Origin of the sequence: Thermosynechococcus sp., from assembly GCF_046299635.1 — a bacterium.
In the GTDB taxonomy this organism is placed as follows: domain Bacteria; phylum Cyanobacteriota; class Cyanobacteriia; order Thermosynechococcales; family Thermosynechococcaceae; genus Thermosynechococcus.
The window spans coordinates 1-57,419 of sequence record NZ_JBKBHV010000005.1 but is presented as its reverse complement, the minus strand read 5'-3'; the positions used below and the strand labels follow the sequence as shown (position 1 = coordinate 57,419).

53 protein-coding genes and 2 tRNA genes (1 of these 55 running past the window's edge) are annotated in these 57,419 nt (G+C 54.6%); 35 read left to right on the top strand and 20 right to left on the bottom strand.

Features of this window, described 5'->3' with window-relative positions:
- Positions 1-520: the 3' portion of a histidine kinase dimerization/phospho-acceptor domain-containing protein gene (locus ACK4IR_RS03280; RefSeq protein WP_409872493.1), read on the top strand. Its footprint begins 1,613 nt before the window's first position; 520 of the gene's 2,133 nt are visible here — the last part of the coding sequence; its start codon lies off the left edge, out of view; it ends in the stop codon at positions 518-520.
- Here ACK4IR_RS03280 and hemL read toward each other — a convergent pair.
- Positions 511-1,746, bottom strand: a complete 1,236-nt coding sequence (gene hemL, locus ACK4IR_RS03275) for a glutamate-1-semialdehyde 2,1-aminomutase (protein WP_409872596.1) — start codon at positions 1,744-1,746, stop codon at positions 511-513. The genes ACK4IR_RS03280 and hemL overlap by 10 nt on opposite strands.
- A 316-nt stretch (positions 1,747-2,062) precedes the next feature.
- On the opposite strand from hemL, the gene ACK4IR_RS03270 reads away from it, so the two are divergent.
- The gene (locus ACK4IR_RS03270; RefSeq protein WP_409872491.1) at positions 2,063-2,290 is read left to right on the top strand and encodes a hypothetical protein; all 228 of its coding nucleotides are present in this window, start codon (positions 2,063-2,065) and stop codon (positions 2,288-2,290) included.
- Positions 2,245-3,096, top strand: coding sequence for a prepilin peptidase (locus tag ACK4IR_RS03265; protein WP_409872489.1), 852 nt, complete (start codon positions 2,245-2,247; stop codon positions 3,094-3,096). The genes ACK4IR_RS03270 and ACK4IR_RS03265 overlap by 46 nt, the downstream gene beginning before the upstream one ends.
- Here ACK4IR_RS03265 and ACK4IR_RS03260 read toward each other — a convergent pair.
- The gene (locus tag ACK4IR_RS03260; RefSeq protein ID WP_409872488.1) at positions 3,093-3,779 is read right to left on the bottom strand and encodes a hypothetical protein; all 687 of its coding nucleotides are present in this window, start codon (positions 3,777-3,779) and stop codon (positions 3,093-3,095) included. The genes ACK4IR_RS03265 and ACK4IR_RS03260 overlap by 4 nt on opposite strands.
- A 109-nt stretch (positions 3,780-3,888) precedes the next feature.
- Here ACK4IR_RS03260 and alaS point away from each other — a divergent pair, with 109 nt between their 5' ends.
- Genes alaS through ACK4IR_RS03245 form a run of 3 tightly spaced genes read left to right on the top strand, consistent with a single transcriptional unit; the run spans position 3,889 to position 10,329 of the window.
- A complete protein-coding gene (gene alaS, locus ACK4IR_RS03255; protein ID WP_409872486.1) occupies positions 3,889-6,564 on the top strand; it encodes an alanine--tRNA ligase in 2,676 nt (891 codons plus the stop codon).
- Between the two features lie 33 nt (positions 6,565-6,597).
- Positions 6,598-7,833 carry an LL-diaminopimelate aminotransferase gene (locus ACK4IR_RS03250; protein WP_409872484.1) on the top strand — a complete coding sequence of 412 codons (1,236 nt, stop codon included), beginning with the start codon at positions 6,598-6,600 and terminating at the stop codon, positions 7,831-7,833.
- Between the two features lie 3 nt (positions 7,834-7,836).
- Entirely contained in the window at positions 7,837-10,329 is a 2,493-nt protein-coding gene (locus ACK4IR_RS03245) for an O-antigen ligase family protein (RefSeq protein ID WP_409872482.1), read from the top strand.
- A gap of 1 nt (position 10,330) precedes the next feature.
- Here the strand turns inward: ACK4IR_RS03245 and ACK4IR_RS03240 are convergent.
- Positions 10,331-10,404: transfer RNA gene (locus tag ACK4IR_RS03240), tRNA-Met, on the bottom strand.
- A 307-nt stretch (positions 10,405-10,711) separates the two neighbouring features.
- On the opposite strand from ACK4IR_RS03240, the gene ACK4IR_RS03235 reads away from it, so the two are divergent.
- The 10 genes from ACK4IR_RS03235 (at position 10,712) to ACK4IR_RS03190 (ending at position 21,516) form a co-directional block, all read left to right on the top strand.
- On the top strand, positions 10,712-11,323 hold the full coding sequence (locus ACK4IR_RS03235; RefSeq protein ID WP_409872480.1) for a hypothetical protein: 612 nt from the start codon (positions 10,712-10,714) through the stop codon (positions 11,321-11,323).
- A 61-nt stretch (positions 11,324-11,384) separates the two neighbouring features.
- Positions 11,385-12,083: a response regulator transcription factor gene (locus ACK4IR_RS03230; RefSeq protein WP_409872478.1), complete on the top strand. Its 699-nt coding sequence runs from the start codon at positions 11,385-11,387 to the stop codon at positions 12,081-12,083.
- Between the two features lie 76 nt (positions 12,084-12,159).
- Positions 12,160-14,727, top strand: coding sequence for a leucine--tRNA ligase (leuS, locus tag ACK4IR_RS03225; RefSeq protein WP_409872594.1), 2,568 nt, complete (start codon positions 12,160-12,162; stop codon positions 14,725-14,727).
- Positions 14,728-14,755: 28 nt separating this feature from the next.
- A complete protein-coding gene (locus ACK4IR_RS03220; protein WP_409872476.1) occupies positions 14,756-14,962 on the top strand; it encodes a DUF2839 domain-containing protein in 207 nt (68 codons plus the stop codon).
- A gap of 7 nt (positions 14,963-14,969) precedes the next feature.
- Positions 14,970-16,223 carry a D-alanyl-D-alanine carboxypeptidase gene (locus ACK4IR_RS03215; RefSeq protein ID WP_409872474.1) on the top strand — a complete coding sequence of 418 codons (1,254 nt, stop codon included), beginning with the start codon at positions 14,970-14,972 and terminating at the stop codon, positions 16,221-16,223.
- A complete protein-coding gene (locus tag ACK4IR_RS03210; protein ID WP_409872473.1) occupies positions 16,220-17,851 on the top strand; it encodes a helicase HerA domain-containing protein in 1,632 nt (543 codons plus the stop codon). The genes ACK4IR_RS03215 and ACK4IR_RS03210 overlap by 4 nt, the downstream gene beginning before the upstream one ends.
- A gap of 683 nt (positions 17,852-18,534) precedes the next feature.
- Positions 18,535-18,762: an indolepyruvate ferredoxin oxidoreductase subunit alpha gene (locus ACK4IR_RS03205; RefSeq protein ID WP_298977160.1), complete on the top strand. Its 228-nt coding sequence runs from the start codon at positions 18,535-18,537 to the stop codon at positions 18,760-18,762.
- A complete protein-coding gene (nagA, locus tag ACK4IR_RS03200) occupies positions 18,759-19,943 on the top strand; it encodes an N-acetylglucosamine-6-phosphate deacetylase (protein ID WP_409872470.1) in 1,185 nt (394 codons plus the stop codon). The genes ACK4IR_RS03205 and nagA overlap by 4 nt, the downstream gene beginning before the upstream one ends.
- Before the next feature lie 165 nt (positions 19,944-20,108).
- A complete protein-coding gene (locus tag ACK4IR_RS03195) occupies positions 20,109-20,975 on the top strand; it encodes a tetratricopeptide repeat protein (RefSeq protein ID WP_409872592.1) in 867 nt (288 codons plus the stop codon).
- Between the two features lies 1 nt (position 20,976).
- Entirely contained in the window at positions 20,977-21,516 is a 540-nt protein-coding gene (locus tag ACK4IR_RS03190; protein ID WP_409872469.1) for a GNAT family N-acetyltransferase, read from the top strand.
- On the opposite strand, the gene recA is transcribed toward ACK4IR_RS03190, so the two are convergent.
- Genes recA through ACK4IR_RS03170 form a run of 4 tightly spaced genes read right to left on the bottom strand, consistent with a single transcriptional unit; the run spans position 21,483 to position 27,514 of the window.
- Entirely contained in the window at positions 21,483-22,541 is a 1,059-nt protein-coding gene (gene recA / locus ACK4IR_RS03185) for a recombinase RecA (protein WP_409872467.1), read from the bottom strand. The genes ACK4IR_RS03190 and recA overlap by 34 nt on opposite strands.
- A 53-nt stretch (positions 22,542-22,594) precedes the next feature.
- The gene (locus ACK4IR_RS03180) at positions 22,595-25,204 is read right to left on the bottom strand and encodes a DNA polymerase III subunit alpha (protein ID WP_409872465.1); all 2,610 of its coding nucleotides are present in this window, start codon (positions 25,202-25,204) and stop codon (positions 22,595-22,597) included.
- A gap of 36 nt (positions 25,205-25,240) precedes the next feature.
- Positions 25,241-25,699, bottom strand: coding sequence for a photosystem II protein PsbQ (psbQ, locus tag ACK4IR_RS03175; RefSeq protein WP_409872463.1), 459 nt, complete (start codon positions 25,697-25,699; stop codon positions 25,241-25,243).
- 39 nt (positions 25,700-25,738) lie between these two features.
- Positions 25,739-27,514 carry an NFACT family protein gene (locus ACK4IR_RS03170; protein ID WP_409872461.1) on the bottom strand — a complete coding sequence of 592 codons (1,776 nt, stop codon included), beginning with the start codon at positions 27,512-27,514 and terminating at the stop codon, positions 25,739-25,741.
- Between the two features lie 89 nt (positions 27,515-27,603).
- On the opposite strand from ACK4IR_RS03170, the gene ACK4IR_RS03165 reads away from it, so the two are divergent.
- The 5 genes from ACK4IR_RS03165 (at position 27,604) to ACK4IR_RS03145 (ending at position 30,511) form a co-directional block, all read left to right on the top strand.
- Positions 27,604-28,140, top strand: a complete 537-nt coding sequence (locus ACK4IR_RS03165) for an RDD family protein (protein WP_409872459.1) — start codon at positions 27,604-27,606, stop codon at positions 28,138-28,140.
- A gap of 35 nt (positions 28,141-28,175) precedes the next feature.
- Positions 28,176-28,370: a 50S ribosomal protein L33 gene (rpmG, locus tag ACK4IR_RS03160; RefSeq protein ID WP_409872457.1), complete on the top strand. Its 195-nt coding sequence runs from the start codon at positions 28,176-28,178 to the stop codon at positions 28,368-28,370.
- 13 nt (positions 28,371-28,383) lie between these two features.
- Positions 28,384-28,599, top strand: a complete 216-nt coding sequence (rpsR, locus tag ACK4IR_RS03155; protein ID WP_181494593.1) for a 30S ribosomal protein S18 — start codon at positions 28,384-28,386, stop codon at positions 28,597-28,599.
- Positions 28,600-28,721: 122 nt separating this feature from the next.
- Positions 28,722-29,798 carry a metal ABC transporter substrate-binding protein gene (locus ACK4IR_RS03150; protein WP_409872455.1) on the top strand — a complete coding sequence of 359 codons (1,077 nt, stop codon included), beginning with the start codon at positions 28,722-28,724 and terminating at the stop codon, positions 29,796-29,798.
- A complete protein-coding gene (locus ACK4IR_RS03145) occupies positions 29,795-30,511 on the top strand; it encodes a metal ABC transporter ATP-binding protein (protein ID WP_409872453.1) in 717 nt (238 codons plus the stop codon). The genes ACK4IR_RS03150 and ACK4IR_RS03145 overlap by 4 nt, the downstream gene beginning before the upstream one ends.
- Here the strand turns inward: ACK4IR_RS03145 and ACK4IR_RS03140 are convergent.
- Positions 30,508-30,957, bottom strand: a complete 450-nt coding sequence (locus ACK4IR_RS03140) for an NUDIX hydrolase (protein ID WP_409872452.1) — start codon at positions 30,955-30,957, stop codon at positions 30,508-30,510. The genes ACK4IR_RS03145 and ACK4IR_RS03140 overlap by 4 nt on opposite strands.
- Before the next feature lie 349 nt (positions 30,958-31,306).
- Between ACK4IR_RS03140 and ACK4IR_RS03135 the strand changes: the two genes are divergently transcribed.
- Positions 31,307-31,627, top strand: a complete 321-nt coding sequence (locus ACK4IR_RS03135; protein ID WP_149818796.1) for a DUF1815 family protein — start codon at positions 31,307-31,309, stop codon at positions 31,625-31,627.
- Between the two features lie 86 nt (positions 31,628-31,713).
- The gene (locus ACK4IR_RS03130; protein WP_409872450.1) at positions 31,714-32,589 is read left to right on the top strand and encodes an alpha/beta fold hydrolase; all 876 of its coding nucleotides are present in this window, start codon (positions 31,714-31,716) and stop codon (positions 32,587-32,589) included.
- A gap of 56 nt (positions 32,590-32,645) precedes the next feature.
- Here the strand turns inward: ACK4IR_RS03130 and ACK4IR_RS03125 are convergent, their stop codons facing one another.
- Complete coding sequence (locus tag ACK4IR_RS03125; RefSeq protein ID WP_409872449.1) at positions 32,646-33,884, bottom strand: DUF4912 domain-containing protein; 1,239 nt, start codon at positions 33,882-33,884, stop codon at positions 32,646-32,648.
- Between the two features lie 616 nt (positions 33,885-34,500).
- Between ACK4IR_RS03125 and ACK4IR_RS03120 the strand changes: the two genes are divergently transcribed.
- Positions 34,501-35,751, top strand: coding sequence for a SufS family cysteine desulfurase (locus ACK4IR_RS03120; protein WP_409872447.1), 1,251 nt, complete (start codon positions 34,501-34,503; stop codon positions 35,749-35,751).
- On the opposite strand, the gene ACK4IR_RS03115 is transcribed toward ACK4IR_RS03120, so the two are convergent.
- From ACK4IR_RS03115 to ACK4IR_RS03100, 4 genes are all read right to left on the bottom strand, one after another.
- Entirely contained in the window at positions 35,748-37,106 is a 1,359-nt protein-coding gene (locus tag ACK4IR_RS03115; protein ID WP_409872444.1) for an OB-fold nucleic acid binding domain-containing protein, read from the bottom strand. The two genes, ACK4IR_RS03120 and ACK4IR_RS03115, sit on opposite strands and share 4 nt — an antisense overlap.
- Positions 37,107-37,133: 27 nt before the next feature.
- A complete protein-coding gene (locus ACK4IR_RS03110; protein WP_409872441.1) occupies positions 37,134-37,772 on the bottom strand; it encodes a hypothetical protein in 639 nt (212 codons plus the stop codon).
- Positions 37,773-37,800: 28 nt separating this feature from the next.
- On the bottom strand, positions 37,801-37,968 hold the full coding sequence (locus ACK4IR_RS03105; protein ID WP_409872438.1) for a hypothetical protein: 168 nt from the start codon (positions 37,966-37,968) through the stop codon (positions 37,801-37,803).
- Between the two features lie 81 nt (positions 37,969-38,049).
- On the bottom strand, positions 38,050-38,592 hold the full coding sequence (locus ACK4IR_RS03100; RefSeq protein WP_409872435.1) for an Npun_F5560 family protein: 543 nt from the start codon (positions 38,590-38,592) through the stop codon (positions 38,050-38,052).
- A gap of 59 nt (positions 38,593-38,651) precedes the next feature.
- Here ACK4IR_RS03100 and rsmH point away from each other — a divergent pair, with 59 nt between their 5' ends.
- From rsmH to ACK4IR_RS03075, 5 genes are all read left to right on the top strand, one after another.
- Positions 38,652-39,524, top strand: coding sequence for a 16S rRNA (cytosine(1402)-N(4))-methyltransferase RsmH (gene rsmH / locus ACK4IR_RS03095; RefSeq protein WP_409872432.1), 873 nt, complete (start codon positions 38,652-38,654; stop codon positions 39,522-39,524).
- Positions 39,525-39,612: 88 nt separating this feature from the next.
- A complete protein-coding gene (locus ACK4IR_RS03090; RefSeq protein WP_409872429.1) occupies positions 39,613-40,053 on the top strand; it encodes a hypothetical protein in 441 nt (146 codons plus the stop codon).
- Between the two features lie 9 nt (positions 40,054-40,062).
- Positions 40,063-41,829, top strand: coding sequence for a peptidoglycan D,D-transpeptidase FtsI family protein (locus ACK4IR_RS03085; RefSeq protein WP_409872427.1), 1,767 nt, complete (start codon positions 40,063-40,065; stop codon positions 41,827-41,829).
- Positions 41,830-41,853: 24 nt separating this feature from the next.
- Positions 41,854-42,405 (top strand): photosystem II reaction center PsbP, encoded by a 552-nt coding sequence (gene psbP / locus ACK4IR_RS03080; protein ID WP_409872424.1) that lies wholly within the window; start codon positions 41,854-41,856, stop codon positions 42,403-42,405.
- A gap of 10 nt (positions 42,406-42,415) precedes the next feature.
- A tRNA-Ala gene (locus tag ACK4IR_RS03075) sits at positions 42,416-42,488 on the top strand.
- A 124-nt stretch (positions 42,489-42,612) separates the two neighbouring features.
- Here ACK4IR_RS03075 and ACK4IR_RS03070 read toward each other — a convergent pair.
- Both ACK4IR_RS03070 and ACK4IR_RS03065 read right to left on the bottom strand, forming a co-directional pair.
- A complete protein-coding gene (locus tag ACK4IR_RS03070; protein ID WP_409872422.1) occupies positions 42,613-43,239 on the bottom strand; it encodes a hypothetical protein in 627 nt (208 codons plus the stop codon).
- Positions 43,240-43,277: 38 nt separating this feature from the next.
- Positions 43,278-43,928: an exopolysaccharide biosynthesis protein gene (locus tag ACK4IR_RS03065; protein ID WP_409872419.1), complete on the bottom strand. Its 651-nt coding sequence runs from the start codon at positions 43,926-43,928 to the stop codon at positions 43,278-43,280.
- 113 nt (positions 43,929-44,041) lie between these two features.
- On the opposite strand from ACK4IR_RS03065, the gene ACK4IR_RS03060 reads away from it, so the two are divergent.
- The gene (locus ACK4IR_RS03060; protein ID WP_409872416.1) at positions 44,042-44,404 is read left to right on the top strand and encodes a DUF6464 family protein; all 363 of its coding nucleotides are present in this window, start codon (positions 44,042-44,044) and stop codon (positions 44,402-44,404) included.
- Between the two features lie 79 nt (positions 44,405-44,483).
- Here ACK4IR_RS03060 and ACK4IR_RS03055 read toward each other — a convergent pair whose 3' ends face one another.
- The gene (locus tag ACK4IR_RS03055) at positions 44,484-47,012 is read right to left on the bottom strand and encodes a glycogen/starch/alpha-glucan phosphorylase (RefSeq protein WP_409872413.1); all 2,529 of its coding nucleotides are present in this window, start codon (positions 47,010-47,012) and stop codon (positions 44,484-44,486) included.
- Positions 47,013-47,111: 99 nt separating this feature from the next.
- Positions 47,112-47,861, bottom strand: a complete 750-nt coding sequence (locus ACK4IR_RS03050) for a hypothetical protein (protein WP_409872411.1) — start codon at positions 47,859-47,861, stop codon at positions 47,112-47,114.
- 129 nt (positions 47,862-47,990) lie between these two features.
- Between ACK4IR_RS03050 and ACK4IR_RS03045 the strand changes: the two genes are divergently transcribed.
- Positions 47,991-48,932, top strand: coding sequence for an AAA family ATPase (locus ACK4IR_RS03045; protein ID WP_409872408.1), 942 nt, complete (start codon positions 47,991-47,993; stop codon positions 48,930-48,932).
- Positions 48,929-50,386 (top strand): DUF58 domain-containing protein, encoded by a 1,458-nt coding sequence (locus ACK4IR_RS03040; protein ID WP_409872404.1) that lies wholly within the window; start codon positions 48,929-48,931, stop codon positions 50,384-50,386. The genes ACK4IR_RS03045 and ACK4IR_RS03040 overlap by 4 nt, the downstream gene beginning before the upstream one ends.
- Here the strand turns inward: ACK4IR_RS03040 and ACK4IR_RS03035 are convergent.
- Positions 50,383-50,598 (bottom strand): hypothetical protein, encoded by a 216-nt coding sequence (locus ACK4IR_RS03035; RefSeq protein WP_409872402.1) that lies wholly within the window; start codon positions 50,596-50,598, stop codon positions 50,383-50,385. The genes ACK4IR_RS03040 and ACK4IR_RS03035 overlap by 4 nt on opposite strands.
- A gap of 781 nt (positions 50,599-51,379) precedes the next feature.
- Here ACK4IR_RS03035 and ACK4IR_RS03030 point away from each other — a divergent pair.
- Positions 51,380-54,070: a CHAT domain-containing tetratricopeptide repeat protein gene (locus ACK4IR_RS03030; protein WP_409872399.1), complete on the top strand. Its 2,691-nt coding sequence runs from the start codon at positions 51,380-51,382 to the stop codon at positions 54,068-54,070.
- Here ACK4IR_RS03030 and ACK4IR_RS03025 read toward each other — a convergent pair.
- Complete coding sequence (locus ACK4IR_RS03025) at positions 54,067-55,224, bottom strand: DUF58 domain-containing protein (RefSeq protein WP_409872396.1); 1,158 nt, start codon at positions 55,222-55,224, stop codon at positions 54,067-54,069. The genes ACK4IR_RS03030 and ACK4IR_RS03025 overlap by 4 nt on opposite strands.
- A 14-nt stretch (positions 55,225-55,238) precedes the next feature.
- A complete protein-coding gene (locus ACK4IR_RS03020; RefSeq protein ID WP_409872394.1) occupies positions 55,239-55,607 on the bottom strand; it encodes a thioredoxin family protein in 369 nt (122 codons plus the stop codon).
- Between the two features lie 225 nt (positions 55,608-55,832).
- Here ACK4IR_RS03020 and ACK4IR_RS03015 point away from each other — a divergent pair, with 225 nt between their 5' ends.
- Both ACK4IR_RS03015 and ACK4IR_RS03010 read left to right on the top strand, forming a co-directional pair.
- On the top strand, positions 55,833-56,621 hold the full coding sequence (locus ACK4IR_RS03015) for a hypothetical protein (RefSeq protein ID WP_409872391.1): 789 nt from the start codon (positions 55,833-55,835) through the stop codon (positions 56,619-56,621).
- 359 nt (positions 56,622-56,980) lie between these two features.
- On the top strand, positions 56,981-57,419 hold a 439-nt coding region (locus ACK4IR_RS03010), incomplete at its 3' end, for a recombinase family protein (RefSeq protein WP_409872388.1).

Here is a 57,419-nt window from a genome sequence, read left to right as displayed (position 1 = left end):
TCTGACCACCAGTCCCTTCACTGCCACTGTCCCTTTAATCATCGTCTCCGATGAAGCCACCCCCTTGGGTTTGACCGGTTTTGTACAACGGCTGCCTTTGAGTAGCCCTCCCAGTCTGCTGATTGACGTTCTTGATCGCTGGTGTTTTCCGCGATTGGCTGCTCCCGCCAAAGAACCTACCTTCGAGCGTCCCCTCCTGAATCAAACGGTGCTCCGCCTCGGCTTACTTCATGAGATTAGCCTGCCCCACCTGCGGCTTCTCGAAGCAGAAGACCTTGAACAGGCCGATCTCTTGGTAGAGATTTGGCAGCCCGATGCTCTGATTTGGGATTTACCCGCTGACGAAGTTCCCCATCTGGAAAATCACCCCAAACTGCGAAAACTCCCCATGATTACCTTGGCAGAAGATAGCAGCCGAGCGATTCATGAATTAGGGGATGTCATGGTTTTTCCTTGCCTCAACCCTGAGGATCTAATGGAGGTGGTGCTCCTTGCCGCAACTGTCAAAGCTCAAAGCTGACTCAACACGGTGCGCGCTGCGGCAATGGTGCGCTCAATATCTGCCTCGGTATGGGCAAGGGAAGTAAAGCCGGCTTCAAACTGCGACGGCGCAAGGTAAATCCCCTGCTCCAGCATGCCCCGGTGGAAGGCGGCAAACTTTTTCAAATCGGACTGCTTAGCTTGCTCATAGTTGGTCACCGGCCCAGCAGTGAAAAAGAGACCAAACATACCGCTGATGTGCCCACCACACACCGCGTGGCCAAACTCCCGCGCTGCCTCTAGCAACCCCTGCACTAGCTTGCCGGTGATCCGATCCAGTTGTTCATAGCTGCCGGGGCGACTGAGAATTTCCAAGGTTTTGATGCCCGCTGTCATCGCCAAGGGATTGCCAGAGAGGGTACCCGCTTGATACACAGGGCCTGCGGGCGCCACCATCTTCATAATGTCAGCGCGACCCCCATAGGCACCCACCGGTAGGCCACCGCCAATCACTTTGCCGAGGGTGGTGAGATCCGGTGTGACGCCAAATTTTTCTTGAGCACCCCCATAGGCAATGCGAAAGCCGGTCATTACCTCATCAAAGACCAAAAGGGCACCGTACTGCCTCGTCAGCTCCCGCAGTCCTTCGAGAAAACCGGCATCCGGCGGAATAAAGCCGGCGTTGCCGACCACCGGTTCAAGGATCACCCCCGCAATCTCATCGGGATACTGCTCAAAGAGGCGACTGACCGCTTCCAGATCGTTATAGGGCGCCGTTAATGTGGCGGCAGTGGTTGCTTTCGGCACGCCGGGAGAATCGGGTAAGCCCAGGGTGGCTACCCCTGACCCTGCTTTGACCAAGAACATATCGGCATGGCCGTGGTAGCAGCCTTCAAACTTGATCACTTTTTCCCGCTGGGTATAGGCTCGCATTAGCCGCAGCACTGCCATACAGGCTTCGGTGCCGGAATTCACAAAGCGCACCATCTCGACGCTAGGGACAGCGGCAATCACCATTTCCGCCAAGATATTCTCCAGCACACAGGGGGCACCAAAGCTGGTTCCCTTTTCGAGGGCGGCATGGAGGGCGTCAATCACTTCGGGATGAGCATGGCCGACGATCGCCGGCCCCCACGACCCCACATAGTCAATGTATTGGTTGCCGTCCACATCCCAAATGTGGGCACCCTTAACGTGGTCAAAGACAATGGGCTGGCCGCCGACAGACTTGAAGGCACGCACGGGTGAACTGACGCCACCGGGCATGAGTTTTTGGGCAGCGGCAAAAATTTCTTGGGATTTTGTGGTTTGAAACACAGTCGTGGTCAACGTCAACTCCCTCAAGCATTGGCGTGCTCAAAGTATTATAGGCAATTCTTCTGCCCCTTAACTCTAGAACGTCCCATGTTGCAATTCTTTACGTCGAACAGGGACGAGTTCTCGCCTGCAAACCCTTCCTTGGAAGGCAGCGGGGCAAGGGAGAACCACTTTTGCATAGATTAAACACTTGTTAAGAAGTGACGATTGGTTCAACACCAAACCTGATTTTTGCCGAGTATTGAATTGCCGAGGAGTGGGGCACATGCCAGTTTTGCCAACCATGGAAACCGTTGATACCCCCCTATTAGCCGCAGCTCAATCCATCTATAATCTCTACCAGCAGGTTCATGGGGCAAAAGCGCTGCCGGCGGGTGTCGCGGTTAATCGGCAAACCCTGCGGGGTTATGTGCTGTTTACTAGCCAGCCGGTGCTGCTGCCTCAAGAATGCTTTATTCCCTACGATCGTCTGCCGGAAGTGACACGCCTATAACTGCACTAACTTTTTTGACCTTTGCCAGCTACTGCCTTGTCTTTGCCCTTGGCGCAGCGGTGGGCAGCTTTCTTAATGTGGTGGTTTACCGTGTACCAAGCGGGCGATCGCTCCTTTATCCGCCGTCTCGCTGCCCGGTCTGTTTGACCACCCTCAAGCCTTGGGACAACATCCCAGTTCTGGGTTGGCTACTCCTAAGGGGGCAATGTCGCTACTGCCATGCGCCCATTTCTTGGCGGTATCCGGCCATTGAGCTGTTGATGGGGTTGCTGTACGTCTTCATTGTGGCGGTGAGTGGTTGGCAGGGGCAAACCCTTGTGCTGTGGCTGTTGAGTGCGTGGCTTCTGGCCTTAGCCTTGATTGATCTAGACACGATGACCCTGCCCCATCCTCTAACGAAGTGGGGGTTGATTGTCGGCTTACTAGTCAGAGGGTTAACGACAGGTCTCGGCGGACTGACGGAGGGCATCATTGCCGCAGTGATAGGCATTTGGCTCTTTGATCTGATCCGCTGGGGGGGAGCGATCGCCCTTGGTCAGGAGGTTATGGGGGGAGGGGATAGTAAACTGGCAGCGATGATTGGGGCTTGGTTAGGTTGGCAGGGGTTGCTCGTCACTTTTTTCTTGGCCTGTGCCCTCGGTGGCCTGATGGGTGGACTGGGGATTGCCCTCGGTTGGATTCAGCGTCGCCAACCGATTCCCTTTGGACCTTTTTTGGCAGTGGCGGCTATTTTTAGTTCCCTGTTTGGGCCACAGTTGGTGCACCTTTACCTAGACACATTTTTGCCGGGGGTGTTTGTTCTTTAGGCCTGCTCAAAGAAAGACAGCTTTACAAGGTAAGCCAAGATGGCGCCCACAAGCGCCACAATAAAGCCCCAGAGGCGGGCATCCACCACCCGCTGGCGATCGCTCAACTCATTGACCTTTTCATCAAGCGCCTTGAGTTCTGCGCGTACCGTGTGAATCTCTCCTTTCAACTCTGCTTGGGCTATTTGAGCCTCTGCACGCACGACTTGGATATTATTCTTTAACTCAGATTGAACGGCTTGCAGTTCGGTACGGACTGTTTGAACATCCCCTTTCAACTCAGATTGGGCGGCTTTCAGCTCAGTGCGCACCGATTGCATGTCTCCTTTCAATTCAGTATGAACTGCTTTAATGTCCGCTTTTAGTTCAGCGTGAACAGCTTCAATATCCTCTTTTAACTCAGTGCGAACCCCTTGAAGTTCCTCCTTAAACTCCGCACGAACCCCTTGAAGTTCTCCCTTGAACTCCGCACGAAGTGCTTGCATCTCTGTTTTTAATTCGCTGCGGGTCGCATTAATTTTTTCCTCTAGGGTATTGAACTTTTCGTTCGTTGTTGCTTGATTGGTCTTAACCTCAAGGGTCAATTCGTAGAGTTGGGTTTGCATCGCTTTCATATCAGCGCGCATCCCTCTCACTTCATCAAGGAGTTGACCCAGTTCAGAACGGGTGGCTGGCTCGGTCATGGCTGTTCTAGTGAATCCTTCCGATGGAGCGCTCTATTCCCAGAGTACAATCCAGTATGATGGAATAGTATTTTTGCCGTTTGTTGCGCTCCGTTGAGACTTTGCTCCAATGACTTCGTCCCCCTCTGCGTCGGCAACAACTGCCCTCACAGGTGATCAAATTCGCCAAAAATTCCTTGACTTCTATGCCGCCAAGGGGCACACAATTTTGCCCAGTGCCTCCCTGATTCCAGAGGATCCGACGGTGCTGCTGACCATTGCCGGCATGCTCCCCTTCAAGCCGATTTTCCTTGGCCAAGAAGCACCCAAAGTCCCCCGCGCCACCACCGCCCAGAAATGTCTGCGCACCAACGATATTGAAAATGTGGGTCGCACCGCTCGCCACCACACCTTTTTTGAAATGCTGGGCAACTTCAGCTTTGGTGACTACTTTAAGGCCGAGGCCATTCCTTGGGCCTGGGAGCTGATGACCACCGTCTATGGCTTGCCCCCTGAACGGCTTGTGGTGAGTGTCTTTGAAAACGATGATGAGGCCTACGAGATTTGGCATCGCCAAGTAGGCTTGCCCAAGGAGCGCATCCAGCGCATGGGAGAGGAGAGCAACTTTTGGACGGCTGGCTCAACGGGTCCCTGTGGCCCCTGTTCTGAGATTTACTACGACTTCTCTCCAGAAAAGGGTTTAGAGGCTGTTGATCTCGATGACGATCGCCGGTTCATCGAACTCTATAACTTGGTGTTCATGGAGCTGAACCAAGATGACCAAGGGCGCCGCACCCCCCTGAAGGCGAAAAACATTGACACCGGCATGGGCTTGGAGCGGATGGCACAGGTTCTGCAAGGGGTGCCCAACAACTACGAAACGGATTTGATTTTCCCGATTATTGAGGCGGCAGCACAGCGAGCCGGAATTGACTACCGCAAGGCCGATGCCGGCACCCAAACCTCCCTCAAGGTGATTGGCGATCACACCCGTGCGGTGGTGCATCTCATTGCCGATGGCGTCACCGCCAGTAATGTGGGACGTGGCTATGTGCTGCGGCGATTGATCCGCCGCCTTGTCCGCCATGGTCGGCTGTTGGGGATGAATGAACTGGTGACCCCTGCCTTGGCGCAAGTGGCGATTGATTTGGCAGCCCATGTCTATCCCAATGTGCGCGAGCGCCAAGGGGTGATTCTCAACGAATTGCAGCGGGAGGAAGAACAGTTTCGCAAAACCTTGGATCGGGGTGAGAAGCTCTTGGCGGAGATGCTGGCTCCCCTGAAGACGGCCAAGGGCAAAAAACGCCGTAAACCGCAACTGGCGGGACGGGATGCCTTTGTTCTTTTTGATACCTATGGCTTCCCCTTGGAGTTGACCCAAGAAATTGCAGCCGAGCAGGGGATTGGGGTGGATGTGGCCGAGTTTGAAGCCTGTATGGCCGAGCAGCGGCAGCGTTCCCAGGCGGCTCACGAAACCATTGATATTACCGTGCAAGAGGGGATTGACTCCCTTGCAGATCAACTGCATCCGACGCGGTTTCGTGGCTATGACGAGTTTAGTTTGACGACGACGGTGGCAGCTATTCTAGTGGCGGGGCATCCGGTGACCACGGCAGCGGCGGGGACGGAGGTCCAGATCATCCTAGAGGAAACCCCCTTTTATGCCGAAGCCGGCGGCCAAATTGGCGATCGCGGCTACCTTGCCACCGGCAATGCCTTGGTGCAAATCCACGATGTCCAAAAGCAAAAGGAATTGTTCGTTCACTACGGCAAAGTGGAGCGGGGCAGCCTCAGCGTGGGCGATCGCGTCAACGCCCAAATCGATCTCAGCTGTCGGCGCCGAGTACAGGCGCACCACACGGCAACGCACCTCCTGCAGGCGGCCTTGAAAAAGCTGATTGATGAAAACATCTCCCAAGCGGGGTCATTGGTGGCCTTTGATCGCTTGCGGTTTGATTTTAACTGCCCCCGCCCCCTCAGCCGTGAGGAGCTGCAACAGGTTGAAGATCAAATCAATACGTGGATTAGTGAAAGCCACCCCACCCACACCAGTATCATGGCGCTCAATGAAGCCAAGGCCGGGGGGGCGATCGCCATGTTTGGCGAAAAATACGGTGAGCAGGTGCGTGTTCTCGATATTCCGGGAGTGTCCATGGAACTTTGCGGTGGCACCCATGTCCACAACACTGCCGAAATCGGCCTCTTTAAGATCATCGGTGAAAGTGGGGTGGCCGCCGGCATTCGCCGCATTGAAGCCATTGCCGGACTGGCGGTGCGGGACTATCTGCAACAGCGGGATAGCATTGTCCGCGAGTTGTGCGATCGCTTCAAAGCCAAACCAGAAGAGGTTCTGGATCGCATTAGCCAACTGCAAGCGGATCTCAAAGCCCGGCAAAAAGAACTGGAACACCTCAAAGCTGAATTGGCACTTGCGAAAACCCAAACCCTCTTGGAACAGGCCGAAGCCATCGCCAATACCCACATTCTCATTGCCTCCTTAGCAGGCGTGGATCCCCAAGGGCTAAAAACTGCCGCTGAATGGCTCCTCAACAAATTGAGCAGTGGGGTGGTTGTTTTAGCTACTCAACCGACTGCTGACAAAGTGAATCTTTTAGTGGCCGCCAGTCAAGACCTTGTGCAGCGGGGAATTCACGCCGGTCAACTGGTGGCAGAACTTGCCCAAGTCTGCGGCGGGCGCGGTGGGGGGCGTCCCAACTTTGCCCAAGCGGGGGGATCTCAACCCGAAAAATTGCCCGCGGCGCTGGCACTGGCGCGCTCTCGCCTCAAAGGGTTGCTCGAATCTTGATATATTGAACTTCCGTTCTCCCTCAACCGCACTATGGCCTTCGTCAACGCAAACTATCTCAAACTCAAAGCAGGGTATCTTTTTCCGGAAATTACTCGCCGGGTGAATCAATTTTTGCAGAGCCATCCCGATGCGCCGTTAATTCGCCTCGGCATTGGGGATGTTACCGAACCCCTGCCCGCCGCCTGTCGCGAGGCAATGATCCAAGCGGTTCAGGAAATGGGCGATCGCGCCACCTTCAAAGGGTACGGGCCGGAACAGGGGTACCCTTGGCTGCGGGAAAAAATTGCCGCTCACGACTTCCAAGCGCGGGGCTGCGACATTGAGGCCGGGGAAATTTTCATCTCCGACGGCTCCAAGTGCGATACGGGTAATATCCTCGATATTTTTGGCGCCGGCAACCGCATTGCCATACTCGATCCCGTGTACCCCGTCTATGTGGATACCAATGTGATGGCAGGGCACACCGGCGCAGCCAACGAACGCGGCGAGTACGCCGGCTTGGTCTATTTGCCGCTGACCGCTGAAAACCACTTCAGTGCCCCCCTGCCCGGTGAACCGGTGGACTTAATCTATCTCTGCTTCCCCAACAATCCCACCGGGGCGGTGGCTACCCGGGAGCAGTTACAGGCATGGGTGGACTATGCCCGTGCCCACCGGGCAATCATTTTCTTTGATGCCGCCTACGAGGCCTTTATTACCGATCCGGCAATTCCCCACTCGATCTACGAGATTCCCGGTGCCCGCGAGTGCGCCATCGAGTTTCGCTCCTTCTCAAAAAATGCTGGCTTTACGGGAACCCGCTGTGCCTTTACGGTGGTGCCCAAGGGCCTCAAGGGGCAAACCCCCGAGGGGGAGGCCGTCGAACTCTGGTCACTGTGGCAGCGGCGGCAATCCACCAAGTTCAATGGGGTGTCCTACATTGTGCAGCGGGGCGCCGAGGCCGTCTATTCCGAAGCAGGTCAAGCCCAAGTGCGGCAACTGGTGGCCTTCTATATGGAAAATGCCCGTTTGATTCGCGAAAAACTCACCCAAGCCGGCTTTGAAGTCTATGGCGGGGTCAATGCCCCCTACGTCTGGCTAAAAACCCCCCCAGGCATGGGCAGTTGGGACTTTTTCGATAAGTTGCTGCACACCTGCTATGTGGTGGGTACCCCCGGTGCGGGTTTTGGGGCAGCAGGGGAGGGTTACTTGCGCCTTTCGGCCTTTAATAGTCGCGAGAATGTCCTTGAGGCCATGGCTCGAATTGAGCAGGTCTGGCGGGGATAGCCCATGGCAGCAGAGCGAGCTATTCAGCAAGAAGGGGTTCTTCTAGGCCTGCTGACGGCAGGGGGGTATGTGCTTTTTACCCTCTTGCCCAATAGCCATAGCCTCATGACCACTTGGCCGTGGCTCCTGTTGTGGCAAGCTGCCGTCGGCGCGCCATTGCTCTGGTTGCTCTATTTTTTTGCCTATCAACGCCGTTTACCCCCCCTTGGCAACGGGGCCGATGGCGTGGTCATTTTGCTATTGGTGGGATTGGCGGTTTCAGTTCCCTCTAGCCGCTTTCCGCAGCAAGCCCTCTGGTACAGTTGGGCAGCCTTGGGTGGCTTGGCCGCTCTCTATCCCCTCAGCAGTTGGTTGCGCACACCCGAACGGCGGCGCCGTTGTCTCTACTTTCAAGGGTATGTTGTGGCTGCCCTGATTGTGCTCAGTGCCGGCCTTTGGCTGGGGAGAGAAATTCTACCGCGGCTGTGGCAGGGCACATTGGTCTTTGATCCCAACGGCCTAGGGTTTCGCAATGGTGAGCCATTTGGCCATCAAAACTACCTTGCCGGCTATCTGCTGTTGGGGTTGCCCCTGCTGGGGCTATTGGGGTTGACCGCTCCGCCTCAAACCCCTTGGTGGCGATCGCGCCCCTTTTGGCTGGGCATGCTGATCCTTGGTTTGGTGGATCTGTACACCACCTTTTCGCGGGCGGCGGCCTTAAGTTTGCTGCTGATGGGGATTCCCTTGGCTTGGCTGGGGTTAAAGGGCAAACGTGGGCGGCACTTTTGGCGATGGCTGACCCTTGGATTGGGAAGTGCCGTTGTCCTAGCCGTTGCCAATGAGCGATTGCGACAGACGGTACTGAGTCTTTTACGCGGGCAAGCGACAGGGGAAATCGCCTATCGCTGGATTACCCATCTGACGGCTTGGGAGATGGGGAAGGCTCATCCGTGGACCGGCCAAGGCCTAGGAAGTGTCCCGCTTCTGTACCAAGCCTATCGTCCCGACTGGGCAGGGGAGGAAGCCCCATGGATCTATCAACTCCACAGCACGCCGGCGCAACTGTGGGCCGAGTTGGGAATCTGGGGAATTGGGGCTTGGGTCTTGGCGGTTAGCGTTCTGGGATACTGGACGTTCAGATATCGTCGCTGGCTGGTTTCTCTGCCACCGGAAGATCAACCAGCGGCACTTACCCTGCTGGTGGCACTATGGGGCTATGGGCTATTTAGCCTGAGCGATTTTCAAGTAGACAATGTGGGGATTGCCGGTTTGTTGGTCACAGAAATTGCCCTTCTGGCCGCACTGGTGCGCAAGGGTCAGGGTCAATCTCCCCAAGGCCGTCTTTCCCCGCGCCGCACTTTGCCCTTGGTGGCTTTAGGCTTAGCAGGACTTGTCGCCATGGGAGTTTGGCTTGCTCCCGTTCATCGTGCCCGCGCCCTCAGTAGCGAAGGGTTTTGGGCACTGGCCATGCGGCCTGTCCAATGGCAACGCTTTACGGCGCTGCTCTTTCGTGCCCAAGAGTTGGTTCCGTGGGAACCCTTTTACCCCCTCCAGTTGGGCTGGAATTACGGCCATCGAGGCTTTCAAACGGCGGATCCTCAAGCTCAGGCCAATCTGTTCCGGACGGCGGTTGCCGAGCTGGAAAAAGCTGCCGATCGCGCCCCTGCCCTTGAATTTGTCCACACCTGCCTAGGCTGGCTTTATTGGCAGCAGCGACGCTGGCCGCTGGCGATCACCCACTTTGCTCAAGCGATTGAACTAAATGGCAGGCAGCCGGGCAACTTTTTGGGCCTAGGTTTTAGCCTTCTTGCCCAAGGCGATGAGTCCCATGCAATTGAGGCCTTCACCTTGGAAATCCTCACTTTCCCCCACGTCAGCACCGCCCCCTTTTGGCGATCGCCCCTGCTGGCGCCCTACTACCCCAAGGTTCTAGAGCAAGCCAAAAAGCGCTACGCTGCCCTAGAGCAAACCCTTGTCCCCGCCGGCGCGGCGGCCACCTACGCCCGCCGAGTTCATGGCCTTCTGGCTTGGTGGCAGGGAGATTGGCCAACGGCGACCCGGCGCCTACCGGCAAACCTACAGCAATCCCTTTTGGCCTTACAAGACCCGACCACAGCTCCCCCTTCCCTGCCCCGTGGGCTGCAACGCTTTCTGGAGGGGTGGCGTCAGCCGGCTCAACGGACCCAGTTGTGGGCCAATCTTTGGCAAGGGGAAAAGCTTACCGCTATTCTCCGCTCTGCCGAGGGCATCTCGGCGGCTACATCGCCCATGGCGTGGCTGCGCTCTCAGGCACCGGCAAGGGCCGTCCAATTTGAGCGGGTGGGCTTTAACCTGAATATGCGCCATGCCTTCGGCTCGATCCCGGTGGACTTTTACCGTGAGCTGCGCAATCTGCCCCTGACAACGCTGCTGCCCGATCTGTGGCCGTCGCGGGGGTTCCTGCCGGAGCTAGAAAAAGCCCTTCTTGAAGACCGCCGGCGACTACTGGAGGGGCTTGCCCTACCTGCAGAAAATTAAATGGCGGGGCATGGATTTGAACCATGGACCTTCGGGTTATGAGCCCGACGAGCTACCAGACTGCTCTACCCCGCGTTGCTCTAGCTTATTTAAGATAGCGTATGAACTAGAGGATTGGCAAGCGATCGCCAGCGGATTTACAGCCCTTTTCTCATGACTCATGAATAGAATGTACTCAAAACCGCAAAAGCGATAATGGAAAAGGCTTTGATCCCCTTTAGACATCCCATGTTTTAGACACAGTACCATCATAAATACTATTGAAACGATAGATTTTTTAATTATTACTGAGACTGAATGTAGCAGTGTTGACTTACAAAATCGCCAAAAGCAAATATAAAGAAAGTATTAAAATCCCTTGGAGTTTGTTGAACTAACTCCTTTGACTATGCTCTTACCTCCTCTACTCCTCAGCACGCTCAGGGAAATCTATCAACGCCAAATCTCAGCGCTCTCTGACAGCCCCCTGCTAACGGAACATCAGCTTCTTCTCTTGATTGAAACACTCCCAGAGGCGAGCCGTGCCACCCTAGCAACATTGCTGATGTCCTACTCTCAAGCTAAAGTGTCTCTACCCATCAACTTAGCCTACCTCTTGGCACTGGAGGGTGAAATTCTCAACCTCCTTGGGGTCACATCCGCAGTACGCCCCTTGTTTACGCCGCCGGTAGTACAGACGCTGCAAAACTATCTGCCATGGTTTAGGAAGGCAAGCCAGATCGTCCAAAATCACCTCGGGCGCGCCCTTGTGCGCAACTACTGGTTGATTACCCGCCCTACCCATTCTTGGTTGCGTGCGATTCGGGTTGAGACCTTTTACAATGAGCAGGTGCCTGCCCCCGATCGCTACCTCAACGAGGAGCAGCAAGCCCTGCTGCAAACGTGGTTAGAGGAATTTATTCTCTACTGTTATCGTCTTGTACCCACACTGCCAGCGGAAGCGATCGCTGCGGGAATTCCGGTTCCTCCTCAATTTCTACAAGCAGCGGCTTAGCTGACTGAGAATTTCGCTAAAATTTTAGTGTCCATCGGCCATTGTTAACCATTATGAAGTTGTGGAGCGTATTCTCCTAGTAGAGGATGAAACGGAGCTAGCCGATCCTTTGGGTCATATCCTACGCCAAGAGGGCTACCACGTTGACGTGGCCTACAACGGTGAAACGGCTCAAACCTATTGGCAAACACAGCGTCCCTACCACCTGTTGATTTTAGACTGGCTGGTGCCGCCACCCACAGGGCTAGAACTCTGTCAACAGTTACGCCAAGCGGGTGATGAGACCCCCGTTCTTTTTCTCACGGCGCGAGATACTGTAGATGACCGCGTATGTGGTCTGGATGCTGGTGCCGATGATTACTTAGTTAAGCCCTTTGAACTGCGGGAATTGCTGGCACGGGTACGCGCACTCCTACGACGACGGCATACGATCGGGTGTACCGCGCCCATTCTTTGCTGGCAGGATTTGCGTCTAGATGTCGAAGGGCGTCTGCTCTATCGGGGGCAACAGTGCATCTGTCTCTCGGAAAAGGAAACGGCACTTTTGGCACTGTTCCTCAAGCACCCGACGGAACTCCTCAGCCATGAATTGATTGCCAGTCAACTATGGCCGGATCAACCCTGTGTCAATCGCAACCTCTTGGCCGCCCAGATTCGGCTGCTACGCCGCAAAATCGAGCATAGCGGTGAACCCTCCTTGATTCAAACGGTCTATGGTCAGGGCTACCGACTTCGGCCGGTGGCTGCGCCTCACCGTTAAGACCCCGACCCTAAGAGGCTAGGTGCCAGATACAATCCAGATACAATAGATAAGCCGTTCTTTCGGGAAAACTGTGGTGGACGATCGCTACGACCCCCAAGTAATTGAGGCCAAGTGGCAACGGGAATGGGCTGCCCGCCAGCTGGATCGCACCGACACCGATCCGAACAAGCCCAAGTTCTATGCCCTCTCCATGTTTCCCTACCCCTCCGGAAATCTGCACATGGGGCATGTTCGCAACTACACCATTACCGATGTCATTGCCCGCTGTCGGCGAATGCAGGGCTATCGCGTTCTCCACCCCATGGGCTGGGATGCCTTTGGCCTACCGGCGGAAAATGCCGCCATTGAACGGGGGATTCATCCTCGGATTTGGACGCAACAGAACATTGCCCAGATGCGCCAAGAGCTGCAACGGCTTGGCCTTTCCTACGACTGGGAGCGGGAGGTGACCACCTGTAACCCCGACTATTACCGCTGGACGCAGTGGCTTTTTTTGGAATTCTTTGAGGCGGGCTTGGCCTACCAGAAGGAAGCCGCCGTGAACTGGGATCCCGTGGATCAGACGGTTTTGGCCAATGAACAGGTGGATAGCGAAGGGCGATCGTGGCGATCGGGCGCCTTGGTGGAACGGCGACTGCTCAAGCAATGGTTCCTGAAAATTACCGCCTACGCCGAGGAATTGTTGAACGACTTAGAGCAGCTCACGGGGTGGCCGGAGCGGGTGAAGTTGATGCAGGCCAACTGGATCGGCAAGTCCACAGGTGCCTATTTGGAATTCCCAATTGTGGGCAGCGACGAGAAAATTGCCGTTTTCACCACCCGTCCCGATACCGTCTATGGGGTGACCTATGTGGTGCTGGCGCCCGAACATCCCCTCACCCTCAAGGTGACCACCCCTCGCCGCCGCAAAACCGTCGAAGCCTTTATTGCCAGTGTGCAACAGGAAAGTGAGCTGGAACGCACGGCGGGCGATCGCCCCAAGCGCGGGGTGGCCACCGGCGGCAAAGCCCTGAATCCCTTTACCGGCGAAGCAATCCCCATCTGGCTTGCCGATTATGTCCTCTACGAGTACGGCACCGGTGCCGTGATGGGCGTCCCTGCCCACGACGAGCGGGATTTTCAGTTCGCCAAAGCCCACAAGCTCCCCATTCGCCAAGTCATCCTCCCCCCTGAAGGGAGCGCCCCTTCTCGCCTGAAAGCGGCCTACACAGACGCGGGGAAATTGATTAACAGTGGCCCTTTTGACGGCATGGACTCCACCGCAGCTAAAGCGGCAATTACCGAATATGCGACCCGCCAAGGTTGGGGACGGGAGCAAGTGCAATATCGGCTGCGCGATTGGCTCATTTCCCGCCAGCGCTACTGGGGTGTTCCTATTCCCATCATTCACTGTCCCCACTGCGGGGCGGTACCCGTACCCCGCTCGGAGTTACCGGTGCTGCTGCCGGAAGAGGTGGAGTTCACCGGTCGCGGGCCTTCGCCGTTGGCCAAACTGGAGGCGTGGCGCAAGGTTCCCTGTCCGCGGTGCGGCGCCCCTGCCGAGCGCGAAACGGATACCATGGACACCTTTATTGACTCCTCTTGGTACTACTTCCGCTATGCCGATGCTCACAACAGGGAAGCCCCCTTTGACCCTGTGGCCGTTCAGGACTGGTTACCGGTAGATCAATACGTGGGCGGGATTGAGCACGCCATTTTGCACTTGCTTTACTCGCGCTTTTTCACCAAAGTCTTGCGCGATCGCGGCCTGGTTCAGGTGAGTGAACCCTTCCAACGGCTGCTGACGCAGGGCATGGTCCAGGGGCGCACCTACAAAAACCCCCGCACCGGTAAGTATGTGATTCCCTCGCAAATTGCCGACCTCAGCCGGCCCACCGACCCCGAAACCGGTGAACCCCTAGAGGTGGTCTATGAAAAAATGTCAAAATCCAAGTACAACGGCGTTGCCCCCGGTGACGTTATTCAAAAGTACGGTGCCGATACCGCCCGCATGTTTATCCTCTTCAAAGCACCGCCCGAAAAAGACCTAGAATGGGATGATGCCGATGTTGAAGGCCAATTCCGCTTCCTCAATCGCGTCTGGCGCTTGGTGCAAACCTTCAAAGCCAACGGCGGTCAACTGGGTCAACCCCTGCCCCCTACCCTCAGCAAAGCAGAAAAAGACCTGCGCCGTGCCATTCACACCGCCATCAAAGAAATCAGCGACGATCTGGCAGCGGACTATCAACTGAACACCGCCGTTGCCGAATTGATGAAACTCACCAATGCCCTTAGCAATGCCGACTGCTATACCTCTGGGGTTTATAGTGAGGGCATGCAAACGCTGCTGACCCTACTGGCTCCCTTTGCTCCCCACCTCAGCGAAGAACTGTGGCATCAACTGGGGGGAACGGACTCCATCCACCGCCAACCTTGGCCCCAAGTTGATCCTGCTGCATTGGTTGCCGAGGAAACAACGGTGGTGATTCAGGTGATGGGAAAAACCCGTGGCACGATTCAAGTCCCTGCGGGGGCTAGCCAAGCCGAACTGGAGGAAGCGGCCAAACAGTCGGACATTGGCCAACGCTATCTGGCAGGCAAAACCATCAAAAAAGTGATTGTGGTGCCGGGTAAGTTGGTGAACTTTGTCCTCGAACCCTAAATTGAGGAATAGGTTTGGAGGGTTAATCATGGGTGAGGCAAAACGGCGCAAGGAAGCCCTTGGGGAGGCTTACGGCCAAGAAAAGGGAAGCTGGCTCAAGAAAGAGCAACTGCTGTGGATTCAGAAGTGGGTAACGCGGGGCACATGGGTGGGCATTGGCCTATTGGTGGTGATTTGGGTCATCGTTCGCTTTATCGGCCCAAGTTTGGGATGGTGGCAATTGGCGGCAAATTAGGAGGGAAATGCTAGAGCTTTTGGCAGCGCTGACATGGTATTGGGGACGACCCCGCCTTGAGGCACTGCGGTTATTACTTTTTCCGCCGGATGTTGGATTGCAGCGGTATCAAGAGCGCTATCTGCAGGCTCTGGCCCAACAAGGTTTCCCCCCTCGCCAACAGGGGATCTGGGTTCAAAGTGCTCGGCAGTTGCTGGTCAATCACCAGGGCGATCGCCCCCTTTCTGCGGCCTCGGTCACCAAAGTTGCCACCAGCCTTGCTGTTCTTGAAAAATACCCCTTTGACTATCAATTTCTCACCCGCATCGGTACCACAGGCACAGTGGCAAACGGCGTCCTAAGGGGGGACTTGGTCTTGATCGGCGGCAATGATCCCCTCTTTGTCTGGGAGGAGGCGATCGCCCTTGGCAATGCCCTCAATCGCCTAGGAATCCACCAAGTGCAGGGGAATCTAGTCATCGTCCCCCCTTTTATGATGAACTTTTATTCTGAACTCCAGACTGCCGCAGAGCTATTCAAACTGGCCTTGGATCACCGCCGCTGGACACCCGAAATTCAAGCGGCCTACAAGCAGCACCTAAACGGACAACCCCGCCCCCAAGTGAGTATTACAGGGGGAACCCGCTTCTCAGGGACAATCCCTGCCGGTGTCACGCTTCGCCTAGAGCATCGCTCCCTGCCCTTGGGAGAAATTGTGCGGCAAATGAATATCTACAGCAACAATGAGATTGCGGCAACCCTAGCGAAGATGGCAGGCGGGGCTGCAACCGTGGCGCAAGTCGCCGCCCGTAAGGCCAATGTCCCTCCCGGTGAGATCCAACTTGTCAACGGCTCCGGCTTGGGGGAGGAAAATCGGATATCGCCGCGGGCAGCGTGTGGTATGCTTTTTGCGCTTCAGGCAATGCTGGCCCGACAAAACCGTAGCTTGGCGGATGTGCTCCCCATGGCCGGGCGCGATCGCGGCACACTGGAGACCCGTCAACTACCGGCGGCAACCTTGGTGAAAACCGGATCCCTTTGGAATGTCAGCGCCCTCGTGGGGGTCTTGCCCACGGCAAAATACGGCACCGTCTGTTTTGCCCTCCTTAACGGCGGTGACAACCTAGAGGGCTTTCGGCGGGCACAGGATCGCTATGTGCAGCACCTGAGTCAAACCCTCCAGCCCCCTCCCCACCTTGGTGCTGAATTCCACAGCCAGACCCTGGCTCCTCGGCTTGGAGATCCCCGGCGAATTCAGGTGGTAAGGTTCAATAGACCATGACAACCCAACAGCTGGGAATAGTCGTCCAAGGCTCTCTGACGCAAGGCCTTGAAGTGCGCCTGAGCGGCAATGTTTCCGTTGAGGAACTGCGGGTGGGTCAGTTTTTGGTCATTCAGGGCCGGCGATCGCGCTTCTTTTGTCTGCTGACGGATGTGGTGCTTGGCACGGCAAATCCCCGCATTCTCCTCAACCCCCCTGCCCTTGAGGACACGTTTTTACAGGAGGTGCTAGCAGGTACAGGAACCTTTGCAACCCTAAGCGTGGCACCCATGTTGATGATTCTCAATGAGGGGCAGGATCTCCTGCCGGTGAAAACCATCCCCGCCCATTTCAGCCCCGTCTATGAAGCGAGTGAGCGGGACTTTCGGGCTGTATTCGGCTGGGAAGATGACCCGCAGCGGCGCAACTTTGCCATCGGTACTCCCTTGGATATGGCGGTGCCCATTTGCTTGGATTTGGATCGCTTTGTGGAGCGCAGCAACGGTGTCTTCGGCAAATCGGGCACGGGGAAATCCTTTTTGACGCGGTTATTACTGGCGGGCATCATTCAAAAACAGGCGGCGGTGAACCTGATTTTTGACATGCACTCGGAATACGGCTGGGAGGCCACCCGTGAAGGGCCACAGGTCACCACCGTTAAGGGATTGCGGCAGCTGTTTCCCCGGCAGGTGAAAATTTACACCCTTGATCCTGAATCCACCCGCCGACGGGGAGTGCGCGACGCGCAGGAACTGTACATTGGCTTGGATCAAATTGAGGTCGAGGATTTGGCGCTAGTGCAAGCTGAACTCAACCTTTCAGAGGCCAGTCTTGAAAATGCAATGATTTTGCGCAATGAGTTTGGCAAAGACTGGATTAGTCGCCTCTTGGTGATGACAAATCAAGAAATTCAAGAGTTTTGCGAAACCAAGATGGGCAGCAAAGCCTCGATCATGGCGCTGCAACGGAAACTCACCCGCCTAGAACAACTGAAGTACCTGCGCAACACCTGTAGCAAGAACTACATTGGCCAGATTTTGGGCAACCTTGCGGCGGGTCAACATGTGGTGATTGAGTTTGGCTCTCAGGCCAATATGCTCTCCTATATGCTGGCAACGAATATCATTGCCCGCCGCATCCACCAAGCCTATGTGCAGCAGTCGGAGGTGTTTTTGCAAACCAAAAATCCCAGCGATCGCCCCCGTCAACTGGTGATTACCATCGAGGAAGCCCATCGCTTTTTGGATCCGGCCACGGTGAAGCAGACCATCTTTGGCACGATCGCTCGCGAAATGCGCAAGTACTTTGTCACCCTTTTGGTGGTGGATCAGCGACCGTCGGGCATTGATAGCGAGATCATGTCCCAAATCGGCACCCGCATCACGGCGCTCCTCAACGATGAAAAGGACATCGAGGCCATTTTCACCGGCGTGGCGGGGTCGCAGCAGTTGCGATCGGTGTTGGCCAAGCTGGATTCTAAACAACAGGCGCTGGTGCTGGGTCATGCGGTGCCGATGCCGGTGGTGATCCAAACCCGCCGCTATGATGAAACCTTCTATGCCGAGGTCGGCGATCGCGATTGGCAGGAAGTGCCTACCCCAATGCTATTGGAGGCGGCGCAAGCGGCGAAGTCAGATTTAGGAATCTAGCTTAGAGTCTGAGGATTGACAGTAACCTTTTCCCAAGGTTGACTGTTTAGACGGTACAGTACGATCTTGCAAGCAGCCTAGGAAGTTTCCATAGCGCTCCATCTATCTAGCAAGTCGCAAAATAACCACAGACCTCTAGGCTGAGTTAAAACAAAACCCATTCTTGATGACTTGACCCTGACTGCATCTCGGGTAAAAGGTTACCCTCTTCAGGACGGTTAGAATGCTCTAACGTTATAAAACGGTTATAAACTTATAACTCTCTGTTTTTAGAGGCTGGCAGTGCTCACATCCAGTTGCCAAAAGGCTTAAGACCAGCCTAACGCAGGATGTCTAATACCAAAACTGTTGTTACTTTTCAGGATTCCGTCTCGTGCCGAATTTTCTCTGCCGACGGATCTATTCAGGTGGGCAAACACCTGATTCTTGCGTTGGATCCCTCGGAGTTGCTCTGGGAGCGGCTTTGAGTATTTTTAGTCACTTCGTAGAAAATAATTTGACCCCTCTTGGAAGGGATCCCTCGGAACAGGGGGTCGCAATCTGCTCAGGGAGAGGCTATATGCTTCCCTTCGGGGAAGCTGATTAAATGGAAAGCACGATCTGGCAGCAGAACCTCTAAACAGACATTACTTGCTTCCCTTCGGGGAAGCTGATTAAATGGAAAAATCAGTGAGGAGAATACTGTGGCGCATACCATTGTCACGAATGTCTGCGAAGGGGTTGCCGATTGCGTTGAGGCTTGTCCTGTGGCTTGTATTCATCCGGGGCCGGGCAAAAATACCAAGGGCACCGATTGGTACTGGATTGATTTTGCCACCTGTATTGACTGCGGTATTTGCCTGCAAGTGTGTCCTGTAGAGGGGGCGATTGTCCCCGAAGAACGTCCTGATCTGCAAGCAACGCCGGCATGAGGGCAATGCAGTGGTTGGATCGCGTTCGGCTTGTCGGGAGCGATCGCCCGCAACAAGTTCAACTGACAAATGGCAAAGTGACGGCGATCGGCACCGACCTGATTCCTGCCGATGGCGCTGAGGTGCTGGACTTCAAGGGCGATTATCTCTCCTTGGGGGGGGTGGATTTACAGATTAACGGCGCTTTGGGCATTCCCTTTCCTTGGTTAAAGACGGCAGAGCCACTGCAAAAAATTAGCCGCTATCTTTGGCAGCAGGGGATTGATGCCTACGCTCCCACCCTTGTCACCGCTCCCTTAGGGGAAATTCACACTGCTCTGAGAGCAATCCACGAGTACACGCCCAATAAGGAAGAACCGGAAGCCGAGATTGTAGGGGTGCATTTGGAGGGACCGTTTCTCAATCCCCAAAAGTGCGGTGCCCATCCCCCAGCTCATCTTCAGCCTTTAACCTTAGAAAGGGTGAAAGCGGCTCTAGGGGAGTTCAGGAACTCGGTCAAGATTCTCACCCTTGCTCCCGAATTAGACCCCAAGGGGGACGTGCTCCCCTCTCTGCGGCAGTGGGGAATTACTGTCAGTGTAGGTCACTCCATGGCCACGCTGGAGGAAGCGCAGGCGGCCTTTGCTGCCGGTGCCACCATGGTTACCCATGCTTTTAATGCCATGCCGCCGCTGCATCACCGTGAGCCGGGGTTGTTGGCCGCCGCCTTGACGGATGGGCGGGTCTGGTGCGGCGTCATTGGCGATGGGGTTCATGTTCATCCCCAGATGCTGAAGCTGCTGTGGCAGTGTGCCGGCGATCGCCTGTTTTTGGTCAGTGATGCCTTGGCTCCCCTTGGTTTAGGGGATGGCATCTACCCTTGGGATCAACGGCATATTGAAGTGAAAAACGGTACTGCTCGCCTTGAGGATGGTACCCTCTGTGGCACAACCGTTCCCCTCTTGGCCATGGTCGGGCGCCTTGTGGATTGGGGGGTATGTGATTTTGAGGCGGCACTTGCCCTAGCAACGCTAAACCCCCGTCGGGCAATGGGCTTGACAACAGAGCTAGTTGGACAGCCGCTGAGCCATCTACTGCGCTGGCGATCGCCCCACCACTACGAGCGATTGATCAATGATCTACCTGCCACCTTGCTCGACCACGATTGCAAGAATCATCAAGAGGATATTGGCAATGTTTAATCAAGCAAAGACTAACCTATCTTTTCTCTAAATTTTCTCTAAAGGCAATCATCTCCCTTCAGCTTTGGGCAAGAGCTGCCCTCAGTCGCCGCAAACCTCGGCAGGCTATGGCAAACTAAAGAGGAATTCACTTCGCTTGCAACACGGAAACTGATCGTGCCTAACATGCTTGCCCGTTTAACCCTGAGTCTGGGTCTCGTTCTCCTAAGCGGCAGTCTGGCAACAGCACAAGTGGTGTTACCGCGCACCCTTGAACTCAATGCCAAAGAAATGGAGCAAAATGGCTTTATTGTGGCGCAAGAAGCCTTGCAACTGGCACAGTTTCAGCAATTTCAAGAAGCTTTAGCGCGGGCAAAACTGGCCGTGCAGTTGGCTCCTCAAGCCCACGAAATTTGGGCATTGCTGGGGGGACTCTACCTTACCGTCAATCAACCCAAGGATGCGGTTCCTGCCCTAGAGCAGTCTTTGAAACTGAATGACAAAAATCCTGGTGCCTATTTCAACTTAGGCTCTGCCCAGTTTCGCTTAGGACATTATGGAGCATCAGTGCGAGCGATCGAGCAGGGATTGGCACTGAAACCCGATGCCCCCGAGGAATGGTTCAACCTTGGCAATGCCTATCTCAAATTGGGGCAAAAGGATCGGGCGATCGAGCAATACTGCCGTTCATTGCGCTTAGATCGACAGTTTTGGCCAGCCTATACCAACATCGGCCTCGTGCTCTACGAACAGGGCAATATCCGCCAAGCCGCCAAGAACTGGGAGCAAGCGGCAGACATTGACCCCAAGGCAAGTGAACCGAAACTAGCTCTAGCAACGGCTCTGCTGCAACTGGGGAATGAAGCAAGAGCACTACAACTGGCGGAGGAAGCTCTACGCCTCGATAGCCGCTATGGTACGGTGGAGTTTCAGCGGGAAAACCTCTGGGGCGATCGCCTCGTGGCAGATACCCAAACCCTCTTGGCCAAGCCCCCCCTGCGAGCACTGATGAGCCAACTCCAACCTGAGCAATCTGCCCTCCCTCAGCCCTAGGATGATTGAGATTCGTGCGGCAGAGATCACTGACCTGCCAAGTGTGGCTCAACTCGTGGCGCTGAGTTTTCACCCCGGCGGTGGCTGGCAAGCCCTTTGGCGCAGTTTTGTCCGCTGGGGAATTGAGCAGGACTTGCGCGATCGCTGGCAGCAAGAGCGTCCCCACTACTGTTGCTGGTTAGCTGTCATGCCCATGGAACCCTCTTCTTTATGTGTGGGGAGTGTTGAAGTGCAGCTCCGTGAGATCAAAGGTCAGCCGCAACCCTATCTCTCCAATTTAGCTGTGCATCCAGACTACCGGCGTCGCGGCATTGGCCGGCAGCTATTACACACTGTGGAGGCCAGCCTTTTCCCCACCTACTCTCATCTTTATCTTCACGTCCTCACCCAAAATCAAGCGGCGCAGCGGTTATATGCCCGTTGTGGCTTTGAAGTGGTTGAGGAAGACTTCACCTTTTGGGGAGAGCGTAAATTGCTCCTAGGGAAGTCCCTCACAGGCGATCGCCCCTATTCTCCTTCAGCGATTTCATCGTGGGTATGAGTCACTGTATTGGCAGAGACAGCTGCCCCTTGGTCTAGCTTTTGCCGCACCTGCTGCTCCACCTGCTGCGCAAAGGCGGGATTCTCCTCCATGTACTTAATGGTGTTGTCGCGCCCTTGGGCAAGATTTTCGCCGTTGTAGGAATACCAAGCCCCCTTGCGGGTAATGACACCCGTTTCCTCGGCCATATCGAGAATGCAACCGAGATTGGAAATGCCCTTGCCAAAGATAATGTCAAACTCAGCAATACGAAAGGGCGGCGCCACCTTGTTTTTAGCCACCTTGACTTTGGCGCGAATCCCGAATTCCTCGGTTCCTTTCTTCAGGGTTTGCACCCGCCGAATATCCAGCCGCACCGAGGCATAGAACTTCAGCGCCGTCCCCCCCGTTGTCGTTTCCGGATTGCCGTAGGTGACGCCAATTTTTTGCCGCAATTGGTTGAGGAAAATCACCGTGCAGCCGGTTTTAGCAATATTGCCGGTAATTTTGCGCAGGGCTTGGCTCATCAGGCGGGCTTGCAGACCTACATGGCTATCCCCCATGTCCCCCTCAATTTCGGCACGGGGCACCAATGCGGCAACGGAGTCCACCACCACAATATCCACCGCCGTAGAGCGCACCAGTTGATCAACGATTTCTAAACCCGCTTCCCCGGTGTCTGGCTGGGCAACCAACAGGTTTTCAATGTCCACGCCGAGGGCAGCCGCATAGGTGGGATCAAGGGCATGTTCGGCATCCACAAAGGCCGCTACTCCACCCGCTTTCTGGACTTCGGCTACCGCATGGAGTGCCAAGGTGGTTTTCCCTGAGCTTTCAGGACCATAAATTTCAATGATCCGTCCCTTTGGCAGGCCACCCCCCAAAGCAAGGTCAAGGGTGAGTGCCCCACTCGAAATGGTCTCCACCTTCATACGGGTGGCATCTCCAAGGCGCATGATGCTGCCTTTACCAAAAGTCCGCTCAATTTGGGAGACGGCAAGCTCAAGAGCTTTACGCTTTTCGGGGGAAAGGGTGACGTCACTCATACGAAAGTTAAAGAAGTTGGCACTTTTCTAGGTTAGCGGATTCGCGAAATTGATCACTGAAAAGAAAAACTTTCAAGGAGCGCTTGCGGACGATGGGGGGCGATCGCAAATTGCCATAGTTCCAGTCCTTCCTGAAAAATTTGCTCAATGGGGAGCATTTGGCCACTGGTGGTCATAAAGCGGTGATCGGGTGTTGCACAAATCGTTGAGCCATCCTCCAGTTGATACTCATACACGGGACGGAAGCCCTGAAAGTGCCACTGGGCAATGGGCTGGGTGTAAAGATGTCCATGGGGATCAAGGCTATAGACGTGACAGGCCAACTGTTCCTGCACCAAGCGCCGAATGGGCACCGCGCCGTATTCCACCGTCATCACCGCCGTCTCGCCACTGAGACAGTATTCGGCAAAATCCAGCATCTGCTTAAAGAGTTCTTGTGCCACGGCACCGGGCACCCCATTTTTAGCGGCTCCTTCAATGAAGAGGGCTTCATGTTTTTCCATCTCCTCTTTTTTCTTTTTGCCCATGGCGCGGCGCAACAGATCCGCTTGACCAAGGGAATAGCCCGCCAAGTCCTGCGCCATCCGCATGATCTGCTCCTGATAACACAGCACGCCGTAAGTTTCGCTTAAGATCGGTTTCAAAAGCTCATGGGGATATTCAATGGGTTCCCGCCCATGCTTGCGGTTAATGAATTTGGGAATCAGACCCGCATCCAGAGGTCCCGGTCGATAGAGCGCCAGCACTGAGGAAATGTCTTCCAAATTTGAGGGCTTGAGTTCGCGGACAATTTGCCGCATCCCCGAGGATTCCAATTGGAAGATGCCCTCCAGTTTGCCTTCGGCCAAAATTTGGTACGTCTTGGCATCGTCGAGGGGCAATGCATCCAGATCAAGGGTTTTGCCGTGGTTTTTCTGGATCAGTTCCCGCGCTTTTTGGATCATTGTCAGGTTCTTTAGACCCAAAAAGTCCATCTTCAAAAGGCCAAGGGACTCGAGATCTTCCATGAAATACTGGGTGATCACCGCGCCATCGTTATTGCGTTGTAGCGGCACCAGCCGATCCAAGGGTTCTGGGGAAATGACAACGCCGGCCGCATGGACGCCATAGGTCTTGTTGGTGCCCTCAATGCGCATCGCCATATCAATCCAACGCCGTACGACCGGATCGCTCTCGTACTGTTCCTTGAATTCCGGTGAGGGTGTGTCATCGGAGATCATCACGGCCAGTTTGACCGGTTTGCCCCTTACGACCGGAATCAGCTTCGCCATTTGATCTGCTTGGCTATAGGGAATATCCAGTACCCGCGCCACATCCTTGAGCACTGCCTTTGAGGTCATGCGGTTGAAGGTGATGATCTGGGCAACGCGATCGCTACCGTATTTTTGGGTCACATACTGGATCACTTCCTCACGGCGGTCAATGCAGAAGTCCGTATCAATATCGGGCATGGACTTGCGCTCAGGGTTCAAAAACCGCTCAAACAGCAGGCCGTGGTGCACCGGATCAATGTTGGTAATGCGCAGGGCATAGGCCACCAAGGAACCCGCTGCTGATCCTCGCCCCGGCCCGACGGGAATGTTGTGATCGCGGGCGTATTTGATGTAGTCCCACACCACCAAGAAATAGTTCGAGAACCCCATCTGTTGTAAGACTTTTAATTCATATTCCAGTCGCTGGCGGTAAGCTGGATCTAACTGCTGGCGATCGCTGAGGTGAAATCGCTCCAGTAGCCCCTGCCACGCCACCTGCTCTAAGTAGGTATCCGCCGTATGGCCAGCAGGCACGGGAAACGCTGGACTCTGGGGTTCACGAAAGATGTTATAGGGTTCAATTTTGTCGGCCACTTCAAGGGTATTGGCCAAGGCCTCTTGAATCACCTCATCGGGTAAGTGATCTCGAAAGAGTCGCGCCATTTCAGCGGCGGATTTCAGGTACTCTGTACCGCTATAGCGCATCCGCTTGTCATCGGTGAGCAGCTTGTTGGTCTGGATACAGAGCAGAGCGTCGTGGGCTTCAACGTCATTACAGGAAATAAAGTGGGAGTCATTGGTGGCAATAACCTTGATCCCCAACTCGCGGCCAATGCGCACCAGCTCAACATTGACCACCCGATCCTCTTGACTGCCGTGGTCTTGAATCTCAAGGTAAAAATCCTTCCCAAAGGTCTCTTGGTACCAAGCAGCAACACTGCGTGCCAAATCTGGCTTGCCCTGCAAAATGGCTTGGGGAATCTCCCCACCAAGACAAGCACTGGTCACAATTAGCCCTTCGCGGTATTGCGCCAACAGTTCTTTGTTGATGCAGGGGCGGGCAAAAATCCCCTTCCCTTGAAAACCCTGAAGGTGAGAGATGGTGGTGAGCTTGCAGAGGTTGTGATAGCCCTGTTTGTTTTTGGCCAACACCACTTGGTGAAAGCGGGGTTTGCGCTCCTGCTTGGTAATATCCCCGTTAATCACATACATCTCATTGCCGATGATGGGCTTGATGGGCTTGCCACGACACAGCTTTAACAGTTCAACGGCACCGTACATCACCCCGTGATCCGTAAGAGCGATCGCGGGCATCCCCAATTCCATTGCCCGTGCCACTAGGTCGGGAAGTTGGCTTGCACCATCCAAGAGACTGTAATCACTGTGAATATGCAGACCGACGAAGGACATGGGCAATGGCTATCAACCTAGAAGAAACGCAGGGGACTAGGACAACTCAGGCAAGCTATTGAGATAGGCCTTGAAGTCCGCCTCAGCATCGCGGAAGCCCTCTTGAGCCACGGTGACGCTATTGAGATCCGCCCCCTGATCAATTTTCAGGAAGTCATCGGTAAGAGCACGGGTCAAAGCCATGGGGGTGGGCTGATCCTTGGCCAAGAGATTGCGGTTGAGGGCACGCATATCCATTAACATTTCACCCAAGGGACCACGCATAATGTTGCGGGCTTCTTGCCAATCACCTTTGGCTACACTGACCTCTAAATCAGCAAAGCGTTCGGCATTTTTCTCAATGTCACTCAGGTAGTCTTGAATGCGAGTAATTTGCAGCTCACTATAGGTGGGCGGGGGTGTGGTTGTGGCACTGGGGCCGCCACAGCCAACTAGAATAAGGGCAACAACGCTTAATAGAATTGAAATTAGAGACTTTCGATTTAGGCGCAGCATAGAACCTCAGCAGTCAATGGTGTCGTAAAAAACACGGTTCTATTCTGCCACGATCCCGTCGCGATCGCCCCCGCTGCAGCGAAGCTGTTCCCCTCTTTGGAACACATCTGACAGGCAGTCACTGACACTGAGGGGGTGCCCCCACACCACTGTTGCCTGATCGTAGATCACCATCCCCGGATTGGCGCCCTTCGGTTTTTGCACATACTTGCGGCGGGTATAGACCACGGGCACTTGGGCACTGGCACGGGCTTGACTGTGGTAGGCTGCCAAATCGGCCACGTATTGGATATCTTTGTCGCTGGGAACTTCCCCTGCCTCAAGGCGAAGAATCACATGACTGCCGGGAATCTCTTGGGTATGAAACCACCAGTCGTAGGGACTGGCGACGCGAAAGGTGAGGTCGTCATTCTGACGGTTGTTGCGCCCCACAAGAACCGTAAAGCCACTCGGTGTCGTATAGCGTAAGTAGGAACTAGGAGTGGTGGGGGGGCGATAGTAATCGGGCGCTGTCAAGTACCCCTGTTCAATCAGTTCAGCACGAATCTCCTCAAGGACATCCAAAGATGTGGCCGTAGCGAGGGTAGCCGCCACCTGATCCAGATAGGCCAATTCACTTTCGGCAGCTTTGAGGAGAGGGGTAATGTGCTGCTGGGCGCGTTTAAGTTTTTGCTGCTGCTTATACAACTCTTGAGCCGTTTGGATGGCGCTTTTTTCTCGCGATAGGGGAATCGTGAGAGGTTCTTGGGTGGTAAAGTCCGTCACAATCAGTTCAGTCATGCCAGGTTGCCATAGGTGGGCATGAGCCATGAGTAAATCTGCTAGATAGCGCTGGCGATCGCCGGTGGCCGCTGCGGCCAATCGTTCTCGAAAGCCTTCAATTTTGGCAATGAGTTTTTGCCGCTGTGTCTGGAGGCTCTGGTGCAACTGTTGCTGAAGGTGCTGGGTTTGCTGTTGCCGCAGTTGGTCTTGATAGTAGGTGGCAAGGATCTCGTGGATGCTGACACTTGAGGAGTTCTGCGTTCTAAGGGGGGGGATGACGCGATAGCCCGTTGGCGTGAATTGGGGAACGAAACGCTCGCGCTCCAAACAATCAAGCCAGTGTTGCCAATGGTCAAACAGTCGCCGCCACGCTTCAGGACTGAGATCTGCGGTGTGAATCTCTAGAGGTAAACCAGCATCTGCCAGAAGTTGCTGTACTAAAGCTGGACTGAGTCCCCGATAGGCCTTGAGGAGTTGCTGCTCCAGGATGCCGGGGATCACACTCACCTGCTGTTGCCACTGCTCAAAGGGAATCTCTAGACGCGGCAGTGCTGCCGTCAGAGGCGGGGGAGGCACATAGGGTTGACCGGTGAGAATGGGGCGCAAGCGCGACTGTTGGGGGTTCACTTGGTGGGCAGCGGTTACAATCTCGCCCTCCCCATTGACCAGAATGACATTGCTGTATTTGCCCATGATCTCGGCATAGAGACGCCACTGCGTTGCCTCCTGCGGCCGCGGGGCAAATTCCAAGACCACGACCCGCTCCCAAGGGTTGACTAACCCCACGCGCACAAGGGCAAGGCGATTGAGTTGGGCATGGAGCTGCTGACTAAAGGTAAATGTGTCCGGTTGGCGGGGGGGCGGTGGTTCAAAGGCAAGGCGTGCCGCTTGGGGATGCCAACTCAGGGTCAGCCAGCCCTGTTTTTTCAGTGTGCGGAGGGCAAGAGCAATCGTGTGGCGATCGCGCTGATACACGGTTTCTAACCGTGCCGGTAGCCAATGTTGGAGATCGGCACAAACAGCACGTAAGGTAGTCAAATCAACGGGTTGCACCGTCCAAACTCCAGAGAATCTTTGCGGGAATTGGCAGCAAGCTATACTAGTCTAGCCACTCTCTGGCCTTTTGCCACCGAGTTTGCGTCATGGCACTTTCCCGTCAATACCCACCCCCCTTACCGCTGGCCCAGCCTTGGCGACGGGCGATCGCCACCACCATTGACTTTATCCTGATCTGGCTGACAAGTGTTGTCGGTATCACGCCGGGAGCCGCCATTCAGTGGGGGCAGCTGTTTGTTTTTGCCTTGGTGTGGTGGTTATTACGGGTGGCAATAGTCAACCGCAATAAGGGGCAAAGCCCCGGCCATTGGCTGATGAATGTGCGTCTTTTAGATCAGCGGCAGCGGACACCGGATCTGCTTTCCCTCAGCAAGCGAGAACTGGTGATTGGGCTTGGGGCATTATTGACATTGGCGGGCTGGGAGTCCCAGGGCCTTAGTCTGGCGTTGATCATTTTGGCACTTCCCCTAGCGGTTGACTGTAGCTTAGCTTGGATTGATGAAGAGCACCGCACACTCCACGATCGCCTTGGCGGCACAAAGGTTTATCGCTGTCGGCGGGGCTTTGCCCTTGATCGCAAGCTTATTGAATTGGTAAGCAAAATCCGCAAAGATCTGCCATAATAGGAGATCGGCTCACTGGATCAATAGGCAAGACCATGGCTAAAGCAAAAGGCGCCAGAATTATTATTACCCTAGAGTGTACAGAGTGTCGCACCAATCCGGCTCAGCGATCGCCCGGTGTCTCTCGCTACACCACCACTAAGAATCGTCGCACCACCACAGGGCGGTTGGAACTCAAGAAGTATTGCCGCTACTGCAACAAGCATACCGTTCATAAAGAAATCAAGTAACTCGAGGAGAGCTATGGCGTTTTATCGGCGACGGGTTTCCCCAATTCCCCCGAATCAACCCATTGATTATAAAGATGTGGATTTACTCCGCCGCTTTATTACGGAGCGGGGCAAAATTCTACCGCGGCGGGTGACGGGTCTAACCGCAAAGCAACAGCGGCAGCTTGCAGTGGCCATTAAGCGGGCACGGATTATGGCACTTTTGCCCTTCTTGAATCTCGAAGGCTAGCTAGCGGCGATCGCCACTTTGGTTTGTGAGGGGGGAGCGCGAGGCTTACCCCTCTATTTTTTGCTTGCCCTCCCTTGCGGGGTGTGCCAATATGAGAATGGTTATCATTCATTTGTTTGCCTATGACCATTCGCGCTACTCTGAAGCCTTGGGGAGTTTTGGTCATTCTCGGTGTATTTCTAGGAAGCTGTGCCCCCCAAGCCGAACGCCCACAGGAGCAACAGACGGCACAAGAGACAACGCAAACGGAACCCAAGCTGACGATTGTTACGACTTTCTTGCCTATCACCGCTTTTACGAAAGCAGTTGCGGGCGATCGCGCCAAGGTGGAGCAACTGTTGCCGCCCAATGTGGAGGTGCATGACTTTCAAGCGCGGCCTGAGGATGTGCAACGGCTCAGTACAGCTCAGGTTTTGGTGAAAAACGGCTTAGAAATGGAAAGCTTTTTAGAGAAACTCCTTCAGAATGCCGCCAATGCCAACCTAAAAGTGATTGATACCAGTGTGGGTATTGCCACAATTGCCACCGACCCAAAGGGTGAGGAGCACGCCCATAGCCACAACCACGATCACGGCCATGAAGCCCATGATCACGGTGAGGTGAATCCCCACATTTGGCTGGATCCCAAACGTGCCATGCAACAGGTAAAAAATATTCGCGATGGTCTCATTGCTGTGGATCCTGAGGGTGCAAAGATTTACGAGGAAAATAGTGCTGCCTTTATCGAGAAATTACAGGCTCTCGATACACTGGCACGGGAAAAACTTACCCCCTTTGCTGGTAAAACCTTTGTGGTCTATCACGATGTGGCTCCCTACTTTGCTGCAAGCTACAACTTGAGGACGACTTACCTCGTGGGCATCCCCTCAGTCAATCCTGCGCCAGCCGATGTGCAGCGGGTGATGCAAGCAGTGCAACAAAGTGAGTTGAAAACGCTCCTGACTGAACCGGGGCAAGAGCAGGTCTTTGAGAGCCTAGCTAAGGATTTGGGGGTGAAGGTCAGTGTCTTTGATCCCCTAGAACGCGCTCCCTCGGCAGCGAATCTCACCCCTGCCTACTTCCTACAACGGATGGAGCAAAACATTCGTAATCTCGCCGAGGCTTTTGGCGCTCAACGGCAAGCCTACCGTCGTCCTGATTCAATTGCCGTGGTGGGGCCATGGCTGCGGCTGAACACACCTTTAGGGGCAGCCCTGTGAGTGAATATCTCCTCCAAGTGGAGAATCTCTCGATACGGCGGGGCGATCGCTGGGTTGTCGAAGGGGTCTCCTTCACTCTATTGCCCCACATGAACATGGCGATTATCGGACCCAATGGTGCTGGCAAAAGTAGCCTGATCCAAGCCATTCTGGGGATTATCCCCTACCAGCAGGGACGGGTCACCCTCTTGGGACACGGCATGACCTATCGCCGTCCCTTGCCCTATGTGCGCCAACAGGTGGCCTATTTGCCCCAAAACTTTCACTGTGATCCGCGGATTCCCCTCACCGTGGCGGAATTTGTCGGTTTGGGCTGGGGGCAACCTAGGTGGCAGTGGCCGTGGCAGCACCGAAAGCAGCGCGATCGCGCCATCTTTGCCAGTCTTCAACGTCTGCACCTAGAGCATCTGGCCGCCCAACCCATGAGTTCCCTTTCAGGTGGTGAAACAAAGCGTGCCCTCCTCGCCTACTGCTTGGTGCAACCCCGTCGCCTCTTGATTTTAGATGAGGCACCCGCAGGGCTAGATCTCCATAGCGAACAACAGTTCTATGACCTACTGGAGACCCTTAAGGCAAGTGAAGGCTGGGCGATTTTACAAATTTCCCATCACTTGGAACGGGTAAGGGCAACCTGTGATCAGGTGCTGTATCTGGATCGCTCTGTTCAAGGGCTAGGCACACCCGAACGGGTGCTACAACAGTTTGCCGCTTAAAGCCCTGCGGCCATCCGAGATTGCGCAAAGAAATCCAGCAGGATTCGCCGGTGGATGTTTCCCAAGGGGCGCTTTTCCTGGAGGGACTGAGCATAGTGAACCCCGGCTACCACAGAAGCATAGGGTACCAAGTCCATGCCCTGCCCTTCATTGAGTACCAAGTCTTGTAGGTCACACGTCAAAGCGCCTGTGAAAATATAGCGATGCACCTGGGGATCGCCGTACTCGCCGAAAAAGGTGAGATGGGGTGGGCAGTAGCCAAGTTCCTCATAGACTTCCCGTCGCACGCCGTCTAGCGGTGCTTCTTTGGGTTCAAGGTGACCGCCAAACAGTCCCCAGTGGCCGGGATACAAGATATTGGGATTGTCATCGCGTAGTTGCATAAGAACGCGATCGCCCTGGTAAAGAATGGCGAGGGCAACGGGAACAATCGTATTTACTGGCATTGTCTTGCAAAATGTGTCCTTAGGGGCTAGGGTACCCTAGAAACATGAATCTTAAAGTAAAATGAAAAACATAGCCCTTAAGGAATATGGCAAACTGCCCTTGCGACGACAATCAACATCAACACGGCAATCAACAGTGAATTAGAGGTAAAGGTAGGCTTTTAGAACGTGTTGCCGTTTCATCCAAGCAAAACCAACGCGCCGCGTCCCTATAGCAAATTTTACATTCTTACATCTTTTTCATAAGATTTTACAAATTGGTACATGGCGGCACATTCTTAAGATTGTCTTAAGATTTTTCTTGGGGGATGCGCGATTAGTTTATTCATTTTTTGGAGTTAATTGTCCTATGTTTTACCGCTTAGCTGAACAACACCGCCAGTTTATTCGCGACTTGGTACTCAATCTCCAAGCCCTTGCGATCGCCCTCGAAAATCGAGGCTACATGGCCTCCTGCTACACCTGTGGCGGTGAACTCAACAGTGCCTCCTTCATGGTCAGCCTAGCCGACAACCACCTGATTCGCTTCTTGGTCTCCGACTATGGGATCACTTGGACTGAAATGCGCGATGACCGCGAACTGATGAAACTAGAAGGGGCGGAGGCCATCAACCAACTGCAAGAACTGGCTAATCTGCTTAAGGAAGTCCGTATCCCTACTGCGGTTTAACCCTATCGGGACTACCCTCGCATCTTTCGTCAGTGCTAGCTTAAAAGTAGAATTGGACTCTCCTTCTACTTTGATCCCCACCCTCAATGACCGAAGTGTCCCTTAGTTGGCAACACCAGTACCTCAGCGTTAACCAAGTGCGTCTGCACTATGTCACCCAAGGCAGCGGTGATCTGGTAATTTTGTTGCATGGCTTTCCAGAGTTTTGGTATTCTTGGCGATTTCAAATTCCTGTACTGGCTCGTCATTTCAAGGTTGTCGTGCCAGATCTGCGGGGCTACAACGACTCCGAGAAGCCGGCTCACGGCTATGATCTCGATACCCTCAGCCAAGATGTAACGGCGCTGATCCAAGAACTGGGCTATGAGCGAGCACACATCGTCGGCCATGATTGTGGTGGCCTGATTGCTTGGCACGTAGCAGCACGCTTTCCTCAGATAGTGCAGCATTTAGCGGTCTTGAATACTCCGCACCCCTACCGTATAGGACTGGAACTCTGGCAGCAGTTGGAGCATTTTTGGCGCAATTGGCCGCTGCTGGCCTGTCACATCCCCGGCTTGGCGGAATACTGGCTAGGGCATAATCTGCAGAGTTTTTTGCAGGATCTCTTTCATCGCTACTCTATCCGCAAGGCTGCCTTTTCAGCCGAAACCGTACAACTCTATCAAGCGGCTCTCGAAAAAGCGGGGGCGATCGCCGCAGTTCTCAAAAGTTATCGCCATCTTTTTTCACCCCAACAGTGGTGGCACCTGCTGCAACAGCACACGGAAGCCATTACTAGCCCCACCCTGATCCTTTGGGGCGCCGATGATCCCCTCGCCCAACCCAGCCTTGCCAACGGTATCGAAGCATGGATTCATGCACCGTGGCGGCTGAAATATCTGCCCGACTGTGGTCACTGGGCACAACAGGAAGTCCCCGGTTTAGTAAATCGCGAACTCCTTGCCTTTTTGCGCGCCTAAAAAATCCCCCTACCCGTCGGCAGAGGGAAGGATTTGCTATAGGCTAAACAACTGCCCTAAGCCAGCCACTCCAGCACCGCTTCTTCCTTGGTATTGGTGCGGCGTTCGGGAGTTTCACGGGTGAACTTCATGTGAATGGCACGATTTTGCTCACCATCTGCCGCCACTGCCAAGATCGGGAAGTCAATGAGGCCATCTTGGAAGGACATCTGGAAGCGGAAGGTGCCATCAGGATTCAGTTTGATGGGGCGCCCACCAATCGTGACGGTGGCATCCGGCTCCGTAGCGCCATAGACAATGAGTTCAGCATCCGCCACCAGCCAGAACTTGCGGGGACGAATGGGAGCTGCCGAAGCTGAGAAGCCAACCCCCGACATGGTCAGACCCGAAACCGTTGGCACAGCCCACAGCCCAACCCCAGAGGGGAAGACATAGGAACTGATGGCCATTGCCGGCAACTGGGAGATGGAGCCGGGGACTTGGTGCATGGAGCCAAACAGGGAACCTGCCACCCGCTGCGCTGCTGCCCCTTCGGCCATGGCAAAAATGCCTTCGTAAATGGGATTGGGTTCGGCGCTGCCGGCCAAAGGTGCTCCCAGATCAAAGAGAGTTTTGCCCCGTAGATCCATGTCCCAATCCACTGTAATAAATTGATCCCAGACCCAATCGGAGGGGTAGGTGGGAGGAATATGCACGGGGGCAGAGCGGGCTAGAACCAACCAGCGGCCATCGGCACAGCGGTAACCAATTTCCACCACATAGTCGCGATCGCTCACCGGAATCGGCAGATACCACTCCCGCGCCAACTCATCACAGGGGTACTCTTGGACACTGTGGGGCATTTGGCTGTCGAGGTTGATATTGGTGGCATCGTAGAGCCGCAGGGCCAATTGCTGACCCCCTTGCCGCCGCAGTTCTTCGCGGTGCTCGTTGGGCACATCCCAATAGGCGTAGGCCCACTGGGGATCGCGGGGCATGAGGACAATGCGGCTTTCACCATAGCCACCGGGCAAATCCCCAAGGCCTTCATCCACTGAGGCCAAGAGCACATCATCTTGAGCAGAACCGAGATCAAATTTTGCTGCTTCCACTTTTTCTTGCGACTCCAGACTAGAGGGGACAGGTTGTACAGAAATGGTGGTAGTGGATCCGTTGGCTTGCGCCTGTTTTTCACGGATGGCAGCGAGGAGTTGATCTTTGCGCATACGGCTATAGCGGGACACTTGCAGTTCACTGGCGACGCGCCGCAACTGCCGCAATGTCATTTCTTCTAAGGGGGGGCGATCTTTCGGCATGGGTGCCTCCTTATCGTGGGTTGATAGACAGGGCTATCCTTTGTCCTTGATCTTTGGCAAAAAAGTTTTGGGGCGTCAAGGGAATTCGGGCATACTCCTAGGAATTTATACGCAGTTTGTTCCTTTGTGGGGATCAAATGTCACAGATTCATAACATTTATCAAGCATGGGGATCAAGATAGCGGTTTGTAATTGCTATCCACGCCGCGTTCTCTAGGGAGCAAGGAGGTAACAATAGTAACCGATAAATTAACCAAAATTACATAAACTTATACTTTTATGGCGTATAATCACTCTTATGAGCAAACTATCAATTTCTCAAGTGGCGAAATGAAAGAGTGTGTCCACCCAAACCGTGCGGCGATGGGAGGCTCCATTTGTTAAAATTTGTAGGTACCCCAAGCTCTGGGGGAAGTGAAGCCTGTGGAGAAGTAATCCCCCTTGAGAGCGTCGCTCTTGAGACTTCGATGAAGCAGGAAGTCAGCAGCAAATCTAAACAATGGAGTCTATTTGACTTGACTGGATAGATTTGTATAAGTCTTACAGAGCGGAGTATAGTTAAAGATGTATTCCTGCAATCTCCCTAGGAGTTGCATCCAATACCCTCCCAAGTGCTATGACGATCGCCCCCAGCCGCTCCCTCGCTGACCTTTGCCGTGCCGACTTTCCGATTTTGGCGCGACAGGTGCAAGATCGCCCGTTGATTTACTTTGACAATGCCGCCACTTCCCAGAAGCCCTTGGCGGTGCTCAATACCCTTGAGGACTACTATCGTCGCTACAACGCCAATGTGCATCGGGGCATCCACACCCTCAGTGCCGAGGCCACAACGGCTTACGAGGGGGCACGGGAAAAAGTGGCGCGTTTTATCAATGCCGCCCATGCTGAGGAGATTGTCTATACCCGCAATGCCAGTGAAGCGATTAACTTGGTGGCCTATAGCTGGGGCATGAATATCCTCCAGGAAGGGGATGAAATCATCCTAACGGTGATGGAGCACCACAGTAATTTGATTCCGTGGCAGTTTGTTGCCCAGAAAACCGGTGCTCGCCTCAAGTTTGTGGAACTCACCCCGGCGCAAACCTTTGATCTAGAGGACTACAAAAGCCTTTTGAGCGATCGCACCCGCTTGGTGGCCGTGGCCCATGTCTCCAACATGCTGGGGTGCCTCAACCCGATTCCCGAAATTGTGCGTCTTGCCCATGCCAAGGGGGCACGAGTCCTAGTGGATGCCTGCCAAAGTGTGCCCCATCTCCCCATTGATGTGCAGCAGTTGGGCTGCGATTGGCTGGTGGCCTCCGGTCATAAAATGTGTGGCCCGACGGGGATCGGTTTTCTCTGGGGACGGGCAGAGCTGCTGCGGCAAATGCCTCCTTTCCTAGGCGGGGGGGAAATGATTGCCGAGGTCTTTCTCGACCATGCCACCTATGCCGACCTTCCCCATAAGTTTGAGGCGGGAACCCCAGCCATTGCCGAGGCGATCGCCCTGGGGGCAGCGGTAGATTACCTGAACCGGTGGGGAATGGAGTGCATCCATGCCTACGAACAGGAACTGACAGCCTATCTTTTGGAGCGCCTCCAAGACTTTCCCGATGTCACCCTGTATGGCCCGCAGTCGGGCGATCGCGCTGCCCTCGCAAGCTTTACGGTGGCGGGGGTTCACCCCCACGATCTGGCGACCATGCTTGACCAGTCAGGCATTGCCATCCGCGCAGGACATCACTGCACGCAGCCCTTGCACCGCCATTTGGGGGTTCAGTCCACGGCACGGGCAAGTCTCTATTTCTACAATACCCGCGCCGAAATTGATCAGTTTATTACTGCCCTAGGGGAGGTGATCGCCTTCTTTAGGGAAGTTTTGGCCTAAAGTTTGAGGCTGAGGAGTTCGCCGGCTTGGGCCGGAAAACCGGCACTGCTGAGCGCTTGACGGGCGCGATCGGCATCCTCAACTCGAAACTGCGCCCCAAGGCGAACGTATTGGGCATGATAGCTGTCGGTTACTTTGACCACCACCGGCACTTTGGGCAGCTCTCCTGCCTGTTGCTTGAGCACCTCTGCAAGACGACTTTGGGCTTGAATGTCCCCCGCTTGCTCCACAGGCAACTCCACAAGCACCAGTTTCACCTCTTCTAGGGGTTCGGCATCTTCGATCAGCAGTTGGGGGCGATCGTCGCGCATCTCCAAGGTGCCCCATAGCAGCAATCGCCGATCAAGCTGCAATTGCCTATGAATCCGCTCGTAAGCTTTGGGAAAAACCACGGCCTCCGCCTGACCCGTGAGATCCTCTAGCTGGACAATGGCCATCCGCTCGCCGCGCTTGGTGGTAATGGGTTTGAGTCCGGTCAGTAGGGCAATCACACTGACCATCCCTTGACCGGTGTGCTGTTCGAGATCCACCAAGCTAATCGGGGCAATCATGGCTGCCGGCCGATGAATATCCCTAAGAGGATGGTTCGACACATAAAATCCCAGTAGGTCTTTTTCTTGGCGGAGCTTTTCGGCATGCGGCAAATCCTCAACGGGGGGCGCACTGGGAGCTGGATCATAGCTGCCGCTGGATTCATTGTTAGAGCCACCCGCCAACATATCAAAAAGATTTACTTGCCCCACTGCCCGATCTTTGGCGCGCGCCTGTGCCCACTCCAGCACGAGGGGGAGATCCTGCATCAGTTGGTTGCGGTTGCGCTGGGGATGGAGACTATCCATAGCACCACAGGCAATTAGGGATTCAAGGGCACGACGGTTGAGAATGCGACTATCGCCACCCGCGCGGGGAACTCGTTCACAAAAATCCGCCAAACTTTGAAAGGTACCCCCTTCTGCCCGTGCCTGCAAAATGGCCTCGATTACGCCCTGACCCACATTGCGGACTGCCGACAGGCCAAAAAGAATTTTGTCCCCCACTGGGGTAAAGTCAATGTCGGAGCGATTCACATCTGGGGGCAGTACTGCAATCCCCATGCTGAGGCAGGTGGCAATATAGCGCTGCACCTTGTCTTGGTCGCCACTGTTGGCTGTGAGCAAGGCTGCCATGTACTCGACGGGAAAGTTGGCCTTGAGAAAGGCAGTTTGATAGGTAACGTAGCCGTAGGCCGTGGAGTGGGACTTGTTGAAGCAATTGGCGGCGATCGCCCCATTGGCCAAGAGAAAATTGTGATCTCCGGCTAAACCAATGTCATAGACCGCTTGCCATCCCAGCGATCGCCGGCCAACAATTTTCACGCTTCACCTTTCCAAACCCTGCGCTCTTTATTTTAATCGTCGCACCGTGGCGCAAGCAGGAATGCGCACATCCCGCAGTGGCATCCCCCTTAAACAGCGGTAATGAGCCGTCAACCAATCGGGGGTTTGCTCACCGATACTGGCGAGGGCGGCCACGGTGGGAAACGGCCACAGCTGCCCAAAGACGACTTCCCCTTGCCAGTCAAATTGCAGAAAATAGCAGCCCACCGGTGCCTGCAAGTGATCTAGGAGGCGTCTTCCGAGGGCATAGAGGGTTTGTCGCTGGCGATCGTCGGCATGGATGGGTAATTGCCATGTCCCTTCAACGTAGCCAATAATTTCGCCAAAGAGTGTCCCTTTTGCGGTTTGCGCCAGCGGTAACTGATAGAGACCGCCTGTGCCTGTGCGTATCCCCCACCGGGCAACCAAGGCACTCAACGAGGAACACCGCTGCCATAGGTCAGGGGTCAAGGGTGCCCAATGGGTAAGGCTATAGTCTAGCACCTGCGGTTGGGGAGCGATCGCCACCGGCGCATCAAGAGGACAAACCACAATCTCGGCATTCTCTTGGCACTGTTGCAGCAGGGGTACTACTTGGGTTGCCACCTGATCCGCCGACAGTTCACCCTCCCTTGGCTGCGCCGCACACCAAATCCGTATTTTCAATCCTCCGCTCCTCCTGCTGCCAAGGCGGCTAACCAACGTGGGCTAAGGGCAAGAAAATTGCATCTGCCAACGTCCCATTGTAGGCGTAGGCGGCCAAGGGGCGATCGCTGGCAGGTAGGCAATCCTCCACCGTTACCGGCTCTAAACGGTTTTCCTCTAGAGTCAGTAGGCCACCGACCAAGTAAGCACGGAGCACTCCCTTGGGTGAGGCGATGTCTAATCCTTGGTGTTTCCGTAGATCTTCGGGGGCAGCGGTCTCCCTTAGGTTCTTGCTCTCCTAGGTATTAAAGCTGGGAATCAAGCCAACGCGAGCAGGCTGTAAGGAGGGGAATCCCTGCTGTTGCTGGCGGGCTTGGGCGGCCAAGAGGGTTTGCAGATTCCGTAGTTCGGCACGCAGTTGCGCGTTTTCTTTTTCGAGACTTTCGATCCTCAGTTTGACTTGACCGAGCCGCTCACTGAATTTTTGCCGATAGACTTCGGGCATTTCTTGGATGACGCGCTCCAGCATCTGGTTGCGATCGCTCAATTCCATCACCTGAACCTTCAAGGTGTTCATTTCCGCTTCCCGGCTTTGGATCTGTTGCTGATAGGCAAGGATCTGCTGTTGGTAGGCGGCAATTTGCGCTTCCACCTGCTGCACCTGGGCTTGCAACAACTTCAGGGCTTCGGCATTGGCGGCCTCAGCTTTACGAGCTTGGTAAAAGCGCACAAATAACTCAGGATGCTGCACCATGAGTTGATAGAGTTCCTCTGAGAGTTGCTGCACGAGTTGATCCCGTACCAGCAGTTCATCGGCTAAGTTGAGGGAAGTCTCGTTCACGGCGGCTGCTCTCCAAGGGACTGTGCTGTGGCAAATTTTACGCTGCTTCTGATCCGCTCATGCAAGATTGGGAATTTTCCACCTACCATCGGCCGGTGCTGGCAACTGCCGTCCTTGCGGGGCTACAACCCAAAGCGGAGGGACTATACTTGGATGCAACGGTGGGCGGGGGTGGACATACGGCACTGCTCTTGCGCAGTGAACCCACTTGTCGGGTGCTGGCAGTTGATCAAGACCCGATGGCCTTAGCGGCAGCTCAGGAATTCCTTGCCCCTTTTGGCGATCGCGTCCGGTTTTGGCAGGGCAACTTTGCCGATTTGACGGTGACTGAACCGCTGTTTGATGGCATTCTCGCCGATTTGGGGGTCAGTTCCGCCCAGTTGGATTGCCCGGAGCGGGGCTTTAGTTTTCGCTTTGATGCCCCCCTTGATATGCGCATGAATCCCGATAACCCTCTAACCGCAGCAACGGTGATTAACCACTACAGTGAGCGAGAACTGGCGAATATTTTCCATGTGTATGGGGAAGAACGCTTTGCCCGCCGCATTGCCCGCCAGATTGTTGCCCGTCGTCCCCTTGCCACTACCCAAGAACTGGCGGAGTTGGTTGCCCACTGTCTCAGGGCTGCGCCGCGGCAACGGATTCATCCGGCAACCCGCGTGTTTCAGGCGCTGCGCATCTATGTCAACCAAGAGCTGGCAGCCCTAGAGCAGTTTTTGGCGCGATCGCCCCACTGGTTAAAACCCGGCGGGCGCATTGCCGTCATTAGTTTCCACAGCTTGGAGGATCGCCGCGTGAAGCAGGCATGGCGCGCCCATCCCCTCTTGGAGGTCGTCACCCGTAAACCGATTGTGGCCGATGCCGCAGAAGTTGCCCTCAACCCGCGATCGCGATCGGCCAAGCTCCGAATTGCGGTGCGGACTTTTGCATGAATTGTCTGAATGATGATTTATTTAGGGGTATCTTCACAGTGGGTCATAATCCTTTAGGGTAATAAATTGCTGAGGAGTGCTGGAGTCTATGGTTGCTGCCCCTAAATTCAAATCCCGATTGATTCCCCAATCGTCGCCAACGCTGACGGAAATTCGACCCCTTCCCCAGCCGCAGATGCCCCTTTGGCAAAAAACCTTACTGGGGATGCAATGGTTCTCCGGGGTAGCGGCCACGGGTGCTCTCTTGGCCGTGATTCCTCTATACGGCTGGGCGGCTCTCTCTGAGCAGCAGTGGAGTCAAGCCTATGACCGCCTGGAAACCCTAAAACGGCAAGAGCGAGAGCTACTCGTGAGCAATGAAACCCTCCGCTATCGGGTGACGCAGCAAGTCCAACAGGCGCCCCAAGGCCTTGTGCCCCAGACGCCGCAACACGTTCTTTTTGTGCCCAATGAGGGCAACATTGCTGCTGAAACGCATTTTGAGCGACCCCCGGTCACACCACCGCCTCAGCGCACCGTTAACTACTGACGGACTTCCATGGCGACTGCCCGCCCCCAAAATCAATCACTACCGACCTTGCGTGTTGGCCTCATCTTTGGCTTTTTACTCATGGTGATGGGGGGCGTGGTTGCCCGTTTGGTTTATTTGCAGGTGGTTCAGGGGGAAACCTTAGCAGCGCGGGCACAGCAACAACAACGGCGCTACACCCTTCCCACCTTGGCACGCTACCCAATTACGGATCGCCGAGAGACAGTTGTGGCCCTGGATCGGCCAGTGTTTACACTATTTGCCCATCCAATTCAATTCAAGGTGGAGCGGTCGGCGATCGCCCGCGATCTGGCTCCTTTGCTCAAACAATCTCCAGAGCAACTGTTGGCCAAATTCAGTACTTACCCCACGGGTGTGCCCATTGCCTATGACATTGATGAGGAGACTGCTGCCAAAATTCGCGCCCTCAACTACGATGGCCTAGAACTTAACCAAGCATGGCAACGGATTTATCCACAGCAGGAGTTAATGGCCGGCGTGGTCGGCTATGTGGATCGCGATCACCAAGGGCAAGCGGGGATTGAGTTTAGCCAGAATCAATTTCTACAGGTGCCCAGTAGCCGCCAACTTCTCTCGATGAATGCCCTAGGGCAGTGGTTGCCAGCCCTTGCTCCGGCAGATTCGCGCGCCTTGAGTCAGGGGTACCATGTCCGCCTCACGATTGATAGCCGTCTGCAACAAACGGCACGCCAAGCACTGCAACGGCAGTTACGCAAATACAATGCCAAGCGGGGCACGGTTATTGTTCTAGAGGTGAAAACGGGCGCCTTGCGGGCACTGGTCTCGGAGCCTTCCTACGATCCTAATCATTACTACCGTGCCGATCCGGCGCTGTTTCGCAACTGGGCGGTGGCGGATCTCTATGAACCCGGCTCCACCTTTAAGCCCATCAATACGGCGATCGCCCTAGAACTCAATGCCATTACCCCGGAGACGGTGCTGCCGGATGAAGGGCGGATCTTTGTCGGCGGCTGGCCGATTCAAAATAACGACTACGGTCAACGCGGTGGGCGAGGGGCACTGACAATCCCGCAGGTGCTGGCCTACTCCAGCAATGTGGCCATGGTTCACATGATGAACCGCATTCCGGCTCGCCACTACTATCGCTATTTGCATCGCCTCGGACTGACCGAGAAAGTGGGCAGCGATCTCCCCTTTGAAACCGCCGCTCAGTTAAAGCCGCCGGAGCAATTTATTAACTATCCGATTGAGCCGGCAACCACCGCCTTTGGGCAAGGGTTTGCCCTGACCCCGCTCCATTTGGTGCAACTGTTGGGGGCGATCGCCAACGGGGGAGAGCTGGTCACACCCCATGTCATTGACGGCCTCTACGACGAAAATGGCCGACTGCTGAAACGCCTTGAGCAACGCCCCCCTCGGCGGGTCTTTTCGCAGCGCACCAGTCAAGCGGTGGTCAAAATGCTGGGGGAAGTGGTGCGCGCCGGTACCGGTAAGACCGCTCAGATTCCCGGCTATCGGTTGGGGGGCAAAACGGGAACAGCACAAAAGGCAGTGGGCGGCACCTACAGCAATTTGCGCATCACCAGCTTTGCAGCAATTTTTCCCCTAGAGCGGCCGCAGTATGTGATTTTGGCAGTGGTGGATGAACCCCAAGGAGATGATGCCTATGGCTCAACGGTGGCGATTCCCATCGTCCGTGCCGTTACCGAGTCCCTGATTACGATTGAGGGCATTCCCCCCTCCCATCCAGAGGAATTACGACGCTCCGCTGCGCCAGCTTCAGTGTCACAATAGGGAAAAACAGCGCAAAAGGACGGTATGCTTCAACGATTTTTTGCCACAGCGTTGGCCATTCTTGTGGTGTTGCTGGGGGGCTGTTCGGCCACCAGCGGGCTACAGGCCTACGTGGATAGCTACGATGGCTATGAATTTCTCTACCCGCGCGGCTGGGTGCAAGTACAAGTTGAAGACCCAGTGGATGTAGTCTTTCACGACATTATCGAGACAACAGAAAACGTCAGTGTGGTTGTGAATACAGTTTCCAGCACAAAGTCTCTTGAGGAGTTGGGGTCACCAGAAGAGGTGGGCGATCGCTTGCTGCGGAATATTATTGCCCCCAGTGAAAGCGGGCGCAGCTCTGCTCTGATTGCCGCCACCTCCCAAAAGGCTGATGATAAGACCTACTACATTCTGGAGTATGCTGTCACCCTACCGGGGGATGGGGACAATGCTCAGCAGCGGCATAATTTATCCAGTATTGCCGTGAGCCGAGGCAAGGTCTATACCCTGAGTGTCTCAGCTCCAGAAGAGCGCTGGCCAAAGGTGGAAGACCAATTTAAGACCATCGTGTCCTCGTTTACCGTATATTAAAAAAAGAATCGGGGAGTTAGCTCAGTTGGTAGAGCGTCGCGATCGCACCGCGAAGGTCAGGGATTCGAGTTCCCTACTCTCCACTCCTTCACCAAGCTGACGCCACTCAAGAAGAGGAGACAGTGTGGCTCAAACCTATGGGCTAGAAACAGAGCTGTTAAGTGTATTCTGGCAAATTCCACACAGAAGCTAAGTTGCGACAGTATTCTAGCGAAGTCCTTGATTTGGGAACATGACGGGAATATTGGGATTGACCCAAACTTGACAGTCGAGTTCGGTACTGGGTGGGAAAAACGGAATCGGGTTGCCTGCTGCATCGGTCACTTCTGGCAGATATTCAAAGGGTACGGCGTCAAATTGACAGGTGTAGGCACCATAAATAACCGGCCGGCCATTGCCCGAAGGGCGGGCTGCGCGATCGCGGAGAATCAACTGATAGCCAAAGCTGCGACTGGCATTGCCCAACTGATTAATCAGAGCAAAACGCCGTAAATAGGGCAGGCGTCCCCAAGCGGAAGAGGAGACAAAGGCTTCCACTCTGCCCCCTGGTGCTGTCATGGCTGGAAAGGCCTGCCAGCGTTGAACAACTTCGTTGCCAAACTGCTGTACTGCCCACCACAGACTAGGTACCGTTAAGCCCACTGCCGAAGGTTGCTCGCTAACTACAACTTGCTTTTCATTGACGGGCAGGGCGATCGCCCCCGCAACTGCTGGCGGTAAGTCTTCTGTAGGGGGATTAGCAGCGGTTCTGAGGGGATACAACCCTAATAGAGCAATCGCCCCCACGACACTTAACCATCGGCCACCCAACGGAGAGGAGGATAGTGGTCTCATCGGTTTTCATCGCCCTCAGTGGTTAAGCAAACTACCGCCTACGAATGTAGCCAAGCCTTCAATACATCGAGGAGACTATTGCCGCCCCACGCAAGGGCCACAAGAATCGAGGTGGTCACTGCTAAACCAATGAGAGAGATGACTACCCCCGCCAGACTAATCAAACCATCGTCATCCAAAAGACCAAAGCCAATCGTGAAAATACCCATCGCCGGAATGGTGTTTGTGCCGGGAATCGGCAAAATCATCGAGATCGCCATCAGCGACACGGCAACTCCCAATCCTATGCGGCCGCCGCGGGTAGTACAAATGAACCGCAAGCGGGGACGGCAGATCAATTCAATCCGTCGCAGCCAGGGCAAAGCTGTACGCACAATTTTTTGAATCTGCGATCGCGGCATGGTGCGCTTGAGTAGCCGGGGGGGCAACCAAGGGGTTGAGGCACCCACGAGCAACTGCCCGCCCAACAGGAGCAGCACAATACCAAAAGGAGTGGAGTAACCAGCGGCTGGAAGGGGCAGCGCCGATGGCAACGAAAGAACAGCCAGCAAAAAGCCAAAGGTTCGCTCTCCCGCCAACTGAAGAATATCTCCTAAGGACACCAGTTGCTGCGTTAAAACCTCTCCATCGCTGGGGGCGGGCACAAGAGTCAAAAAGGCACGTTCGAGGTCAGTGGATAGTTTTGCCATAAAACATTAAGGGAGAGTGGAAATGTGGCCACTGCTAGGATACTATAGACGGACCGTTAGTTATGCCCAACACAGTTGACAGGCGATTTCAAGGCCGCGATCAAGCTGAAGAAATGGCAACCCCATCTGACTTACCGACAGAGTTGCACCTGATCAACCCCCGGCGATCGCTGGGACACGTTTATCTCGACTGGACACCCCAACCCGGCTGCCATGTGGATCATGAAGGAGAAACCTATACAGTCTTGGAACGCCGTCATCGCTATCAGTTTCGCGGCGGACGCTATCAACTGGAAAAAGTTGCCCTCTATGTGCAGCCCAGTGACACCACTAGCGATCGCCATCTCGTCAATGGACAGTGGGTGATTGGAGATCCCTCCTGCCGTTGGAATGCCCTTTCACCTTTGTTGCGCTGCGCCGTGAACCCCCAAGGCTCCTGCCAAGACTGTCGAGATTACCAGCGCCGAGACCCTTAAGTTCAGTTTTGCTGCAAGAAAACCCCTCGCGAGGAGGGGGAGCATCGGTGTGTTTTAGATTGAACCAAAGACGGCCAGCCTACTGCCCTGCCGGGGTCATATAGGAAGTTTCCGGCAAGACAATTTTCACCGGTTCAACGTGCCAAATATCGCGGCAGTACTCGCGGATGGCGCGATCGCTAGAAAACTTGCCCATCCGTGCCACATTGAGGATTGACATTTTTGCCCATTGGGCTTGATCTTGATAGACCTGAAGCACCCGTTGATGGCAGTCCACATAGCTTTGGTAGTCTGCCAAGAGGTAATAGCGATCGTTTTGCCACAGGTGCTCGACAATGGGGCGAAAGAGTTCTGTATCGCCATGGGAAAAGTAGCCAGAGCCAATGAGGTCGAGAACTCGCTTTAGCATTGGGTTGTTGTTGGCAAACTCCCACGGACGGTAGCCATTGCGCCACAATTCCTGCAATTGCTCCACCGTATGGCCGAAAAGAAAGAAGTTTTCCGCCCCGACTTCCTCACGAATTTCCACATTGGCGCCATCAAGGGTGCCAATCGTCAACGCCCCATTGAGGGCAAATTTCATATTGCCTGTCCCTGAGGCTTCGTAGCCCGCTGTGGAGATCTGCTGGGAGAGATCCGCTGCCGGATAGACCCGTTGCCCTAGCGTCACATTGTAGTCGGGCAAAAAGACCACCTTCAGGCGATCGCGCACCGCCGGATCCCGGTTAATCACGTCGGCCACCGAGTTAATCAGCTTAATGATCAACTTGGCCATGTAGTAACCCGGCGCTGCCTTACCGCCAAAAATAAACGTTTGCGGCACCATGTCCAGTTGGGGATTGTCCTTCAACATCTGATAAAGCGTGATCACGTTGAGGACACACAGATGTTGCCGCTTGTACTCGTGGATGCGCTTCACCAAGATTGAGAAAAGGGAATGGGGATCTACTGTTACCCCAACGCGATCGCTAATGTACTCCGCGAGACGTTCCTTGTTTCCATGCTTCACCGATCGCCACCGGGTGGCAAAGTCCCGATCCTCTGCCAAGGGTTCCAATTGCCGCAGTTGATCCAGCTGCTTCACCCAGTCTTCGCCAATGCGTTCGGTAATCAGACGGGTTAATCCGGGATTGCTGAGCACCATCCAGCGCCGTGGGGTAATGCCATTGGTTTTATTGGAAAATTTCTGGGGCGCCAGTTCGTAGAAATCCTTGAGCACCGTTTGTTTCAAGAGTTCTGAGTGTAGCGCCGCCACCCCGTTGATGGCATGACTTCCCACCGCTGCCAAGTGAGCCATGCGCACGTAGCGACAGCCATTTTCATCAATAATTGACAGCCGCCGTAGGCGATCGTTATCCCCCGGATATTGCAGCCGCACCTGATCAAGAAAACGTTGGTTAATTTCGTAGATGATTTGCAAATGGCGGGGCAGCAGGGAGCCAAAGAGATTCAGCGGCCATTTTTCCAGCGCCTCGGGCAAAAGGGTGTGGTTGGTATAGGCAAAGGTCTTGCAGGTAATGTCCCAGGCCTGCTCCCAAGGCATCAGATACTCATCCACCAAAAGGCGCATCAGTTCGGCCACTGAAATTGCCGGGTGGGTATCATTCAACTGGACGGTGAACTTCTCATGGAAGCGGCTGAGATCCTTATTCCCCGATTGCTTGTAGAGGCGAATCATATCCTGAAGGGCACAGGAGCAGAAGAAATACTGCTGCATTAGCCGCAGTTCTTTGCCCTGCAATTGCTCATCATTGGGATAGAGGACCTTGGTGATGTTTTCCGAGGCAATTTTTTGATTGACGGCACCGTAGTAATCGCCGGTGTTAAAAGCCTGAAAGTCAAAGGACTCTACTGCCTCTGCCCGCCAGAGCCGCAGCAGATTGGCGGTATTCACCCTGTAGCCCAAGATCGGTGTATCATAGGCCACGCCTTGAATCACTTGGTGGGGTTCCCAAACCACCCGATAACGACCCTGATCGTCGGTGTAGCTGTAGGTATGCCCGCCAAATTTCACTTGCAGGATTAACTCTGGTCGGGGAATTTCCCAAGGATTGCCGTAGCGTAACCACTTATCGGTAATCTCGACTTGCCAGCCATCGCGAATCTCTTGATCAAAGATGCCGTACTCATAGCGAATGCCATAGCCAATGGCTGGGATTTCCAATGTAGCGAGGGAATCCATGTAGCAAGCGGCCAAGCGCCCCAAGCCCCCATTGCCCAAGCCCGGCTCTTCTTCCTGATCGAGGAGTTCCTTGAGGTTCAAACCTGTTTGCCGCATGGCTTCCTCAACAGCCTCATAGAGCCCGAGGTTAATCAGGTTATTGCCAAGGTGGGGACCTAGTAAAAATTCTGCCGAGAGATAGCAAACGGTGCGGCTGCCTTGATCGCGATAGGTTTTTGCCGAATTCAGCCAGCGCAACAGCAGGCGATCGCGCACGGTGTAGGCCAAAGCCAAGTAGTAGTCGTTTTTCGTTGCCACTTCGGGGAATCGCCCTTGGATAAAGAAGAGATTATCCATAAAAGCGCGGCGCAGGGTTTCAATACTCGTACCGGTGCGATCGTCTTCCGTCAGCACCGCCGGGCAACCGGGCGGAATGAGACTGGTCATTGTGGAAATCCTCGCAAGGAATTAACGCGATTAGTAGTCAGCCCTTCCCTTCTGTTCTACCGCGATCGCCAAGGATTCCCTGCTAAGTACAGAATCTCTTTACCAACAGCTAAGCCCTTCCCTATATTGACCTTGGGGAAACAGTTGGCAGGTGAGTTCTTCTTCGGCCTCTGAGGGGTCAGGTGGGGTACTGCCAAGGGTAGCCTCTGGAGCTGGGCTTTGTTGATAGCGTTGATAGAGTGTACTCAGCAGTTTGATCAGGCGATCGCCCGCACTGGCATAGAGGGGGTCATGGGGCAGACGCGCCAAAGCAGCAGCCATCTGCGTCTGTAAGATCTCTAAATCACCATAGCGACGGGTGAGCCGTTGCAGTAAAGCGATGAGGGTAAATCGCTCTAGACCCTGGGCATGAACTGGTTTGCTGGTCAACAGAGCGGCCACCAGAAGCTTCATATGCAGGGGGGTACAGTAGCGGGTGACTTCCAAGCGCAAATCGTAGAGATCTGCGGTACTGAAGGTCGGTGCCTCGATGGTCAGTGTGGCCGTAGGGGATGGGCTGTAGAGGGGCACCAAAATTTGCAGCAGTGCCGCTGAGAGAATCTGATAGTCCTGTGCCTTGTTGAGACTATTGACAATGGCAGTTAGACGTTGTCCCAAGAGGGTGGGGGTTTTCAGCCGTTCAAGGATTTGGATCACTGCCTGTTGCACATCGCTAACTGTCCACGACGGTGCTTGGGGCGGCCACTGATTCTGCTGAAGAGCATACAATAGCTTAAAAAGGCGGCTGTGCTGCGGGTGCTGGACGATTTGTTGGACAGCGGTGGCAATCGTGGAAGTCGCTGGGGTCACAGGTTTGCCAAAAGTCCCTCACTGTGTATTTTACCAATTTTCCTAGGCTGCAATTTATTGATTGTAATCAAGGGAAGAGTGTAAAGGCCTCTGCTAGCATTGGGGGAGTCTAGGAGCGACAGAACGGGTGTGAAAGAACTTTTTCGTAGTCTTCAGCAGCGTCTCAATGAGATTGTTGTCGGTCAAGGGGCGATCGCCCAAGGATTAATTGTGGCGCTCCTTGCCGAAGGCCATGTCATCCTTGAGGGGGTGCCGGGAACCGCCAAAACCCTGCTTGTGAAGCTCCTTGCTCGCCTGATTGCAGCCGAATTTCGCCGTATCCAACTCACGCCCGATGTCCTCCCCGCCGATATTCTCGGTACCAGTATCTTTGACTTCAACAGTCGCACATTTCGCCTGTGCAAGGGGCCGATTTTTACCCAAGTGTTGCTAGCGGATGAAATTAACCGCACACCCCCCAAAACCCAAGCAGCCCTCCTAGAAGCTATGGAAGAACGGCAGGTGACCCTAGACGGCACTACTCTCCCCCTCTCTGGTCTATTTTGGACAGTGGCCACCCAAAACCCCTTAGAGTTTGAAGGCACGTATCCGCTGCCGGAAGCCCAACTCGATCGCTTCCTATTTAAGCTGGTCGTGCCCTACCCCGAAGCCACTGCGGAACGGCAAATGCTCGAGAATGCCCTTGCGGGGTTTGAGGCGCGGGATCTCGATCAACTCAACTTGGAGCCGCTGATTACGGTTGAGCAAGTCTTGCTCGCACGACAGCAAGTGCGGCAAGTCCATGTGGAGCCTGCAGTGCTGGATTATCTTTTGGCCTTGGTGCAGACCAGTCGTCAACATCCCGAATTACTATTGGGGGCTTCACCGCGCGCTGCTGTAGGTTGGTTACGCGCCAGCCAAGCTCAGGCTTGGTTAGAGGATCGCGGCTACGTTAGTCCTGAAGATGTCAAGGCGATCGCCCCCCCGCTACTGCAGCATCGTTTGATCCTCAAGCCCGAAGCCCAATTAGACGGCACCACAATTTCCCAAGTGATTCAAGGTATTCTCGCTAAAGTTGCCGTCCCCCGATGAAAGCACCTGCCAGTTACCAGTTTGGTCGCCATCGCCCCTGCTGGGTGCCCACCGTTCGTTTCTATGGTCTGTTGCTTTTGGGGATACTCTTTCCAGTCCTGACCAGTTTCCTACCAGCAGAACTATGGCCGATCGCCGAAGCAGTTCCCCAAGGGAGGCTGCGGCAATGGTTGCACTACTGGCCTCTAGGGCTGGGACTAGTCTTGATGGGGCTGTACGATCTGGTGATTTTCGGGATGTCCCTGTGGGACTACATCCGTATGGGTCGCTGGCAGGTTACCCTAGAGCGCGCCTGTGAGTCACGGCTCTCCATTGGTCGGCAAAACCCGATTCGCCTCAGGCTACACATCTGTGGTGAGGTTCCCTTGCGTGAGCAAATCCGGATTGAACTCTACGACTATAGGCCTGCTGAGTTTAGCGGTGAGATCCCCTACTTTGCCTTTATGGCGCCGGCTCAGAGCACGTTGGAATTGCTGTACCATGTGTTTCCACCACAACGGGGTGCCTTTCAATGGTCAGGTTGTGATGTGCGTCTGCGCAGCTCTTGGGGCTTGGCGTGGCGACGCTGGTTTGCACCGCTTGTCACCGATGTGGAGGTCTATCCCGATTTGATCGGGTTGCGATCGCTCTCGATTCGCCTCAGTTTAGAGTCCAGCGGCAGTTTACGGCGGCGACGCTATGCCTTGGGGGGCACCGAGTTTGCCGAATTGCGGGAGTACCATCTAGGGGATGATCTGCGCCTCATGGATTGGAAAGCCAGTGCCCGCCGAGGACGACCCCTTGTGCGCGCCATGGAGCCAGAACGGGATCAACCCCTGATTATTCTGCTGGATCGGGGACGCTTGATGACTGCCACTGTGGCTGGTTTGAAACGTTTTGACTGGGGCTTAAATGCGGCACTGGCACTGGCTCTGACGGGCTTGCGACGGGGGGATAAAGTGGGCTTGGGGATTTTTGATCAGCAACTGTATACATGGATTGCTCCCCAAAGTGGTGATTCCCATCTCGGGCAAATCCTCAGTCAGGTCTATCGCTGTGAACCCATCCTCGAAGAATCCGACTATGTGGGCACAGTAAGTGCGATTTTAGGACACTATACCCGCCGTGCCCTTGTGGTGGTTCTTACGGAAGTAATTGATGAGGTGGCTTCCCAAGAACTCCTCGCAGCCATGGCTTGCCTCACGCCGCGTTTTTTACCCTTCTGTGTTGCTTTGCGCGATCGCCACATTGAAACCCTTGCTCACCGCCCTTTGATGCCACAGCCATTGGCTCCCCTCGATCAAGTTTCCAGCCTCTATGAACAGGCCGTTGCTCTTGATCTCCTGCATCAGCGACAGCGTGCCTTTGCCCACTTGGAGCAACAGGGGGTTCTTGTCCTCGACGCTCCTGCGGATCAAATGAGTGAACAACTGGTAGATCGCTATTTGCTGCTGAAGGCTCGTGGCCGACTCTAGGGTTGGCTAGCCTCAATCACACTGGTATCCCTCGGCTCTTGAGGAACCCACAAGGGTGGGCGATCGCCCGTTGGTGTTGCTACGGGAAGGGATGTCAAGGTCTGCATCAGCCCAGAAGTTGCCCGCAAACGCGCTTGTAGCAGTTGACTCACCACCTGACGTTGAATAAATTCTTGCTCAATTGCTGGGGGGACTGAACGTTGCAGTTCCATAGATTGCCTCGAATTCGCTGTTGTTTACGGCGACACAGGCTTCCGTAGGCTCCCGACACCCAGAGCAAACAGGTCATAGGCCTCAATAATGATCTTAAGAGCGATCGCCCGCCATTGTAAAAATGACTACCAAAATACAGTGGGATTTGTGAAGATTGCCTAAGACTACTTAGACTATTGCACCGGAGATACATTCGAGGACTGGGGCGACCGGCCTTTTGCTTGGCAAAACTTGTAGATCACCTTCCCGCCATGAATCACAACATAGAGCGTCACCCCACTGAGGTTGACTAACAGGAGTCAATTTGTTAACAATCGCTAACTTATGCTACTACTTCAGCAAAGGTAACAACTGCCGCAGCAGGGTAAAAATCTCGGGTAAATACCCATCACTATCCATAAAAATGTTCTCAGATTAACGCAGAAAACAATCTTAAATCCAGCACTTTTCCTAGGTATGGATCACACTTAAATGAGGCGGTATTTACAACCTCATGCAACAAAATTGAACCTAGAATCAATACTGTGTCAATCAATTGGCATTCCCCTGAGGAAGGCCATATCCTTATGTTTAGGAATTTTGAGAGAAAGTCTGCGATCTGTGATTGATCTTGCTGAGAGAGCATTAGGCAGAGAGATTTTTGGAAATTGTTAACAACCGTAACACTTCTATTATAAACAGCCCCTATGAACTAGGGGATAACTGTAATTTGTTGTTACACCAGAACGCATTTTAGGCATCACTATCTAGGATGGAAGTAGCAACAGCGGCAGGTGCCCTATGAAACGGTTGTTGAGCCAGCGGGGTTGTTTTGCGATGCTATTGGCGATCGCCACAATCACAGGATTTCACCGGCAGGGACTGGCACAAAATGAAGCCCAACAGTTGCGCGACATTATGCAGCGACTAGATGCCCTGCAACAGCGCTATCAGGCAGCCGTCAGTGAGCTAGAGGTGATTCGCAAAACGCCCTTTGGCGGCGAGAGTAGAAATGTTATTGCCCTCACCAATCAGATTGAGCAGTTGCAAAAACAGGGGAATTATGGCGCAGCGGTGGCACCGTCGCAGGAATTGGTGGCGATCGCCGAGCGGGTTCTAGGCTCTAATCACCCCACGGTTGCCGCAACCTTGAATAATCTTGCTGTCACCTACAAGGAACTGGGCAACTTTAGTGAGGCAATTCCCCTCTATCAGCGCAGCTTAGCCATCCGTGAACAAGCCCTTGGCGCAACCCATCCCGATGTTGCCACCAGCCTCAATAACCTTGCCAACCTTTACACCGATCAGGGTAACTACGGCGAGGCCTTGCCCCTCTATCAACGCGCCCTTGCAATTCGTGAACAAGCCCTTGGCAAGAACCATCCCGATGTCGGCTTGAGTGTGCACAACTTGGCAGTGATGTACCATTTACAGGGCAGCTTAACCACGGCATTGCCCCTGTATCAGCGCAGTCTTGGTCTCCTCGAACCTGCGTTGGGTCAAGAACATCCTTTAGTGGCAACGGTGTTGAATAACCTTGCCGAACTCTATCGCGCCCAAGGCAAGTATGGGGCGGCGCTTCCCCTCTATGAACGCAGTTTAGCAATCCGTGAAAAGGGTCTCGGCACAGATCACCCCGATGTAGCTACGAGCCTCAACAACTTGGCTGAACTCTATCGAGTACAGGGCAATTACGGTGCGGCACTGCCCCTTTATCAACGCAGTATTGCTCTGCGGCAGCGTACCCTTGGGGGCGACCATCCCTACGTGGCGCTGAGTCTTGCGAATTTAGCGAAGGCCTACTGGGCACAGGGAGCGCTCAATGAAGCTTTAACGGCTCTCAACCGTGCGCTTGACATTGAAGAGGTCAACCTCAGCCGTAACCTGGTGGTTGGCTCCGAGGAATATAAACGCAACTATTTGGCGACGTTTCAGGACTCGACCAATACGGCCATTTCCTTCCATTTGCAAGGGAATCCCCAGAATCCAGCCGTGGCCAATCTAGGGTTGACAACGATTTTGCGCCGCAAAGGTCGGTTGTTGGATGTTTTAGCGGCAACGGCCAGTCGCCTGCGCAATCAACTGGATGCCTTAGGTCGGCGGCAACTGGATGAATTGATTCGTGTGCGAACCCAGATTGCCGGCCTGACCTTTGTGCGCGATCGCCCGCCCCCGCCCGGCCAAATTAGCCAACTGGAACAGCGTGCCAAACAACTAGAAGCGCAACTGGCAAGCCAAAATGCCAACTTTCGTTTGGAAGTTACCCCCGTCACCCTCAGTGCGGTACAGCAAGCGATTCCCGCCAATGCCGTGCTGCTGGAATTTATGGAATATGTGCCCTACAACCCGAAAACCAACCACTGGCAAGCTCCCCGCTATGCCCTCTATGCCCTGAAGAACAGTGGCGCTCTCCAATGGCGTGATTTGGGCACCGTGGCCGATCTGAATACAGTAATCAAAGCAGCACGCCAGCGGATGGCGGATCCAAGATTGCCGGCTACCGTAACGAAGCCCTTTTTGAGGGCAGCCTATGAGCGCCTCTTGGCTCCCCTAGAATCCTTCCTCGCAGGCGGTACCCATCTGCTGGTGGCCCCCGATGGCCAGTTGAATACCCTACCCTTTGAGGCTTTGGTGGATCGGCAGGATCGCTATCTGGTGCAGTCCTATACCATCACGCTGCTGACTTCAGGTCGCGACTTACTGCGGCTGCAACAGCGGAGCAAATCTGCAAATCCTCCCTTGGTGGTGGGCAACCCCACCTTTAGTCAAGGCAGTGGTCGTGCTGTGGCCGGCAGTCAGCGGGGCGTCAACCCGCGATCGCTGGATTTGCGCAGCCTCACATTCACCGAATTGCCGGGGACGGCCACCGAGGTGAAAACCTTGAGTACGCTTTTGCCCCAAGCCCAAGTGCTCACCGGCAGCAAGGCCACGGAAACGGCAATCAAAGAAACCCCGCGCCCCCGTATTCTCCACTTGGCCACCCATGGATTTTTCTTGGAGAGTCCGCCTGTATCTCCCCAAGTGCTGCAAAATGCCCGTGGTCTTAATGCCAATGTCCCCCTTGGCGGTGAAAATCCGCTTTTGCGCTCTGGCCTTGCCTTGGCGGGCTTTAATCAACGGCGGAGTGGGGTGGACGATGGCGTGCTAACCGCCTTTGAAGTCACCGGCCTCAACCTTGATGGCACGGAGTTAGTGGTGATGTCTGCCTGTGATACCGGACGCGGCGATATTCTCAACGGCGATGGGGTCTATGGATTGCGCCGCGCCTTTACCTTGGCGGGGTCACGCACTCAAGTGAGTTCCCTCTGGAAGGTGGATGACACCACAACCCAACAACTGATGGTTGCTTTTTATCGAAACTTAGCAGCAGGCAAGGGACGCAGTGAAGCCCTACGGCAAGCGCAGTTGCAGTTAATGCAAGATCCCAAGAAGCAAATTCCCTATTTTTGGGCGGCGTTTGTGAGCAGTGGTGAGTGGCGACCGCTGCCCTAAGCTAGGGGATAGCTGACAGGAGCTTGTAATTGAAGGCCGAGGGGGCGATCGCGATCAATCCAAAGCAGTCTCCCTTGCTGCCGCGAGGGTGGCTCTCCCCAGAGTAGCGTGACACTGCCGGGGGGCAGAGGTTCAGGGCTAGGCCATTGAGCGGTGAGCCAGAGCAGGGAATCAAGGGGATACTCGGCATCGGTTTCAGAGGGGGCAATCGCTGCCAATGCCCGCAGAACCGTTGGCCGACCGTGGAGCATCCCCGTGGCGGGACTCCAAAACTGCACGGGAATTTGCTGCTGCAAACTGTAAAGATAAAGACTAGCCGCCGCAATCACCGCCTGTTCAAAGTCTTCGCCGCGCCAGTGGGAATGGGTATCCAAAGCAACGGTTACGGCATTGCCACCGCTAAAGGTATCAAACTCGCGAACCCTTAGCTCGCCATACCGGGCACTGGTGCGCCAATGCACCAAACGCAACGGGTCTCCCCAGCGGTAGGGACGTAAGGCACGGGTGATGCCCTCTTGGGCCACATGAAGATGATGCTGGCGATCGCGCCACTCTTGGGAAAGCTCTTGCCCTAGTTGATCCAGCAACGGGCACTGTTGCAGTTGCAGCACCGGTGGATAAACCACCACCTGCTGGGGCACCGAAAACGAGCGGCGGCACCAAAAGAGTCCCAAGGGAGCGGCGGTGCGAAGATAAAGCTGTTGCCATTCATAGATGCCCCGACGCGGCGGAATGAGATCGTACTGCCAAGTCACTGTTTGCCGGGGGCGCAGTTCTTCAATCGCCTTTTGGGGAGATTCTCGCTGGGTGGCCGACCGGAGACCGGAAGGAACAGGGTCAATCACTTGCAGGGTGTAGCGGGGCGTTGGGGTGGCATTGGTGAGGAAGACCGTAAGGCGCAGGCGATCGCCCGCATGCACCGGATCCGCCTTGGCTCGCTCCAACATCAATCCCCGCAAGTACCGAGGCGGCAGGCTCGCAGCCACTAAGAGCAGACCCAAAATCATCCCCGTAATGACGTACAGCCAGCCCGCCATCGAGTTAACGGCTGCTGCAAAGAAAAATAAATTCATCGCCAACAGCAGTAGCCCCGCGTAGGCAGGGGTCACCCAGCGTTCCTCTAAAAATTGATTGAGGCGACGCAGCTTCCTCATTGGAACGTTTGGCCTTAAGAGCGGCGTGATTCAGCGGGTAACAAACTGGGAAACGAATGGGTAATCAATTGCTGAAAGGCTTGACGCAAGTCCCCCTTGACAAGAGCGGGATCAAACCGCTGCACCAGTTCGCCGCGATCGAAAAAAAGGAGGGTTGGCAAACTTGTCAGTTGAAAGTGACGACTAAGGGCAAAGTTTTCATCGGCATTGATCCTGAGAATTTGCAATCGTTGGGGCAGGGACTGCTCCAGTTGATCCAGTAGGGGATCAATCAAGCGGCAGAGGCCACACCAAGGGGCCCAGAAGTGAACAATCACAGGCACGGGGGCACTGCAAATGTGCCGCTGGAATCCTTCAATATTAAATTGCTGAATGCCCTTCACGTTGTTATCTCGTTTTGTCTTGGGATCATGGTAGCAGTCAGCGGCGGTTTTGCAGCAGCGATTTGCGGCGATATAGCCCTTTTCACAAGGATGGCACACGCTCAAAACCGTGCAAGCCACGATAGTAGAGGATTGCCTCTCCTTGGCACATCTCATATCTCAGAAAAGGGCTGTACTGATGCCGTAGGATCAAAAATAGTTTAGACGATCGATTGGCGCTCCCAAATGACCCCCAAGCCCACCCTTTGGCAAAAACTTTTCCCCCTGCTATTACGGGAAGCGATCGCCACGCTTCAGGGGATCAATGAACTGCTCAGCAAGGCCACAGAGCAACTCAAGGGGGTGGCCACACAACAGGCGATCGCCCCCGAGCAGTTGACTCCCGAACGCTCATGGATTCGTCGAGGGGCAGCTCTATGGTGGCAGGGCATGGGTTGGGTGCAGAAACGGCTGCCGAACCATTTACAGGAGCGTTATAACCGTGCAACATTAACGGGGATCGCGATTGCTCTATTCCTCCTTCTGCTTTGGCTCAATCCCCTGAGTTGGTTTCAAGCTCCCACCCGTCCAACGGTGAAAGAGATTAAGCGTCCTCAAGCCGGTGTCCTTGTCCAACCCCGCCCTGCACCCACCCCCATGACGGCAACACCCTCCCCCCCGCCGGCACCAATACCAACGCCCACGCCTACTCCGGTGGCGATCGCTCCTTCCTCCCCTGTCAGTGATAGTCTCACCGTCCGCCAGCAATTGCTGGCCATTTGCAATCGCTACAGTAATGCCCTGAATCCCACCCTGACCCTCACCCCCAGCGAACAGCGCTTGGAACTGATGCTGGCCAACAATTGGTATGATCTGAGTCCTCAGAAACAGGATCAACTAGCCCAGAACCTTTGGCAAACCGCCCATGACTTGGGGTATCAAACGGTGATCGTGGTGGATACCGAAGGGCGCCCACTTGTTCGCGATCCCGTAGTAGGTGAGAATGCCATCGTTGTGCGCCGCAACCTCTCTTGAACAAATTTAGCCTGCACAGGCGCGGCAATGAAGCGAAGCGGAGTTGCCAATAAATGAATCATCGTAGCCTTGATTCTCAATGTACTCACTTCCTAGCTATCATCAACAGCATGCTAGTAAAATTGCTCTAGGGTAACTCGAAACCCCGTCATCCGCACTGACAAATGGCGACTTAACCCAACGGCTGAACAGCGTCAACAGTTTGCCAAAGCGGTGAAGGTTTATCGTCGTTTGTGCAGACATCCGTTGGGAATTCTTAAGCTCACTTTGCCGAAAGGACAGTAAGGGGTTGACTAACAGGAGTCAATTTGTTAACAATCGCTAACTTATGCTACTACTTAGGTAGCTACAGTTTAGATATGGCATACGCTCCACTTAGAAAAGCCGGCAAATTTCTAAGCTTGCCTCCAAATACGTTAAGAAAGTACGCAGACAAAGGGAAGATCAACTCCATTAAAAACGAAGCGAGGCAGCGACTCTATGATGTCATCAAAGACAGTGGCAGCGGACTTAACTTCAAACGGAAAGGATTGCAAGGCTTATTGGTGCGACTTATGCATGGCGATAAGCTCACGACTGTTGTTGCCTGTCGAGACAGACTCTGCCGATTCGGATTTGAAGTATTCCCGTCCATGGCAGAACAAAACAGTGGATCAATCGTGGTTCTCGCAAAACCTGAACATTGTCCAGAAACCGAACTCACAGCCGATCTTCTTGCCACCCTTCACGTCTTCAGTTGCAGGATGCACGGACTCAGAAGCTACCGGAAGAAGATCAAGGAAGATTCGAGTTTACCTA

Bases quoted from the DNA above. Each gene is read 5' to 3' on its own strand.
- ACK4IR_RS03060 (WP_409872416.1), top strand. From the start codon at position 44,042: ATGGCAACCCCATCTGACTTACCGACAGAGTTGCACCTGATCAACCCC.
- rpsR (WP_181494593.1), top strand. From the start codon at position 28,384: ATGGCGTTTTATCGGCGACGGGTTTCCCCAATTCCCCCGAATCAACCC.
- ACK4IR_RS03215 (WP_409872474.1), top strand. From the start codon at position 14,970: ATGCTAGAGCTTTTGGCAGCGCTGACATGGTATTGGGGACGACCCCGC.
- ACK4IR_RS03025 (WP_409872396.1), bottom strand. From the start codon at position 55,224: ATGAGGAAGCTGCGTCGCCTCAATCAATTTTTAGAGGAACGCTGGGTG.
- ACK4IR_RS03165 (WP_409872459.1), top strand. From the start codon at position 27,604: ATGGCACTTTCCCGTCAATACCCACCCCCCTTACCGCTGGCCCAGCCT.
- hemL (WP_409872596.1), bottom strand. From the start codon at position 1,746: ATGCCCGGTGGCGTCAGTTCACCCGTGCGTGCCTTCAAGTCTGTCGGC.
- rsmH (WP_409872432.1), top strand. From the start codon at position 38,652: ATGCAAGATTGGGAATTTTCCACCTACCATCGGCCGGTGCTGGCAACT.
- alaS (WP_409872486.1), top strand. From the start codon at position 3,889: ATGACTTCGTCCCCCTCTGCGTCGGCAACAACTGCCCTCACAGGTGAT.
- ACK4IR_RS03040 (WP_409872404.1), top strand. From the start codon at position 48,929: ATGAAAGCACCTGCCAGTTACCAGTTTGGTCGCCATCGCCCCTGCTGG.
- ACK4IR_RS03220 (WP_409872476.1), top strand. From the start codon at position 14,756: ATGGGTGAGGCAAAACGGCGCAAGGAAGCCCTTGGGGAGGCTTACGGC.
- ACK4IR_RS03120 (WP_409872447.1), top strand. From the start codon at position 34,501: ATGACGATCGCCCCCAGCCGCTCCCTCGCTGACCTTTGCCGTGCCGAC.
- ACK4IR_RS03065 (WP_409872419.1), bottom strand. From the start codon at position 43,928: ATGGCAAAACTATCCACTGACCTCGAACGTGCCTTTTTGACTCTTGTG.
- ACK4IR_RS03270 (WP_409872491.1), top strand. From the start codon at position 2,063: ATGCCAGTTTTGCCAACCATGGAAACCGTTGATACCCCCCTATTAGCC.
- rpmG (WP_409872457.1), top strand. From the start codon at position 28,176: ATGGCTAAAGCAAAAGGCGCCAGAATTATTATTACCCTAGAGTGTACA.
- ACK4IR_RS03035 (WP_409872402.1), bottom strand. From the start codon at position 50,598: ATGGAACTGCAACGTTCAGTCCCCCCAGCAATTGAGCAAGAATTTATT.
- ACK4IR_RS03030 (WP_409872399.1), top strand. From the start codon at position 51,380: ATGAAACGGTTGTTGAGCCAGCGGGGTTGTTTTGCGATGCTATTGGCG.
- ACK4IR_RS03085 (WP_409872427.1), top strand. From the start codon at position 40,063: ATGGCGACTGCCCGCCCCCAAAATCAATCACTACCGACCTTGCGTGTT.
- ACK4IR_RS03190 (WP_409872469.1), top strand. From the start codon at position 20,977: ATGATTGAGATTCGTGCGGCAGAGATCACTGACCTGCCAAGTGTGGCT.
- ACK4IR_RS03055 (WP_409872413.1), bottom strand. From the start codon at position 47,012: ATGACCAGTCTCATTCCGCCCGGTTGCCCGGCGGTGCTGACGGAAGAC.
- psbQ (WP_409872463.1), bottom strand. From the start codon at position 25,699: ATGCTGCGCCTAAATCGAAAGTCTCTAATTTCAATTCTATTAAGCGTT.
- ACK4IR_RS03150 (WP_409872455.1), top strand. From the start codon at position 28,722: ATGACCATTCGCGCTACTCTGAAGCCTTGGGGAGTTTTGGTCATTCTC.
- ACK4IR_RS03210 (WP_409872473.1), top strand. From the start codon at position 16,220: ATGACAACCCAACAGCTGGGAATAGTCGTCCAAGGCTCTCTGACGCAA.
- ACK4IR_RS03015 (WP_409872391.1), top strand. From the start codon at position 55,833: ATGACCCCCAAGCCCACCCTTTGGCAAAAACTTTTCCCCCTGCTATTA.
- ACK4IR_RS03140 (WP_409872452.1), bottom strand. From the start codon at position 30,957: ATGCCAGTAAATACGATTGTTCCCGTTGCCCTCGCCATTCTTTACCAG.
- nagA (WP_409872470.1), top strand. From the start codon at position 18,759: ATGAGGGCAATGCAGTGGTTGGATCGCGTTCGGCTTGTCGGGAGCGAT.
- ACK4IR_RS03265 (WP_409872489.1), top strand. From the start codon at position 2,245: ATGCTTTATTCCCTACGATCGTCTGCCGGAAGTGACACGCCTATAACT.
- ACK4IR_RS03070 (WP_409872422.1), bottom strand. From the start codon at position 43,239: ATGAGACCACTATCCTCCTCTCCGTTGGGTGGCCGATGGTTAAGTGTC.
- ACK4IR_RS03135 (WP_149818796.1), top strand. From the start codon at position 31,307: ATGTTTTACCGCTTAGCTGAACAACACCGCCAGTTTATTCGCGACTTG.
- recA (WP_409872467.1), bottom strand. From the start codon at position 22,541: ATGAGTGACGTCACCCTTTCCCCCGAAAAGCGTAAAGCTCTTGAGCTT.
- ACK4IR_RS03250 (WP_409872484.1), top strand. From the start codon at position 6,598: ATGGCCTTCGTCAACGCAAACTATCTCAAACTCAAAGCAGGGTATCTT.
- ACK4IR_RS03260 (WP_409872488.1), bottom strand. From the start codon at position 3,779: ATGACCGAGCCAGCCACCCGTTCTGAACTGGGTCAACTCCTTGATGAA.
- ACK4IR_RS03125 (WP_409872449.1), bottom strand. From the start codon at position 33,884: ATGCCGAAAGATCGCCCCCCCTTAGAAGAAATGACATTGCGGCAGTTG.
- ACK4IR_RS03195 (WP_409872592.1), top strand. From the start codon at position 20,109: ATGCTTGCCCGTTTAACCCTGAGTCTGGGTCTCGTTCTCCTAAGCGGC.
- ACK4IR_RS03130 (WP_409872450.1), top strand. From the start codon at position 31,714: ATGACCGAAGTGTCCCTTAGTTGGCAACACCAGTACCTCAGCGTTAAC.
- psbP (WP_409872424.1), top strand. From the start codon at position 41,854: ATGCTTCAACGATTTTTTGCCACAGCGTTGGCCATTCTTGTGGTGTTG.
- ACK4IR_RS03090 (WP_409872429.1), top strand. From the start codon at position 39,613: ATGGTTGCTGCCCCTAAATTCAAATCCCGATTGATTCCCCAATCGTCG.
- ACK4IR_RS03245 (WP_409872482.1), top strand. From the start codon at position 7,837: ATGGCAGCAGAGCGAGCTATTCAGCAAGAAGGGGTTCTTCTAGGCCTG.
- ACK4IR_RS03180 (WP_409872465.1), bottom strand. From the start codon at position 25,204: ATGTCCTTCGTCGGTCTGCATATTCACAGTGATTACAGTCTCTTGGAT.